Annotated in this window: 50 protein-coding genes (1 of these 50 running past the window's edge); 37 read left to right on the top strand and 13 right to left on the bottom strand. The window is 69.5% G+C overall.

All coding sequences use genetic code 11. The annotated features are described in order from the left end of the window. Window positions 1–239, bottom strand: a 239-nt coding sequence (locus K338_RS23010) for a leucine zipper domain-containing protein (protein WP_169579561.1), incomplete at its 3' end; no start/stop codon positions are given. 227 nt (window positions 240–466) lie between these two features. Between K338_RS23010 and dgoD the strand changes: the two genes are divergently transcribed. Beyond that, window positions 467–1,618, top strand: coding sequence for a galactonate dehydratase (gene dgoD, locus K338_RS0114815; RefSeq protein ID WP_027286880.1), 1,152 nt, complete (start codon window positions 467–469; stop codon window positions 1,616–1,618). Window positions 1,619–1,639: 21 nt separating this feature from the next. Here dgoD and K338_RS0114820 read toward each other — a convergent pair whose 3' ends face one another. Continuing rightward, complete coding sequence (locus K338_RS0114820; RefSeq protein WP_022918950.1) at window positions 1,640–2,329, bottom strand: GntR family transcriptional regulator; 690 nt, start codon at window positions 2,327–2,329, stop codon at window positions 1,640–1,642. 381 nt (window positions 2,330–2,710) lie between these two features. Between K338_RS0114820 and K338_RS0114825 the strand changes: the two genes are divergently transcribed. The 4 genes from K338_RS0114825 (at window position 2,711) to K338_RS0114840 (ending at window position 7,575) form a co-directional block, all read left to right on the top strand. After that, the gene (locus tag K338_RS0114825; protein WP_022918951.1) at window positions 2,711–4,075 is read left to right on the top strand and encodes an amidase; all 1,365 of its coding nucleotides are present in this window, start codon (window positions 2,711–2,713) and stop codon (window positions 4,073–4,075) included. A 186-nt stretch (window positions 4,076–4,261) separates the two neighbouring features. Continuing rightward, window positions 4,262–5,623 carry an ABC transporter substrate-binding protein gene (locus tag K338_RS0114830; protein ID WP_022918952.1) on the top strand — a complete coding sequence of 454 codons (1,362 nt, stop codon included), beginning with the start codon at window positions 4,262–4,264 and terminating at the stop codon, window positions 5,621–5,623. Window positions 5,624–5,704: 81 nt separating this feature from the next. Then, window positions 5,705–6,685 carry a carbohydrate ABC transporter permease gene (locus K338_RS0114835; RefSeq protein ID WP_022918953.1) on the top strand — a complete coding sequence of 327 codons (981 nt, stop codon included), beginning with the start codon at window positions 5,705–5,707 and terminating at the stop codon, window positions 6,683–6,685. A 17-nt stretch (window positions 6,686–6,702) separates the two neighbouring features. Next, window positions 6,703–7,575: a carbohydrate ABC transporter permease gene (locus K338_RS0114840; RefSeq protein ID WP_022918954.1), complete on the top strand. Its 873-nt coding sequence runs from the start codon at window positions 6,703–6,705 to the stop codon at window positions 7,573–7,575. Between the two features lie 8 nt (window positions 7,576–7,583). Here K338_RS0114840 and K338_RS23015 read toward each other — a convergent pair whose 3' ends face one another. Beyond that, a complete protein-coding gene (locus tag K338_RS23015; protein WP_022918955.1) occupies window positions 7,584–8,306 on the bottom strand; it encodes a FadR/GntR family transcriptional regulator in 723 nt (240 codons plus the stop codon). A gap of 172 nt (window positions 8,307–8,478) precedes the next feature. On the opposite strand from K338_RS23015, the gene K338_RS23020 reads away from it, so the two are divergent. From K338_RS23020 to K338_RS23045, 10 genes are all read left to right on the top strand, one after another. Then, window positions 8,479–9,492, top strand: a complete 1,014-nt coding sequence (locus K338_RS23020) for a 3-hydroxyacyl-CoA dehydrogenase family protein (protein WP_022918956.1) — start codon at window positions 8,479–8,481, stop codon at window positions 9,490–9,492. Then, window positions 9,489–10,445: a sugar phosphate isomerase/epimerase family protein gene (locus K338_RS0114855; protein WP_022918957.1), complete on the top strand. Its 957-nt coding sequence runs from the start codon at window positions 9,489–9,491 to the stop codon at window positions 10,443–10,445. Before K338_RS23020 ends, K338_RS0114855 begins: the two co-directional genes overlap by 4 nt. Continuing rightward, entirely contained in the window at window positions 10,442–12,145 is a 1,704-nt protein-coding gene (locus K338_RS0114860; RefSeq protein WP_022918958.1) for a dihydroxyacetone kinase family protein, read from the top strand. The genes K338_RS0114855 and K338_RS0114860 overlap by 4 nt, the downstream gene beginning before the upstream one ends. A 1-nt stretch (window position 12,146) precedes the next feature. Continuing rightward, window positions 12,147–12,638, top strand: coding sequence for a ribose-5-phosphate isomerase (locus K338_RS23025; RefSeq protein WP_022918959.1), 492 nt, complete (start codon window positions 12,147–12,149; stop codon window positions 12,636–12,638). Then, window positions 12,631–13,401 carry a triose-phosphate isomerase gene (locus K338_RS23030; RefSeq protein ID WP_022918960.1) on the top strand — a complete coding sequence of 257 codons (771 nt, stop codon included), beginning with the start codon at window positions 12,631–12,633 and terminating at the stop codon, window positions 13,399–13,401. The genes K338_RS23025 and K338_RS23030 overlap by 8 nt, the downstream gene beginning before the upstream one ends. 46 nt (window positions 13,402–13,447) lie before the next feature. Next, window positions 13,448–14,557, top strand: a complete 1,110-nt coding sequence (locus K338_RS0114875) for a glycosyltransferase (protein ID WP_027286882.1) — start codon at window positions 13,448–13,450, stop codon at window positions 14,555–14,557. Then, a complete protein-coding gene (locus tag K338_RS23035) occupies window positions 14,550–15,641 on the top strand; it encodes a glycosyltransferase family 2 protein (RefSeq protein WP_084481261.1) in 1,092 nt (363 codons plus the stop codon). Before K338_RS0114875 ends, K338_RS23035 begins: the two co-directional genes overlap by 8 nt. Window positions 15,642–15,812: 171 nt before the next feature. Beyond that, a complete protein-coding gene (locus K338_RS0114885) occupies window positions 15,813–17,456 on the top strand; it encodes a GAF domain-containing sensor histidine kinase (RefSeq protein WP_022918963.1) in 1,644 nt (547 codons plus the stop codon). 64 nt (window positions 17,457–17,520) lie between these two features. After that, window positions 17,521–18,168 (top strand): response regulator, encoded by a 648-nt coding sequence (locus tag K338_RS23040; protein ID WP_022918964.1) that lies wholly within the window; start codon window positions 17,521–17,523, stop codon window positions 18,166–18,168. 40 nt (window positions 18,169–18,208) lie between these two features. Beyond that, window positions 18,209–18,661, top strand: a complete 453-nt coding sequence (locus tag K338_RS23045; protein WP_022918965.1) for a pyridoxamine 5'-phosphate oxidase family protein — start codon at window positions 18,209–18,211, stop codon at window positions 18,659–18,661. A 50-nt stretch (window positions 18,662–18,711) separates the two neighbouring features. Here K338_RS23045 and K338_RS0114900 read toward each other — a convergent pair whose 3' ends face one another. After that, entirely contained in the window at window positions 18,712–20,097 is a 1,386-nt protein-coding gene (locus tag K338_RS0114900; RefSeq protein WP_022918966.1) for an FAD-binding oxidoreductase, read from the bottom strand. 79 nt (window positions 20,098–20,176) lie between these two features. Further along, window positions 20,177–20,305, bottom strand: a complete 129-nt coding sequence (locus K338_RS26460; RefSeq protein ID WP_022918967.1) for a hypothetical protein — start codon at window positions 20,303–20,305, stop codon at window positions 20,177–20,179. A gap of 1 nt (window position 20,306) precedes the next feature. Between K338_RS26460 and K338_RS0114910 the strand changes: the two genes are divergently transcribed. The 10 genes from K338_RS0114910 to K338_RS26465 all read left to right on the top strand — a co-directional run bounded on the left by K338_RS0114910 (window position 20,307) and on the right by K338_RS26465 (window position 32,491). Beyond that, on the top strand, window positions 20,307–21,872 hold the full coding sequence (locus K338_RS0114910) for an FGGY-family carbohydrate kinase (protein ID WP_027286884.1): 1,566 nt from the start codon (window positions 20,307–20,309) through the stop codon (window positions 21,870–21,872). 225 nt (window positions 21,873–22,097) lie between these two features. Continuing rightward, entirely contained in the window at window positions 22,098–23,045 is a 948-nt protein-coding gene (locus tag K338_RS0114915; protein ID WP_022918969.1) for a DUF6772 family protein, read from the top strand. A 5-nt stretch (window positions 23,046–23,050) separates the two neighbouring features. Next, the gene (locus K338_RS0114920; RefSeq protein WP_027286886.1) at window positions 23,051–23,380 is read left to right on the top strand and encodes a hypothetical protein; all 330 of its coding nucleotides are present in this window, start codon (window positions 23,051–23,053) and stop codon (window positions 23,378–23,380) included. A 212-nt stretch (window positions 23,381–23,592) separates the two neighbouring features. After that, complete coding sequence (locus K338_RS0114925) at window positions 23,593–24,726, top strand: extracellular solute-binding protein (RefSeq protein ID WP_022918971.1); 1,134 nt, start codon at window positions 23,593–23,595, stop codon at window positions 24,724–24,726. Then, a complete protein-coding gene (locus tag K338_RS0114930) occupies window positions 24,726–25,616 on the top strand; it encodes a carbohydrate ABC transporter permease (protein ID WP_022918972.1) in 891 nt (296 codons plus the stop codon). The genes K338_RS0114925 and K338_RS0114930 overlap by 1 nt, the downstream gene beginning before the upstream one ends. Continuing rightward, entirely contained in the window at window positions 25,613–26,458 is an 846-nt protein-coding gene (locus K338_RS23050; protein ID WP_022918973.1) for a carbohydrate ABC transporter permease, read from the top strand. The genes K338_RS0114930 and K338_RS23050 overlap by 4 nt, the downstream gene beginning before the upstream one ends. A gap of 118 nt (window positions 26,459–26,576) precedes the next feature. Further along, a complete protein-coding gene (locus K338_RS23055; protein ID WP_022918974.1) occupies window positions 26,577–27,638 on the top strand; it encodes a LacI family DNA-binding transcriptional regulator in 1,062 nt (353 codons plus the stop codon). 214 nt (window positions 27,639–27,852) lie between these two features. After that, window positions 27,853–31,755, top strand: coding sequence for a lamin tail domain-containing metallophosphoesterase family protein (locus tag K338_RS0114945; protein WP_022918975.1), 3,903 nt, complete (start codon window positions 27,853–27,855; stop codon window positions 31,753–31,755). Window positions 31,756–31,823: 68 nt separating this feature from the next. Continuing rightward, window positions 31,824–32,294, top strand: a complete 471-nt coding sequence (locus tag K338_RS0114950) for a ribose-5-phosphate isomerase (protein ID WP_022918976.1) — start codon at window positions 31,824–31,826, stop codon at window positions 32,292–32,294. Window positions 32,295–32,365: 71 nt separating this feature from the next. After that, entirely contained in the window at window positions 32,366–32,491 is a 126-nt protein-coding gene (locus K338_RS26465; RefSeq protein ID WP_281166624.1) for a hypothetical protein, read from the top strand. A gap of 4 nt (window positions 32,492–32,495) precedes the next feature. Here K338_RS26465 and K338_RS24655 read toward each other — a convergent pair whose 3' ends face one another. From K338_RS24655 to K338_RS0114970, 3 genes are read right to left on the bottom strand one after another with little or no spacing between them, the layout of a single operon-like run. Further along, complete coding sequence (locus K338_RS24655) at window positions 32,496–33,527, bottom strand: class I SAM-dependent methyltransferase (protein ID WP_169579562.1); 1,032 nt, start codon at window positions 33,525–33,527, stop codon at window positions 32,496–32,498. 37 nt (window positions 33,528–33,564) lie between these two features. Further along, on the bottom strand, window positions 33,565–36,177 hold the full coding sequence (locus K338_RS0114965; protein WP_022918979.1) for a glycosyltransferase: 2,613 nt from the start codon (window positions 36,175–36,177) through the stop codon (window positions 33,565–33,567). Next, window positions 36,174–36,545, bottom strand: coding sequence for a hypothetical protein (locus tag K338_RS0114970; protein WP_022918980.1), 372 nt, complete (start codon window positions 36,543–36,545; stop codon window positions 36,174–36,176). The genes K338_RS0114965 and K338_RS0114970 overlap by 4 nt, the downstream gene beginning before the upstream one ends. A gap of 110 nt (window positions 36,546–36,655) precedes the next feature. On the opposite strand from K338_RS0114970, the gene K338_RS24660 reads away from it, so the two are divergent. The 5 genes from K338_RS24660 to K338_RS0114995 all read left to right on the top strand — a co-directional run bounded on the left by K338_RS24660 (window position 36,656) and on the right by K338_RS0114995 (window position 42,171). Continuing rightward, window positions 36,656–38,596, top strand: a complete 1,941-nt coding sequence (locus K338_RS24660) for a glycosyltransferase (protein ID WP_157612501.1) — start codon at window positions 36,656–36,658, stop codon at window positions 38,594–38,596. A 69-nt stretch (window positions 38,597–38,665) separates the two neighbouring features. Further along, on the top strand, window positions 38,666–39,958 hold the full coding sequence (locus K338_RS0114980; RefSeq protein WP_022918982.1) for a nucleotide sugar dehydrogenase: 1,293 nt from the start codon (window positions 38,666–38,668) through the stop codon (window positions 39,956–39,958). A 46-nt stretch (window positions 39,959–40,004) separates the two neighbouring features. Beyond that, the gene (locus K338_RS0114985; RefSeq protein ID WP_022918983.1) at window positions 40,005–41,228 is read left to right on the top strand and encodes an amidohydrolase; all 1,224 of its coding nucleotides are present in this window, start codon (window positions 40,005–40,007) and stop codon (window positions 41,226–41,228) included. 69 nt (window positions 41,229–41,297) lie between these two features. Next, window positions 41,298–41,648, top strand: coding sequence for a hypothetical protein (locus K338_RS0114990; protein ID WP_022918984.1), 351 nt, complete (start codon window positions 41,298–41,300; stop codon window positions 41,646–41,648). 28 nt (window positions 41,649–41,676) lie between these two features. After that, window positions 41,677–42,171 carry a low molecular weight protein-tyrosine-phosphatase gene (locus K338_RS0114995; RefSeq protein WP_022918985.1) on the top strand — a complete coding sequence of 165 codons (495 nt, stop codon included), beginning with the start codon at window positions 41,677–41,679 and terminating at the stop codon, window positions 42,169–42,171. A 93-nt stretch (window positions 42,172–42,264) separates the two neighbouring features. Here the strand turns inward: K338_RS0114995 and K338_RS25870 are convergent, their stop codons facing one another. Beyond that, complete coding sequence (locus tag K338_RS25870) at window positions 42,265–43,086, bottom strand: ATP-grasp fold amidoligase family protein (protein ID WP_169579563.1); 822 nt, start codon at window positions 43,084–43,086, stop codon at window positions 42,265–42,267. On the opposite strand from K338_RS25870, the gene K338_RS25875 reads away from it, so the two are divergent. Beyond that, window positions 43,066–43,443: a hypothetical protein gene (locus tag K338_RS25875; protein WP_169579564.1), complete on the top strand. Its 378-nt coding sequence runs from the start codon at window positions 43,066–43,068 to the stop codon at window positions 43,441–43,443. The genes K338_RS25870 and K338_RS25875 overlap by 21 nt on opposite strands. 267 nt (window positions 43,444–43,710) lie before the next feature. Further along, complete coding sequence (locus K338_RS24665; RefSeq protein WP_022918987.1) at window positions 43,711–47,946, top strand: bifunctional glycosyltransferase/CDP-glycerol:glycerophosphate glycerophosphotransferase; 4,236 nt, start codon at window positions 43,711–43,713, stop codon at window positions 47,944–47,946. A gap of 15 nt (window positions 47,947–47,961) precedes the next feature. Here K338_RS24665 and K338_RS0115010 read toward each other — a convergent pair whose 3' ends face one another. Then, a complete protein-coding gene (locus tag K338_RS0115010; protein ID WP_022918988.1) occupies window positions 47,962–48,738 on the bottom strand; it encodes a glycosyltransferase family 2 protein in 777 nt (258 codons plus the stop codon). A 115-nt stretch (window positions 48,739–48,853) separates the two neighbouring features. Here K338_RS0115010 and K338_RS23075 point away from each other — a divergent pair, with 115 nt between their 5' ends. After that, window positions 48,854–49,897, top strand: a complete 1,044-nt coding sequence (locus K338_RS23075; RefSeq protein WP_169579565.1) for an NAD-dependent epimerase/dehydratase family protein — start codon at window positions 48,854–48,856, stop codon at window positions 49,895–49,897. 6 nt (window positions 49,898–49,903) lie between these two features. On the opposite strand, the gene K338_RS24670 is transcribed toward K338_RS23075, so the two are convergent. Then, complete coding sequence (locus tag K338_RS24670) at window positions 49,904–50,596, bottom strand: TIGR03089 family protein (RefSeq protein ID WP_022918990.1); 693 nt, start codon at window positions 50,594–50,596, stop codon at window positions 49,904–49,906. 213 nt (window positions 50,597–50,809) lie between these two features. Here K338_RS24670 and K338_RS0115025 point away from each other — a divergent pair, with 213 nt between their 5' ends. From K338_RS0115025 to K338_RS0115035, 3 genes are read left to right on the top strand one after another with little or no spacing between them, the layout of a single operon-like run. Next, window positions 50,810–51,061 carry a WhiB family transcriptional regulator gene (locus K338_RS0115025; RefSeq protein WP_277049752.1) on the top strand — a complete coding sequence of 84 codons (252 nt, stop codon included), beginning with the start codon at window positions 50,810–50,812 and terminating at the stop codon, window positions 51,059–51,061. Between the two features lie 46 nt (window positions 51,062–51,107). Further along, on the top strand, window positions 51,108–54,857 hold the full coding sequence (locus K338_RS23085; protein WP_022918992.1) for a glycosyltransferase: 3,750 nt from the start codon (window positions 51,108–51,110) through the stop codon (window positions 54,855–54,857). Beyond that, the gene (locus tag K338_RS0115035; protein ID WP_022918993.1) at window positions 54,857–56,389 is read left to right on the top strand and encodes a DUF5719 family protein; all 1,533 of its coding nucleotides are present in this window, start codon (window positions 54,857–54,859) and stop codon (window positions 56,387–56,389) included. The genes K338_RS23085 and K338_RS0115035 overlap by 1 nt, the downstream gene beginning before the upstream one ends. A 13-nt stretch (window positions 56,390–56,402) precedes the next feature. Here the strand turns inward: K338_RS0115035 and K338_RS0115040 are convergent, their stop codons facing one another. Next, complete coding sequence (locus tag K338_RS0115040; protein WP_022918994.1) at window positions 56,403–56,846, bottom strand: metallopeptidase family protein; 444 nt, start codon at window positions 56,844–56,846, stop codon at window positions 56,403–56,405. Between the two features lie 70 nt (window positions 56,847–56,916). Between K338_RS0115040 and K338_RS0115045 the strand changes: the two genes are divergently transcribed. Next, window positions 56,917–57,321, top strand: a complete 405-nt coding sequence (locus tag K338_RS0115045) for a DUF3499 domain-containing protein (protein WP_022918995.1) — start codon at window positions 56,917–56,919, stop codon at window positions 57,319–57,321. Window positions 57,322–57,327: 6 nt separating this feature from the next. Here the strand turns inward: K338_RS0115045 and K338_RS0115050 are convergent, their stop codons facing one another. Further along, on the bottom strand, window positions 57,328–57,671 hold the 3' end of the coding sequence (locus tag K338_RS0115050) for an ATP-grasp fold amidoligase family protein (RefSeq protein WP_022918996.1). 808 nt of this gene lie beyond the right edge of the window; the window shows 344 of its 1,152 coding nt (coding positions 809–1,152); its start codon lies off the right edge, out of view; it ends in the stop codon at window positions 57,328–57,330.

Below are 57,671 nucleotides of genomic sequence, written 5' to 3' on the forward strand. Positions count from 1 at the left end.
CGGGGGCTGCGGCGGGGCCGGCTGGAGCGGTCGTGCAGGCCATCCTCGCCCTCCTGGTCATAGCGCTTGAGCCAGTAGTGGGCGCACTTGCGCGAGATGCCCATCGCCTTGGCGGCATGGGCCACCGCCCACCCTTCCTGGCGTACCCGACGCACCAGCAGCAGGCGACCCTGGAACGTCAGACGGGCATTACGGTGGGACACGAGGACCTCCGGGATCTGGTAGTGACTCTTCGACAAGCCACACCTCACCCGGAGGTCCTCCTCACGTCAACGAACCACCGCGAGTGTCACCAACGTCCTGGCCGGGTACATCTAGGTCCCTAGGTGAAATTGCTCGTCGATCTGGCTGCCCTGCGTGGCCAAATCCACGAGCAGATTCCTGGGTGCCGAACTCGCTCGTCGAATCGGTCACGATCCGTAGCCAGATCGACGAGCAATTTCGCCGGGCTGGGTACGGTTGGACCGTGATCATCGACCGCATCGAGACCTTCCAGGTCGCCCCGCGCTGGCTGCTTGTCCGGATCGAGACTGACGACGGCGCCATCGGCTGGGGCGAGGCGAGCCTGGAGGGCCACGCCGAATCCGTGCAGGGCGCCATCGACGGGTACACCGACCTGCTCCTGGGACAGGACGCGACCCGGATCGAGCACCTCTGGCAGCAGATGACCCGTGCCGGTTTCTACCGCGGCGGTCCGGTGTTCGGCTCCGCAGTCTCCGGGATCGACCACGCCCTGTGGGACCTGAAGGGCAAGGTGCTCGGGGTGCCGGTGCACGAGCTGCTCGGCGGCCCGGTGCGGGACAAGGTGCGCGTGTATGGCTGGATCGGGGGCGATGACCCGAGCGATGTGGCCGCCGCCATCGAGACCCAGCTGGCCACCGGGCTGACCGCGGTGAAGATGAACGCTTCCGGCGCCACCGAGCACCTCGGTTCGCTGGCGGAGACCACGGCCATCCTGGACCGGGCCGGTGCCGCCCGGGAGGTGCTCGGCGCGAGTGGCGACTTCGCCATCGACTTCCACGGCCGCATCTCACCGGGCTACGCCCGCCGCCTGCTGCCGCTGCTGGAGGAGTTCCACCCGCTGTTCGTGGAGGAACCGGTGGTGCCCGAGATGGGCCTTGAGGTGTGGGAGCAGGTGGTGGCCAGCACGGCGGTCCCGATCGCCACGGGGGAGCGGCTCTACTCCCGCTGGGACGCCATGCCGGTGCTGCGCGCCGGGATCAGCGTGCTCCAACCCGACCTGGCACACGCCGGCGGGATCTCCGAGACCCGCCGGATCGCCACGCTCGCCGAGACCTACGGCGTGGCGATCGCCCCGCACTGCCCGCTCGGTCCGCTTGCCCTGGCCGCCGCCCTGCAGGTGGACTTCGCCAGCCCCAACTTCCTCATCCAGGAACAGTCCCTGGGCATCCACTACAACGCCGGATCCGCGGAGCTGACCGACTACCTGCTCGATGTCAGCGTGTTCACCTTCGCCGACGGCTACATCCATCGCCCCACCGGGCCGGGCCTCGGCGTGCAGATCGACGAGGCGGAGGTGCGCCGGGCAGCACAGTCCCCGCACCGGTGGCGCACACCCACCTGGAACCGAGTGGATGGCAGCCTCGCCGAGTGGTGAGGGTGCCTACATGCGGTCTGGTCAGCCAGTGAACCGCTGACCGACATTCTCCAGATGCGCTTGGAGTGCCTCCAGAGCGCCATCGTGGTTCCGCTCCTTGACCCGTGTCGCAATCTGGCTGTGCTCCTCGAGCGTCTCCTCGAGATCGAGACGGTCTCGTCCGTTGGCCCAGATGTGACGCATCCGGTGTGCGTGCGCGGCCAACGACAGGTGCATCGAGCTGAGGAACTCATTGGCAGCCAGCGTCAGGAACTGCCGGTGGAACTCAGTGTCCGCATCGAAATAGTCGCGCACCAGGTCGTAGTCGAGGCTGTCCGACCGCTGGATGCGTTCTGCGGTCCGCACGTGGGCGTCATGCGCTGAGGCCAGCTGATCGCCGAGATCCTGCCAGTTCTTGCGGAAGGCGCGACTCAGCGCAGCACGCTCGACGACGAGGCGAGCGTCGATCAGTTCGTCGATCTGATCCTGATCGAGCGGCTGAGCAACGACGTAACCTCGCTGGGGTCGGTAGGTGATCAAGCCCGAGAGCTCCAAGGAGACCAGCGCTTCACGGACCGGAGTCGGGGAGACGTTCAGTTCGCGAGCCAGGCCGTCGATGCTGAGGCGTTCGCCCGGTGCCCACATGTTCGTCGTCAACCGGTCGAAGACAATCTGATGGATCTCCGTCCGCATCGCCTGGCGCTCGCGCCGCAGTTGTTCATCCTGAGTCATGCCGTATGGCCTTTGCTGCTTTCATCACACGATCGTTCACCTGCAGGCTGGTTCGTCCACCATCTAGCCCTGTGGTGTTGCAGGTCCTCGACAGGATGACAGCAGCACATGCCGCACGATCGGAGTTCGACGCAGCCGCGCAGGTGGTCGGGGACGTCATCTCTCCTCATCGTGGGCAAATCCTATTGGATTCGGCTCACCAAGAGTGTAGACCGCTTCGGCAGAAGGTGCGCAGTGGTCGCGTTCATGGGGGACACTGAGGCAGTGATGCCAGCTTGACAGGTATAGAAACCTATAGGATCATGCGTCGTAGATTTCGAAGAGGAGATACGACGTGATCAGAGACGACTGCGCCAGTTTCCCGACGCATGGACGCGGAAGATGAGCCTGCACTTCGCGAGCATCGATGAGATCTCGCGTTCCATCCGTTCCGGTGAGGTCTCACCAGTGGAGGTGGTCGAGGAGATCCTCGAGCGGATCGACCGCATCGACCCGGTGCTGCGCAGCTACTCCACGGTGATGGCCCAGACCGCACGTGCAGAGGCCCACGTGGCAACGGAGGAGATCCGCGATGGCCGCTGGCGCGGATTGCTGCACGGCGTGCCGATCGCCGTCAAGGACCTCTACGGCACCAGCGCGGCACCGACCACCTTCGGCTCGAAGCACTTGTCCAATCTGCAGCTGCCCGACGCAGAAGCAGTGACGCGCCTACGCGAGGCCGGCGCGGTGATCACCGGCAAGCTGCGGATGTCGGAGGCGGCACTCACCGATCACGGCATCGATCTCCCGGTTCCGGTGAATCCCTGGGACAGCGGGACCTGGGTGGGGACGTCCTCGAGCGGTTGTGCGTCCGCTACTGCGGCCGGGCTCTGCTTCGGCTCGCTCGGGTCGGACACCGGTGGATCTATCCGGGGTCCCGCGACGGCCGCAGGCCTCACCGGTCTGAAGCCCACACGAGGCGCTGTCCCGGCCGACGGGACGCTGGCGTTGTCCCGTTCGCTGGACACACTGGGGCCGTTCGCGAGATCGGCGCGCGACTGTCGACTGCTCTTCGAGGCGGTCGCCGGACCGTCGAGCGGCAACGGTGAGCTGATGAGTGGCACAGATCGGCCGCTGCGTATCGGCGTCGCACCCCAGCTCCTGGAGACCGTCTCCGCCGCGACCCGAGCCATGATCGAGGAAACCGTCCGGACCTTCGGCAGTCTCGACGTCGAGATCTTCGAGGTCACGCTGCCCGACGGTGCGCCGCTGGCGACGGACTGGGTCCGGTTCGTCGGCTACGAAGCCCTCACCGACCTCGCCGAGCTCTACCCACCTGAGCAGGCGGACCAGTTTGGTCCGGAAGTGCAGTACGTGCTCGACCAGGGTGAACAAGCGACTGCTGCAGACATCGACGCGATCAGTGAGCGCGCACGTACCTACCGGCATGACCTTGACCGCGTCCTCCGCCAGGTGGACGCAATCCTCCTGCCCACCATCGGCACACCCTCGCCGACGCTCACGGACATCATCCGGATGCGCAGCAGCTACGACGTGTGGAACACCGAGATCATGCGTCTGACCTGTCCGGTGAACTACTCCGGGCACCCCGCTCTGGCGTTGCCCACCGGCTTCGGCGAACGCGGAACCCCGCTGGGTGCCCAGCTGGTGGGTCGCCGTCATGAGGAGGGCCTGTTGCTGCACCTGGGTGAGGTCTTCCAAGGCGCCACCGACCACCACAGCCGCCACCCGGCCGACCACGCATGAGCATGGGCGCCTCAGCGTCCCGCTCTATCTGCCCGCCCAGCCCATCCGATCTCTGGGCATGGCGTAGCACGAACACATCTCTCCCGACAGCACGGCTCGCTCCACCATCCGCGGTCGAGCCCGGGATGAGGTGCTCAATCGCACCAGCGCAGATCTGATGCTTGCATCAGAGGAAGGAGAGTCACCATGAAGGTGACCAGAAGGCGTATCGCGCTCGCCAGCAGCGGAGTGGCAGTGGCGATGTTCACCGCCGCCTGCGGCTCTGGCGGTTTCGGAGCCGGAACCGACGACAGCAACAGCACCGACGGTGCCACGATCGATGTGATCGCCGTCAACCTTCCGGCACAGGAGGACCTCGTCGAGATGACGGCGGAACACTTCACGCCGGAGACAGGTATCACCGTCAACTTCACCCTCCTGCCCGAGAACGACGTCCGCGCCAAGATCACCCAGGAGTTCTCCTCCCAGGCGGGTGTCTACGACGTTGCCAGCCTGTCCAACTACGAGATCCCGTTCTACGCCGACAACGGCTGGGTGGCCCCGATCGACGACTACCTGGCCGAGGACACCGACTTCGACCTGGACGACATGCTGCCGTCGATGATGGACTCGATGACCGGTTCGGACGGGCGCACCTACGGGATGCCGTTCGAGGGCCAGTCCTCCTTCACCATGTACCGGCAGAGCGTCTTCGACGACCTCGGCCTGACGATGCCGGACAACCCAACCTGGGACGAGGTGGCCGAGCTGGCCGCGACCATCGACGAGCAGACCGACATGGACGGCATCTGCCTGCGCGGCCTACCTGGCTGGGGCCAGCAGCTTGCACCGCTGAACACGGTGATCAACACGTTCGGTGGCACCTGGTTCGACGAGAACTGGGACGCCCAGCTGACCTCCCCGGAGACGGTCGAGGCCGTCGAGTTCTACGTGGAGCTGATCCAGGAGCACGGTGAGCCGGGCGCGGCCCAGGCCGGGTATGCCGAATGCCTGAACCGCTTCCTCCAGGGCGACTCTGCCATCTGGGTCGACGCCACCAACTCCGGTGGTCCGGTCGAGGCGGAGAGCTCACCCATCGCGGGTGACGTCGGCTACGCCCAGTCACCGGTGAAGCTGACCGACGCCTCCGGTTGGCTGTGGACCTGGTCATGGGGCATCCAGGCGGCCTCCGAGAAGCAGGATGCCGCATGGGAGTTCGTCTCCTGGGCGAGCTCGCAGGAATACGAGCAGCTCGTCGCTGAGAAGTACGACTGGTCACGTGTGCCCTACGGCAAGCGTCAGTCGACGTTCGACAACCCGGAGTTCCAGGAGGGGGCGCCGTTCTACGCTGCGGCGATGGAAGCGATCCTCGCTGCAGACCCCAACGACCCCGGGGTGCAGCCCCGGCCGTACACGGGAGTGCAGTTCGTCGGCATCCCCGAGTTCATCTCGCTCGGCACCAGCGTCTCGGAAGAGATCGCGGCAGCCATCGCCGGCAACGTGACCGTCCGGGACGCCCTGGAGTCGGCCCAGATCGCTGCCCAAGAGGTGGGCGACAAGTACAAGTAGTCCGCCGTCCGCTCCGTCGCCCCGGTGGCCTGCTCGTGCAGCCCACCGGGGGCGGAGGACACAGTGAGCGAAGGATCGACTGTGACCACGATTCGCAGCGTTGAGCCGGAGTCCGGGTTAGCGCCGGAAACCTCTCGCCGCGCCCCGCGGGCGCCCAAGCACCAGGGGGGCAGTGCGACCCGCCGGTGGAGCCTGCGCGCTCCGCTGCTGCCGGCGTTGATCTTCACGATCGCGCTGACACAACTACCGTTCATCGGCACGCTGATCGTCTCCTTCATGGAGTGGAACAGCCTCTTCCCGAACGACATCGGTTTCATCGGGCTCTCCAACTACGCCCAGGTGCTGGCCGATGCTGAGCTGCGCAACACCATCGCCTTCACCGTGCAGCTGACCGCGATCGTGGTCGTCTGCAGCATGGTCCTCGGCTTCGCCGTGGCCTTGCTGGTGAACGAGAAGTTCTTCGGCCGCGGCGTGGTCCGCAGTCTCTTGGTGCTGCCCTTCCTGGTAGTGCCAGTGGCTGGCGCGCTGTTCTGGAAGCACGCGATCCTGAACCCGTCCTATGGCCTGATCAACGGCACGCTCACAGCGGTCTGGTCGGCGTTCGGCAGCAGCTCACCGCCGCAGCCGGATCTGCTCTCGACGGCACCGCTGGTCGGTATTGCGCTGTCACTGATCTGGCGCTGGACCCCGTTCATGATGCTCATCCTGCTGGCCGGCCTGCAGTCCAGGCGCCAGGAGGTGATGGAGGCCGCCGCCGTGGACGGCGCCGGCGCCTGGAACTCCTTCCGCTACATGACGCTCCCACACATGCGCCGCTACCTGGAGCTGGGCGGCCTGTTCGGCAGCATCTACCTGGTCCAGGAGTTCGACGCCATCTTCATGCTCACCGCCGGTGGCCTCGACACCACCAACCTGCCCTACGCCGTCTACAAGACCTTCTACCTGGCGAACGACTACGGCCTGGCCTCCGCGCTCGGAGTCGTGGTGGTGATCGGGACGATCATCATCGCGATGTTCACGCTGCGGGTGCTGCTGTCCCTCTTCAAAGAGAACGCTCGATAGGCCGATTGGAGCCGGACATGACTACCTTGACCTTGCAGCCGCGTTCTCGTCTGCAGCAGCGCCGCACCAGCAGCACCCGGCGCCGGATGCTCGTCGGTATCTCCGCCTGGATCGTCGCGCTGATCGCCGTTGCGCCGATCGGGTGGATGGTACTTACCGCACTGCACTCGGAAACTGACGCCGCCACCAACCCGCCGTCGCTGTTCGCACCGCTGACCCTTGACGGCTTCCGCGCGTTCTTCGGTGGCGCCGGGATCAGCCCCTGGCCGCCGCTGCTGAACTCACTGACGGCGTCACTGCTATCGGTGATCCTGGTCCTCGTGCTGGCGTTTCCCGCTGCCTTCGCGCTCTCCATCCGACCGGTGCAGAAATGGCGCGACGTGATGTTCTTCTTCCTCACCACGAAGATGCTGCCGATCGTCGCTGCTCTGCTGCCGCTGTACCTGTTCGCTAAGGCGATCGGTGGACTCGACAACATCTTCCTGCTCGCGGTGTTCTACACGGTGATGAACGTGCCGATCGCGGTCTGGATGCTGCAGTCCTTCCTGTCCGAGATCCCGGTCGAGCTGATGGAGGCGGCACAGCTGGACGGGGCGAGCCTGCTGACTATCCTTCGCAAGGTCATCCTTCCCGTCGCCACGCCTGGGATCGCCGCCACCGCCCTAATCTGCTTCATCTTCAGCTGGAACGACCTGCTCTTCGCCCGGGTGCTCACCGGGACGGCAGCGACGACGGCGCCGGTGTTCCTCACCGGTTTCGTCTCCAGTCAGGGCCTGTTCCTGGCCACGGTCTCGGCCGGAGCGCTGGCCGTCTCCCTGCCGGTGATCGCTGTCGGCATCGCCGCGCAGGACCGACTGGTGCAGGGGCTGACCTTCGGTGCCGTGAAGTGAGCTGTTGCTTAGCCCGAGAGCCCGCGCACCAGGTCCCGACGAGTGGTGGCCAGGTGCGACCGCATCGCCCGCGCCGCTCCCTTCGGGTCGTGGGCGGCGATCCGGTCGACGATGGCCCGGTGCTCGGCGATCAGGGCGTCCAGGTCGGGTGTGCCTTGCAGGTAGCCGCGCAGGCTGAGGAGCCGACCGGTCTTCAGCGGGTCGACCATCCCCTCCACCAGCAGGCTGATCATGCGGTTCCCGCTCGCTTCGGTGATGGCGTGGTGGAACCGCAGGTCGGCGGCCGTGAACGCGGCATCATCGTCGGAGGAGGCCATCGCCTGCAACGCGGCATAGAGCGAGTCGACCTGCGGTCCGGTGGCATTCCTGGCAGCCAGCTCGGCGGCGTGCACCTCGATCGCCAGCCGCACCTCCAGCAGCTCGAGCAGCCCGCTGGCGTCGCGGCGCACGGTCGAGGAGAAGAAGTCCCGCAGCTGGCTGGCGTTCGGCGCAGTGACCACCGGCCGGCGGCCGTGGCTCACCTCCACCAGCCCGCGCGCGGCCAGCGAGCGCACTCCTTCCCGCACCGTCAACCGGCTCACCTGCAGCGACGCCGCGAGCTCGCTCTCCGAGGGCAGTGAGTCCCCCGGGTGGAACTCGCCATCGAAGATCAGGTGCTCGAGATGCTCCACCACGCCGTCCGAAGCAGTGCGCGTGGCGCCGCGCGTGGACTTCACAGGTGTGGTCGGCATAGGTCCATGCTGCCAGAGGTTCGCCGGTCTGCACGGGAACTGTGCTGATCAGTTCGGGCCACCAGGCTCAAGGAAAGGGCGGAGGAAGGCTGGTCACCGGTCGAGAACCCGACTACGGTAGAGACAGACTCATCAGATGAGTAAGCATCGCAGCTTGAGGAGAACGCAACGCATGATGGAGCGGATCGAGCGGGTCGCCATCGTCGGCGCCGGCTACATGGGCACCGGCATCGCACAACGGCTCGCAGCGGCCGGGGTCACGGTCACGGTGACCGACGCGACCCCCGAGCTGGCCGAGGCCGGCCGGGACCGGGCGCTGCGGGACGTGGCCCGCGACGTCGAGGCGGGCCTGCTCCCAGCAGGAACTACCGAGGCTGTGGCGGCGAACCTCTCCGCAGCGCCCACCCTCGAGGAGGCGGCCCGGGACGCCGACTTCATCGAGGAGGTCGTGCCCGAGGTCCTCGAGATCAAGCACGACGTGCTCGCGCGCATCTCCGCCGCCGCCCGGCCGGAGGCGATCATCGGCTCGAACACCTCGACGATCCCGGTACACCGGATGGCCGGCGCCGTCGAGGGCCCGCAGCGGTTCCTGGTGGTGCACTGGAGCAACCCGGCGCACCTGGTGCCCGGCGTCGAGCTCGTGGTCGGCGAGCACACCGACCACGCCCTGCTCGCCGCGGTCAAGGAGATGCTCGCCCGCGCCGACTGGGTCGGTGCAGTGGTCGGCGATGCCCCGGGCTTCGTGCTCAACAGGCTGCAGTACGCCCTGGTCCGCGAGGCCTTGCTGCTGGTCGACGAAGGGCACGCCACCGCTGCGGACGTGGACACGGTGCTGCGCACCACGCTCGGCTTCCGGATGCCGTTCATCCCCCCGATCGCGATGCTGGACATGGCCGGGCTCGACGTCTACGAGAAGTGCTTCGGCCTGCTGCAGGACGAGCTCGGCGAACGCTTCTCGGCACCAGAAGTGCTCACCGAGGCGGTCGCCGACGGCCGGCACGGCATGAAGAACGGTCGCGGCCTGTTCCGCGACTACCCGCCCGAGACGCTGGAGGAGATCAACGCCTGGCGCGCCAAGGCCTACACCGGGATGAGCCGCCTGCTCGCCGACCTCGGCCCGATGCCAGGCACCCAGACACCAGGCACCCAGACGCCCGACGACACCCACGAGGAGAGCCACGCATGAACCAGTCCCGCCCCACTGCCGAGACCTGGCCGATCGGCGTCGGCCTGCCCCAGCTTGCCGGCACCAGCCCGGACGGTCGCGACGTCACCACTGCGGGCCCGTCCGCCTGGCGGCCGGCGTTCCACGAGGTCGCTGCCGCCGGCTTCACCGAGATCGACCTGTTCACCTCCCACATCCGCATCTCCGAGCTCGACGACGTAGGTCGACAGTCCCTGCTGCGCACCCTGGGGGAGTACGGGCTGCGGATCAGCGCCGTGCCGCTGGCACGGCGTAGCATCATCGACGCCGACCCCGACCGTGCCGCCGCGAACCTGCAGTTCGCCATCGACACCGTCCGGGCAGCCGGTGAGCTGGGCGTGGAGATGGTGTGCCTCGGGTTGCACCAGCCGCTGACCCAGGCCCAGCAGGAGGCACACTGGTTCTGGCTCGCCCAGGGCGAGGAAGACCCGGACGACCCGGCGGTCTGGGCGGCAGCAGTCGACGGGTTCCGCACGATCGGCGAGGAGGCGGCCCGCGCAGGTGTGCAGATCTCCCTGGAGATGTACGAGGGCACCTACCTGGGCACCTCGGAGAGCTCGGTCCGACTGAAGACCGACATCGGCCTGGCCAACGTGGGTCTGTGCCCGGACATCGGCAACATCGTCCGCCTGCACCGACCAGTGGAGGACTGGAAGGTGATGCTGGAGCGGATGCTGCCGCACACCAACTACTGGCAGCTGAAGAACTACCTGCGGGACTACGACCCGGCCACCGGCGCCTACTTCTCCGCCCCGGCGCCGCTGGAGAGCGGCTACATCGACTACCGCACCGCGATCGGCATGGCCCTGGAGGCTGGCTTCAGTGGCCCGATGTGCGTGGAGCACTACGGTGGAGACGGGCTCAGCGTCTCGGCCACGAACCGCGACTACATCCGCCGCATCCTGCACGCCAAGCTGGAGGCTCCAACACCATGACGCACCTGGTCAACGACCCGAAGCACTTCGCAGCCGACGTGCTCGCCGGTTTCGTCCGCGCCCACCCCGACCGGGTGATGGCCACCCACGGCGGCGCGGTGCGCGCCACCGAGACACCACCGGGTGAGGTCGCCGTGGTCCTCGGCGGCGGGTCCGGGCACTATCCCGCCTTCGCCGGCTGGATCGGGGAAGGGATGGCCCACGGCGCCGTCTGCGGCAACATCTTCGCCTCCCCCTCAGCCTCCCAGGCCGTCTCCGTGGCCCGCGCCGCCCACGCCGGGGGTGGCGTGCTGTTCGGGTTCGGCAACTACGCCGGTGACGTGCTGCAGTTCAGCCGTGCCGTGGAGATGCTGGCCAAGGAGGGCATCGAGGCCCGAATCCTCACCGTCACCGACGACATCGCCTCCGCCGAGGACCATGCCGAGCGCCGCGGGATCGCCGGTGACCTACCGGTGTTCAAGATCGCCGGTGCCGCCGCTGCACAGGGCTGGTCCCTGGACGAGGTGGAACGGGTCACCCAGCACGCGAACGAGCGCACCTTCACCATCGGGGTGGCGATGTCCGGCTGCACATTGCCCGGGGCGGAGGCGCCGCTGTTCACCGTGCCCGACGGCTCGCTGGCGATCGGGCTGGGCATCCACGGTGAACCAGGACTGAGCGAGGTGCCGCTGGGCACTGCGGACGAGGTCGCCGACGACCTGGTCGACCGACTGCTTGATGCCCTCCCCGCCGACCGTGGCGACCGGGTGGCCGTCCTGGTCAACGGCTTGGGCTCGACCACCTACGAGGAACAGTTCGTCGTGTTCGCCCGTGTCGCCGACCGGCTCGAGGCAGAGGGCTTCACCCTGGTGGGACCCGAGGTCGGCGAGCACGTCACCAGCCTGGACATGGCGGGCCTGTCCGTCACCATGATGCTGCTGGATGAGGAGCTCGAACAGCTCTGGCGCGCCCCGGTGGACACTCCCGCCTTCCGGCGTGGCTCCTTCTCCGGCGCGACGGCGGCACCCCCTCGTCGCGCCACGTTGCCGCAGCAGGTGGTCGCCGAACGCAGCGCCGGTGCCGAGCCGTCCCAGCGGGCAGCCGCGGCGGCACTCCACCTGCTCGATGAGGTGGTCGAGGTGCTCAAGGAGCACGAGGCCGAGCTCGGGGAGCTCGACGCGGTCGCCGGTGACGGCGACCACGGCCAGGGCATGGTGCTCGGTGTGGTCGGCGCCGCCGAGCGCGGCCACGAGGCGATCGGTGACGGCGTCGGTCTCGGGACGTTCCTTCGTGAGGTGGGTGAGGCCTGGGCGGAGAGCGCCGGGGGAACCTCCGGTGCCTTGTGGGGTGCGGCCCTGGTCGCCGCCGGTGACCGGCTCGGCGACACCGACGCCCCGTCCCCCGGTGACGTGGCCGAGGCGGTGACCTCCGCCGTCGACGCGATGACGGCGATGGGCAAGGCAGAGCTGGGTGAGAAGACCATGATGGACGCGGCGATCCCGTTCGCCCAGACGCTCGCGCAGCGGGTGGCTGCCGGGGACGTGATCACCGACGCCTGGGCGGCCGCCGTGCAGGTGGCTACCGAGGCAGCGAGCAGCACCGCATCGCTGCAGGCGAAGAAGGGGCGCGCGAAGACCCATGGCGACCACTCGGTCGGCCATGCAGACCCGGGTGCGACGTCGTTCGCGCTCGTGTGCGCCACTGTGACCAAGGAGGTATGAGATGGGACTGCGGATCGTCGTCGGCGCGGACAACGCCGGATTCGACTACAAGGAAGTGCTCAAGGCGGACCTCGAGGCCAGCGAACTGGTCGACGAGGTGACCGACATGGGTGTGGACGAGGGTGGCGCCACCGACTACCCGCACATCGCCGTGGCCGCCGCCCAGCGGGTCGTCGAGGGCAAGGCCGATCGGGCGCTGCTGGTGTGCGGCACCGGGATGGGGGTGGCGATCGCGGCGAACAAGGTGCACGGCATCCGCGCGGTCACCGCCCATGACTCCTTCTCCGTGGAGCGGTCGGTGCTGTCGAACAACGCCCAGGTGCTCTGCTTCGGGCAGCGCGTGGTGGGCATCGAGCTCGCCCGGCGCCTGGCCCGGGAGTGGCTCACCTACACCTTCGACCCGAGCTCCAGCTCCGGGCCGAAGGTCGCCGCCATCGAGGGGTATGACAGCGGCGACCTGCTGGCCGAGGCCGCCGAGCAACGCTGTGACTGAGCAGACCACCTGGATCGGCACCAGCTGGAAGATGACCAAGACGCTCGCCGAGGCGCGAGCCTACGCTCGGGTGTTGGCCGGATGTGATTGGGCACCTGGGATACGCCCCTTCGTGATCCCACCGGCGACGGCGATCGCCACTGTGGCCGAGGTGCTGTCACCGGGCGGTGCTGTGCTCGTGGGCGCCCAGGATGCGCACTGGGAGGACGAGGGCGCCTGGACCGGGGAGGTCTCGGTGCCGCAGGTCAAGGACGCGGGCGCCCGGCTGCTGGAGATCGGCCACTCCGAACGCCGCGCGCACTTCGCCGAGACCGACGAGCGCGTCAACCTCAAGGTGCACGCCGCGCTCCGGCACGGGCTGCTGCCGCTGGTCTGCGTGGGGGAGACAGCGCAGCAGCGGGCGGCGGGCGCGGCGCTGGACACGGTGACTGCACAGGTGCGCGCAGCACTCGCCGGTGTTCCGGCCACCACCCGGGTGCTGCTCGCCTACGAGCCGGTGTGGGCGATCGGCGAGCACGGCACCCCGGCCACACCCGAGCAGGTCCGCGACGTGGTCACCGCTATCGCACGTGTTGCTGGGCCCGCCCGCCCGGTCCTCTACGGCGGTTCGGTCTCGCTGGACAACGCTCGCGACCTGCTCGACCTGCCTCAGGTGTCCGGACTGTTCGTCGGCCGGGCAGCCTGGGACGCCGGAGGGTTCCTCGCCCTGGCCGACCTTGCCGCCCAACCAGCGCCCCAGGCACCAGGTGGGCCATACTCATAACTGTGCGCACCACCACTGACCGCCGTTCCTTGGAGAGCGGGTGCTGATGAAGGTCGTCGCCGTCACCACCTGGTTCCCCACGAAGGTCGCCCCTACCTCCGGCACCTTCACCCACGCCGACATCCAGGCGATCCGCACCCGCAAGGAGGTCAGCGACATCCGCGTGGTGCACCTGGTCCCACCCCACCAGGACGACGGCACCCGCCACCTGACCCACGAGGGCCTGGACGTGGTGCGCATCCCGATGTCCACCCGCTCGCCGGTGGGCATCGCCCGCGCCGGGCGGGCACTGCGCCAGCAGCTGCGTGGCGCCGACGTGGTGCACACGATGGCGTTCTCCACCCTGCTGCCGATGGCCTGGTGGCGCCCGAGAGCCCCCTGGGTGCACACCGAGCACTGGTCCGCGCTGACCACCCCGAGCACGGTGCCGCTCAGCTGGCGCCTGGCCCTGCCGCTGCTGTGGCCGCTGCTCCGCCGCCCGGATGTGGTCACCGCCGTGTGCGACTACCTGGCCCGCCCGATCCGCAACCGCCGCGGCAGCGCGCCCACGGTGGTGATCCCGTGCATCGTGCCGCCACCGGAGCACCTCGATGAACGTCCGATCCGCCCCCGCAACCCCACCCGGCTGGTGGCGGTCGGCGGCCTGGTGGACCGCAAGGATCCACTCCTGGCGGTGGACACGGTGGCCGAGCTGGCCGACCGCGGCACCCCCGCCCGGCTCACCTGGGTGGGGGAGGGGCCGCTGCGGGAGAAGGTCGCCCGCCGGGCGAGGAAGAAGAAGGTGGCCGACCTGGTCCGCCTGCCCGGAGGTGCTGATGCCGCCGGCGTGCGAGCCGCGCTCGCGGCCGCGGACCTGTTCTTCCTGCCCACCAAGGGGGAGAACTTCTGCGTCTCTGCAGCCGAGGCGCTCGTGGCCGGCCGGCCCGTGGTGGTCGGGGCGACCGGAGGCCAGGGGGAGTACATCGACCCCCGCGTGGGCGCCTTGGTGAGCGAGCAGGAACCAGAGGCGTACGCGGAGGCGATCTCCGCCGTCGAGCACCGCACCCGGCACCTGAACGCCTCGGACGTGGCGGCCACGATCGGGGACCGGTTCGCCGCGGACCAGGTGGCCGCCCAGTACGCGGACGTCTACACCCGCGCCACCCGCTGTGACTGACCAGGGCCCCGAGGAGCAGGACCGTCCCGGGGTGGACGTGGTGATCGCCGTGCACACCCCCGAGCGGCCGATCGCCCGTGCGGTGCGCTCCGTGCTGGACCACAACGGCCAGGGCACCCGGCTGACCGTCGTCTGCCACAACATCGACACCGCGCAGATCCGGGCCGCTGTCGACCCTGCCCACCGTGACCAGGTGCGCTGGCTGGAGCACCACGACGGGCAGCGCCGACCCGCCGGTCCGTTCAACGCCGGCATCGAAGCCGCCACCGGCGAGTACGTGGCCATCATGGGCTCGGACGACACCCTGCAGCCCGGGGCGGTCTCCTCCTGGTACTGGCTCGCCCAGCGCACCGGCGCCGAGGCGGTGATCGCCCGGCTGGAGCGTGGCGGGCGCGCGGTGCCTACGCCACCGACCCGGCCCTGGCGGCGCACCCGGTTGGACGGGGTCAAGGACCGGCTCTGCTACCGCTCCGCCCCGCTCGGCCTGGTCTCCACCGCCACGATCGCCCGGCTCGGGTTGCGCCTGGACGAGGCGGTGGCCACCGGTGACGACGTCGGCTTCGTCACCCGGCTGTGGTTCCACGCTGCGGTCGCCTTCGACCGGCGCGGCCCCGCCTACGTGATCGGGGAGGACGCCGCCGACCGGATCACCTACAGCGCCCGCCCGGTGGCCGAGGAGCTGAAGTTCCTCACCCGGCTGCTGCGCCAGCACTGGTTCACCCGGCTGGACCTGACCCAGCGGCGCGCAGCAGTGGTGAAGTACCTGCGCATCCACCTGTTCGGTGCGGTCTACCACCGGCCCGACCCGCAGACCTGGACAGCAGCCGAGCGCGCCGACCTGGCCCAGGTGGCCCGCGCGCTGCTGCAGGCCGCACCCGGGTGCGAGGCGGTGCTGTCGCTGGCGGACCGGGCGCTGCTGGATGCGATCTGTACCGCCGACGGCGCAGGCTCCGCGCTCGTCGACCTCGCCGTGGCCAGGCGTCACCACGGGCGGCCGGGCACGCTGCTCACCCGGGATCCGCTCCACCTGCTGGCCCGGGAGGCGCCGCTGCGGATGATGGCCGCCTCGGTGCTCACCCGCTGACGACCGTCCGCGGTGCTACCGCACCGATCTGCGGCGGAGTAGCCTGCGTTCGCCTAGGATGGAGGCAGGTCACTCAGGTGATCCTTGGGTTTCCTCGTGAGGTGCGCGGTCATGGAATCCGGCCAACGACTTGGTGGGCGCCGTCCAACAGCACAGACAGCCGTCCTGGATGTGGATGAGCTGATCGGGGAGCTCTGTGCACGCACCGGTGTTCCCTCGCACGCCGCCCGCCGCATCTCGGCCCTGCTCGGTGCGGTGCTGGCCGTGACCGCGGACCTGGAGCTGTCCGACGTGCTGTCCCGCATCGTGCGATCGGCGTGCGAGCTGGTCCATGCGCAGTACGGGGCGATGGGGGTGCTCGGTCAGGGGGACAGCCAGCTGGGGGAGTTCATCACCTACGGCATCAGCACCGAGCAGTGGGCCGCGATCGGTCAGGAGCCGCACGGGCGGGGTGTGGTCGGCCTGCTGCTGCGGGATCCGCGACCGTTGCGCATCGACGACCTGGCGGCGCACCCGGACTCGTGCGGCGTGCCGGAGGGGCATCCTGCGATGCGGACCTTCATCGGGGTCCCGGTGCGGGTGCGTGAGGTGGTCTTCGGCAACCTCTACCTCGCCGAGAAGTCCTCCGGGGAGGCGTTCACCGAGGACGACGAACGGATCCTGGTGGCGTTGGCGGTCGCCGCCGGCATCGCCATCGAGCATGCCCGCGCCTACGACCACTCCCGCAGACAACGTGCCTGCGCGCAGATCGTGGGGGAGATGACCCGGCAGCTGTTGAACGGCACCCCGGAGTCGCAGGCGACCGGACGCCTGCTCGCCAAGGCCTGCGGGCACACTCGTGCCGCCGGTGGGCTGGTGGCACTCTACGACGAGGTCGGAGCCCTGGAGGTGGTCGCCTCCCACCCCAGCGGCGGGCGTGGCCAGCTGCTGCACGGCGCCGGCTGGTCGGACCTGATCGGCTCGGGAACCACCGAGTGGTCGGACTCCACAGCAGAGTCCGGGCTGGCGGGTGAGGCGTGTGCGCTGGTCCCTGGGCCGCCGTGCGACGCTGCCATCCTGGCACCGTTGCAGACTGCAGCGGACGACCTGGGGGTGCTGGCCCTGGGGTGGCGGTCCAGCAGGGATGCCGGCGAGGCGGACCTGGCCGGTCTGGTCACCGAGCTGGCGAACCAGACCGCGATCGCCCTGTCGGCCTCCCGTGCCCGGTTGGACCGCACCCGGCTGGGTCTGCTGGAGGAGCGGGACCGGATCGCCCGGGACATGCACGACCACGTGATCCAGCGGGTGTTCGCGACCGGGCTGTCCCTGCAGGCGGCCTCCCGGCTTGCGGTCCACCCGGTGGTGCGGCAGCGGCTGGAGGAAGCGGTCGACGAGCTCGACGAGGCGATCAAGGACATCCGCAGGACCATCTTCGAGCTGCGCGGCGTCAGCGGGCCGCACGGGCTCTCCCGGGCGGTGCAGATGCTCGTCGTCACCGCAGCGGAGACGCTCGGTTTCCGCCCGACCTTGCAGCTGATCGGGCGTGTGGACACTGTGGACGCTGAGGTCGCTGCAGACGTGCTCGCCGTCACCCGGGAGAGCCTGGCGAACATCGCCCGGCACGCGGACGCAAGCAGCGCACACCTGACCGTTAGGTGCACTGCGGACCGTCTCGAGGTGAGCGTGGGCGACGACGGCAACGGCATCGACCATGCGGTGGTGCGCCGCAGCGGCCTGCAGAACCTGCACGAGCGGGCAGAGTCTCATGGTGGTGCGCTCAGCCTGGAGCGAGCGCCGGGTGGTGGCACCCGCCTGGTGTGGTGGGTGCCGTTGTGAGCGGTGCGGGCACCGTGGGCTGAAGGTCCCTGGTGGTACCGGTCCGGCAGCGGATGCTGGTGGTATGACTATCCGGGTGTTCCTGCTCGACGACCACGACATCGTCCGCCGAGGGGTGCGCGAGCTGCTCGAGTCCGACCGCAGGCTGCACGTGGTGGGCGAGTGCGGCACGGCCACGGCTGCCCGGCGCCTGCTGCCGGCCCTGTGCCCGGACGTGGCGGTGATCGATGTGCGGTTGCCGGACGGCTCCGGGGTCGAGGTCTGCCGCGAGCTGCGATCGGCATGTCCCGGCTCTCGGGCGCTGATCCTCACCTCGGTCGACGAGGAGGAGGCGCTGACGGCCGCTGTGCTGGCTGGGGCCTCGGGCTACCTGCTGAAGGACATCCGAGCGATCGGCCTGAACGAGGCGGTGCATGCAGTGGCCTCCGGCGCAGGTCTGCTGCCCCCGGGCCGGGTGCAGCGGCTCCAGCGGGCGTGGACCGACCCGTTCCCGCAGGACCGCGCCCTGGCCCGGCTCACCCCTGCCGAGCGCAGCGTGCTGGAGCACGTGGCCCACGGGCTGACGAACGCGCAGGTCGCCGAGCGGCTCTCGCTGGCGGAGCAGGAGGTGCGCGCCCACGTCTCGGCGATCCTGGCCAGGCTGGGGCTCGCTGCTGCCCGGGCAACGGTCGGCGGCGATGCCCGGGCGCGGGGTCCCGGTGCCGGGACCTAAGACCCTTACCGCACTGCGGGCGCGCCGCCAGGCTGGTCCCATGGCTACCGAGCACGAGCACCAGACCGGGCACCAGCACGAGACCGAGCACCTGGCCGTCCATCAGTCGCTGCAGCTGCTGCGGTCCGCCCCGGTGGGGCGCCTGGCCGTGGTGATCGACGGTGAGCCGGCGATCTTCCCGGTCAACCACGTGGTGGACCGGGGCACGGTCGTGTTCCGCACCGGGGCCGGGATGAAGCTCGCTGCGGCCACTGGCCAGATGGTCGCCTACGAGGCTGACGGCTACGACCTGCAGACCGGGATCGCCTGGAGCGTGGTGGTGACCGGCAAGGCCCGGCAGGTGCGTTCCCTGCACGAGGTGCTGGAGGCGATGGACCTGCCGGTCACCCCGTGGGAGGGCAACTCCAAACCCCATGTGGTGCGCATCGAACCGACCACGATCACCGGGCGCCGGTTCCAGATCCGGGCTGCGGCGCGGGGGCAGCAGGTCTGATCGCGGTCCGCGGGGCCGGTGTGAGTGAGTCGATCAGCGCGGCCGCGGACTCAGAAGATGGCGCCGGGGTTGAGCAGCCCCCGGGGGTCGAGGGCGTCCTTGATGCGCTGGTTCAGCGCGAGGACGTCCTCGCCCACGTAGTCCGGTAGCCAGGCCTTCTTCGTGCGGCCCACGCCGTGCTCTCCGGTGATGGTGCCGCCCAGGGCGATGGCCAGGTCCATCACCTGGCCGTAGGCGACCTCGGCGCGGGTGGCCATGTCGGTGTCCTCGGGGTCCACGACCACCAGTGGGTGGGTGTTGCCGTCTCCGGCGTGGGCGATCACGCTGATCGGGACCTGGTGCTCGGCGGAGATGTCGGCGATACCGGTGACCAGGGCGGCGAGCTTCGGTAGCGGTACGCCTACGTCCCCGAGCAGCAGCCGGCCCTTGGCATCCACTGCCGGGATGGCTCCGCGGCGGGCGGCAGTGTAGGTCTCCCCGGTGGCCTGGTCGCTGGTCAGCAGCACCTCGGTGGCGCCGTGGCGGCCGAACACCTCAGCGATCGCCTCCACCTCGCGGGTGCCGGAATCGCCGGGCTGGTCAGACTGGGCGATGAGCATCGCGCGGGCGGTGCGGTCCAGCCCGTAGCCGTGCACATCCTCCACGGCGTTGATGGCCACACCGTCCATGAACTCCAGCATCGAGGCCCGCACGGTGGAGGCGACCTCGAGCACGGCCCGGCAGGAGGCCTCCAGGTCGGCGAACGTGGCCACCACGGTGCACGCCGGCGGTGGTGGCGGGATGAGCCGCAGCACGATGGCGGTGATGATGCCCAGGGTGCCCTCGCTGCCGACGAACAGCTTGGTCAGGCTCAGCCCGGCGGCCTCCTTCAGCCGCGGCCCACCCAGCTGCACGGCGGTGCCGTCGGCGAGCACCACGGTCACCCCGAGCACGTAGTCGGTGGTCACCCCGTACTTCACGCAGCACAGCCCGCCGGCGTTGGTGGCCACGTTCCCGCCGATGGAGGAGAACCCCACGCTCGCCGGGTCCGGCGGGTACCAGAGCCCCACCTTTGCGGCCGCGGCCTTCAGGTCGGCGTTGATCACCCCCGGTTGCACGACCGCCATCCGGGTCACCGGGTCGATCTCATAGTCGGTCATGCTCGCCATGGAGACCACCAGGCAGCCGTCGACGGCGGAGGCTCCCCCGGACAGTCCCGAGCCGGCCCCGCGGGGCACCAGCGGGATGCCGTGCTCGCCCGCGTAGCGCACGATCGCCTGCACGTCTTCCGTGCTGCGCGGGCGCAGCACCGCCAGGGGAGTGCCGGCGTCCGGGTCCAGCGCACGGTCCCACCGGTGGGCCTGGAGCTCCTCGACGGCGCTGAGCACCTCCACCTGCGGCAACGCCTCCCGCAGCTGGGCGAGGGGATCGCGGAGGTCGTGGTCCGGCGTCGACATCAGCGGTGGGCCCTTCCTGTGGGTGTTGGTCCGGAGTGTAGCCCCGCCCGCACCGGTCACCGAGCGCTCCGTTGAGCGCCTACAGCGAGTGACCCGAGTGCCCGGTAACCTCGTCGCAGAGCACTGCTGCCCGCTGCACCATCCGCATCGGACCATCCAGGTCATGCCGGATGATCGACCGCACCGACTCGAAGAAGAGGGAGATCATGATGACGCCACCACGCTCCGAGGGTCCCTTCGTGCTGGGCATCGACTTCGGCACCGAGAGCTGCCGGGTCGCCGTCATCGACGTCACCGGCGCGCCGTCCGCCTTCGCGGCGACCCCATATCCCACCCATCATCCGCGACCGGGCTGGGCAGAGCAGAGCCCAGACGCCTGGTGGGCTGCGCTGACGGCGTCCACAGCGAGGTGCCTGCGCGAGGCGGACGTGCGGCCCGAGCAGATCGAGGGAATATCCTACGACGCCACCACGATGACAGTCGTGGCGATGGATGCCCGCGGCAACGAGCTGCACCCCGCCATCATGTGGATGGACGTGCGCGCAGTGGAGCAGGCCGGCCGCGCGGACTCCAGCTCGTCGGTGGCTCGGCGGTACAACGGCGATGGCACGGGGCCCGCCAGCCCGGAGTGGTACCCGTTCAAGGCCGCATGGCTGAAGGAGCACGAGCTGGAGATCTACCGCGCCACGAAGTACCTCCTGGACGCCCCGGACTGGGTGACTCACCGGCTCACCGGGGAGTGGACCGTCAACATCAACTCGGCGGCACATCGCATGTACTACAACCGAGACGAGGGCGGCTGGCCGGAGGACTTCTATGAACACCTGGGCGCTGGCGACACACTCGACAAGCTGCCCGGTCGGGTCGTGGACCTTGGCGTTCCCGTCGGCGCCCTGACCACCCGCGCCGCCCAGGAGCTCGGCCTGGTCCCGGGTACCCCTGTTGCGCAGGGCGCCGCGGACGCATGGGCCGGCCAGATCGGGCTGAACGTGCTCCAACCGGGCCGCATGGCGCTGATCACCGGATCCTCCCACGTACTCTCCGGGCAGAGCGGCACACCGGTGTCCGGACCCGGGTTCTTCGGCGCATACACCGACGGCGTGCTGCCCGGGCAGTACACCGTCGAGGGTGGGCAGGTATCGACAGGATCTGTGCTGAAGTGGTTCAAAGAAAACTTCGCCAAGGACGTCGCCGCCACTGCCGCGGCCAGCGGTCAGAATGTCTACGACCTGCTTAACGAACGGTCCAGGCATCTGCCACCAGGTGCCGAAGGGCTGGTCGTGAACGAATACTTCCAGGGTAACCGCACGCCCTATACCGACGGGCGGGCGCGCGGCATCGTCTGGGGGCTGAGTCTGCACCATGGTCCCGAGCACCTCTATCGCGCCATCCAGGAGGGGGTCTGCTATGGCACCGAGCACATCCTCAGGTCGATGCGTGCTGCCGGGCTGCACCTGCAGGAGATGGTCGCCTGCGGGGGTGCCACGCACTCGAGGGACTGGATGCAGATGCACGCCGACGTGACTGGTGTGCCGATAGCGATCACCCAGGTCGGCGATGCGGCCGTGCTCGGCTCGGCTATCCTCGCGGCGGCAGGGGCCGGGCTGTTCGACTCGGTCCAGGCTGCCGCCGATGCGATGGTGCACCGGACCACGACCGTGGAGCCGGATCCCCAACGGCACCGCGAGTACGCCTACTTCGTTGACGCCTACATCGACACCTACCCGCGGCTGCGGGAGAAGATCCACCACATGCAGGACCACATCTCGACCTGACCTGACCGAGCAGCCGGAGTCGTGTGCGGTCCAGGTCCGGCATCGGTGGCTTCTGACCTCCGCTGACAGAGGCCGTCCCGATCTGCCAGGTCGAGACCCTTGCATTAATCTCAACGTTAATATATAAACGTTGAGATACGGGTACGAGGACGACGTATCGCTCGTAGCAACGGATGCTGCGGCTCGGTTCGAGACCCATTCACCACCAACGTTGGAGGAACTGTCGTGACCGATCTAGCAACGCCCACCTACGCCACGATGAGGCGGGCAGTCTCCGAAGCGGCCCCGGGGGTGACGAAGTTCAACCCGCTCTCGCGGATCATCGCTCACGATGACTTCAACTCCGGCCTGCACGGCTGGGTCCAGCTCTCCGGCAACTACGACGCCGCGGGCAACCTGGACACCATGGAGCCGCAGATGTCGGACTTCCGCCCTCCGCAGATCAGTTCGTGCAACTTCTATGACGTGGGCACGCACGGTGCCGTGAGCGGGACGTACGCGATGAAGCTCGCGACCCGGCCGGTCAAGGGGCACACCGCGACCGCGATCCGACGGCTCACCATGCCGGTGCGCGGGAAGGTCCAGCTGGAGGCCTACTTCACCTACAAGTCCGAGGCCAGGGCGCTGGACCCGAAGAACGCACCGCCTAAGGAGTGGGACGGCAACTACCACCCGTCCGAGGACCTGTTCGGGGCGTTCACCCTCGGCAGCGACATGGACGACGGCACCCGCTACCACGTGGTCGCTCGGTACATGAACACCACGATGGACAATGTCCCCGATCGGCGGTGGTACGCCCCGACCGTGGTGGAGCCGACGGGCAAGGAGCGCTTCGACGGCAAGGTGAACTACAGCAAGCTCGACGACTTCACCGCTCCGAACCCGGACGACTGGAAGCCGTTCAGCGAGCCGCAGGACCTCTGCTACAACGAGGTACCGACGAAGATCAACTGGCACTACCTGCGCTGGCAGTTCGACACCGAGACGCGGACGAACGTCGAGCTCCAGGTCAACGACATCACCTACGACACCACACACGTGGACGTCCCGCTGTACACCGAGAAGTACCGCTCGCTGAACGGCCTGCTGAACTTCTACTTCTCGGTGCGCACCCATGCCGACGTGCGCAACTTCCTCTACATCGACTCCGCTCTCATCTCGATTGACTGGTGACTACCGTGAATGAATCGCTGACTGTCCTGATCGAACGCAACGCTGAGTTTGACGCGGAGTTCGTCACGGAGCCCTACGAGGTCGCCTGGGCGCGCGAGGCTCGATGGTTCGTGGTGCTGGACGAGGCCCCGGAGGCCTTCGACTTCCGCCTCGACACGGAGATCTCACCGGACGGGCTGGACTGGTGCCCGCTCGAGGGGGTGAGTACCCACGTGGCCGATCAGCGCGTGACGTCCTGGGCGGTGCGCGACTTCGGCGGCTGGCTGCGTGTCCGTGGCGCGGTGACCGGAACAGGACAGGCGAAGGGCTCGGTCTTCCTCGTCCTCAAGGCCTGAAACCGTCGGCCCAGGGGCCGGCCGGCCCCTGGGCCGACCGCGACATGAACTCCAGAGATGAACCACAGAAGTTCGGAATCTAGTCCAAAGGAGGACAGACGATGAAGAAGCACCACAAGGGTGCCTTAGCCGGTGTCGCGATGGTATCCGCCCTGAGTCTTGCAGCCTGTGGGTCAGGCGAACCCGGTGAAGGCGAACCCATCACCCTTACCATGTCGACGTTCCTTGACCCGAACGGGCAGACCGGACGAGATGTCGCACTGCGTGAGCTGATCGACTCGTTCGAAGAAGAACACGAAGGCGTCACCGTGGAGGTCCAGACCTCGCAGTGGTCGATGCTCGCCCCGCAGTTCATGGCTGCGGCAGCATCGGGCAATGCACCTGACCTCGCGTGGGTTACCGTCCTGGACCTGGATCCGGTGCTCGAGAATCAGTTGTTCTCCGACATCTCCGGTGCGTTCTCAGACGAGGACAAAGAAGATCTGAACGACGCTTTCTGGGAGCGGCTGACCGAAGGGGAGGAGACCTACGGCGCGGTGCTCTCCCGCGTCGCCATGGGGTACCTCTACCGAGCGGACCTCTTCGAGGAGGCCGGTATCTCACCGGAGGACCTGGACACCTGGGACAAGTTCACCGACGCCGTCAGCGAGCTCGCTGACGACGACCAGTGGGGCTTCTGCCAAGGCTTCAGTGAAGCCACCTCCGATGTCACGACGCTCGCGGCCCGGATGATCCACGACCAGGGCACCCTGTTCGCCGACGACGGTTCGCCGATGTGGGACACCCCGGAGGCCGTCGGGGCGCTCGAGTACACGGTGGGTCTGGTCGAGGACGGCATCACGCCGCCCGATTCGGTCACCTGGAGCAGCGAAGACCCCTATGAGCAGTTCTCGGCAGGCAACTGTGTTGCTGCGATGGCCGCGGCCACTCGGGTGCCGACGATCCAGGAACAGGCAGGTGAGGACCAGACCGGCTTCGCATTGTTCCCCTCCGGTGAGGGCACGTCGAATGCAATCAACGGCTGGACCGTCGGGGTCTGGTCGGGGAGCGAGCACCAGGAGGCTGCCGCTGAGCTCGCCGCCCACCTGATCAGTCCCGAGGCGGACCGGTTGTGGGTGGAGACCGCTGGGCAGTCGCCGGCGCGGCAGTCCACGGCCGAGGAGCTCGAGCTGCCGGAGTTCCTCCAGGTGGCTGATGCCGCATTCGACGACGGCTGGCTGCCGCCGGCCGGCAGCGGCCCAGACTATCGCCCGGTGATGAACCAGATCGTGCTCGATGTGATGACCAACGGGCAGGATCCGGCAACGGCACTGCAGAACGCTGCCGAAGAATTCGCCGCTGACTGATGGCAGCTGCACCAACAATCCGGGGAGGGGAGCGGCGCCTCGCCGCTCTCCTCCTCGCACCGACCGCGATCCTGTTGCTGATCGTCCTGGTCCTGCCCACGCTCTTCGCGTTCGTGTACAGCCTGCTGGATCTCCGGCTGGCGACCGTCGCTGGCTTCGCAGGTCTGGAGAACTGGCAGAAGACGGTGTTCAGGCCCTCGACCGTGCCCCTGCTGATCCGCACCGCAGTCTTCGTGGCCGGCACCGTCTTGCTCACCGTGGCCCTCGCCCTCCCGATCGCCACCTGGCTCGATCGACTCACCCGCAATCGCTCGTTGGCGATGCAGGTCGTGGTCATCGTTCCGTGGGTGCTCTCCACCGTGGTGGCCTCCCTGCTGTTCCGGTGGACCTGGCTGGAGAGCCTGGGCATCGGGTCCTGGCTGGCCGACGTTCTCTTCAGCTCGAGAATCACCCCGCTGCTGGAACCGGCAAGTGCGATGGTGAGCCTCATCCTGGTGGCCACCTGGCGCACGCTCGGCTTCGCTGTGCTGCTGCTCGTGGCTGGGCTGAAGTCGGTCGACGCGGAGATCTACGAGGCCGGGAGGGTCGACGGCGCGTCGACGCTGCAACGCTTCTGGCTGCTGACGGTTCCGCTGTTGCGGACGTCGCTGACCATCGTCGTCATCGTCCTGCTGGTGAGCAGCCTGAACAACGCCGAGGTACCACTGGTGGTCACCGGTGGCGGTCCCGGGGACGCCACCATGACGTTGGCACTGCAGATCTATCAGACGGCGTTCACCGATCTGGACTTCGGCGGGGCCGCGGCACTAGCGAGCGCGGCCATGGTGATCAACATCTTCCTTGTTCTTGCCTATACGAGGATGAGCAGGATCGGGAGGCCAGACCAATGAACCGCCAGCGGCAGAAAGCATTTGCCGGTCGCCTCGCGGCGATGGTCGGGGTTGCCATCATCGCCGTGGTCAACCTGCTTCCCGTGCTGTGGGGCATGGCCACATCGCTCAAGCCAGTCCAGGAGATCCTGTCACCGCAGCTAAAGTTGTGGGGATTCAGCGCCACGACCCAGCACTACGAGACTGTCATCTTCGGTAGTTTCGGCACCGCATTCATGACCAGCCTCGGGTACGGCATCGCCGCGACCTGCGTCGCCGTCATCCTGGCGTCGATGACGGCCTATGCGTTGGACCGCCTCCGATTTCGGCTGAGGCAGCTGGTGTTCTACATCATCGTCGCCTGTGTTCCGCTCTCGATGGGTGCGGCGATCCTGGTGGTCCCCACTTACATCTACTTCACCGCGCTGGGAGTCAGTAACCAGTGGTACACCCTGCCGGTGATCTATCTGGCCCTCAATCTGCCACTCGCCACCTGGGTGATGAAGGGGGCCATCGAGGGCGTGCCCACCGAGCTGGACCAAGCCGGCAAGATCGACGGCCTCTCGAACATGGGAATTCTCGTCCGGGTGATCATTCCCCTGTGCCGGCCCGGCCTCTTCGCCGCCGGAATGTTGGTCTTCATCGGGGCGTGGAGTGAGTTCCTGGCCGGGAGCGTGCTCGTGCAGAGCCCCAGCCTGCGACCGGTGCAGGTGGCCATCTACTCCTACATCACTGCCTTCGGCCGGGCCTGGGGTCCGCTGACCGCGGCCGCGATCCTCGCCGTCGTACCGATCCTGGTGCTCCTGTTCGCTCTCGGCCGGCACCTGGTGAGCGGACTCATGAGTGGATCCGTGAAGGGCTGACCGGGATGAGTCGTCCGACCCAGCGCAGCCCCGCTCGTAGGGTGAGGAGGACGTCGGTTGATCGAGGAGGCGCCACGATGCTGGCAGAGCACGGGTACGGCCGCACCGGGTGTGCGCCATGACCTTGGAGGAGACGCGACCGCCGACGATCAAGACCATCGCGCAGAACGTGGGGATGACCGCGAACACCGTCTCGCGGGCGCTCCGCGGCTCGGGCAGCATCAGCCCGACCACCCGGGACAAGATCCTCGCCGAAGCACGCCGACTCGGCTATGTGCCCAACGCTGCTGCCCGCGCACTCGTGCTGGGCTCGGCGAACAGCCTGGGCCTGGTCATGACGAACCCGTCGAACCCGTTCTACTCCGAGCTGTTTAGCGTGATCGAGCGGCGGAGCCGCAAGGACGGGTACCTGCTGCAGCTGTCCGCCACGGAGGAGAATCTGCAGAACGAGGAGAGCGCCGTCGATGCGATGCTGCGGTGGCGGGTGGACGGTGCGATCGTGGTGGCCACGCAGGGTTCCGATGCGCCCTGGCAGCGCCTGATGGCCAACGGTGTGCCGATGATCTGCGTCAATCGACCGCTGCTCGAGGTGGACTGTGAGCTGGTCGGGATCGACTACGAACAGGGCGCGTACGACGCCACGCTGCATTTGCTGGACAGTGGCCACTGGCCGCTCGTGGTCTTCGAGGAGGACCTGGAGATCAGCACGGTGCACTCCCGGATCGCCGGCGTGCACCGGGCGTTGGGTGTTCGCGGGCGGGCGGCGGAGGAGGTGTCAATCGTGCGGATCGAGAGCCTGCGGGACAACGACAGCACACTGCCGTGGCAGCCGCAGTCCGCGTACGAGGAGGCGCACCGCCGACTGGCCGGCACGCCCCGAGGTACCGGCGTGATTGCGGGCAACGACTTCCTTGCCCTCGGCGTCTATCGCGCTGCTTACGAGCTCGGGCTGTCCATCCCGGAGGATGTCGGCGTGTGCGGGCAGGGCGACCACCCCTTCTCCGCGTTCCTCACCCCTGGGCTGACCACAGTGCGTTCGCCGGTCCAGGACATCGGCGCCGCCGCCGTCGACTGGATCATGGAACGCATCCGCGGGGCCCCACCGGCGCCGCCGACCCATCGCCGGTTCGCACCGACGCTGCAGGTGCGAGGCTCCACGATGGCGCGGAGCACCGGCTGAGCAAGGACCAGACCGACCGCGTCTTCGCAGGAGGAGAGGGGAAGACAGTATTCACGCCTCGGGCACGTGGCGTTCATCGTGCCCACCTAGCCTGTCAGCGCGCAGCACCGAGGCGGCGTCGCTGATCACCACACTCTCACGAGCGACGTTCGCTCGTGCTGCCGCCCCCTTCGCCGGCGGCGATCGTCAACTTCCAGGAAAGGTATCGACGGCTATGCCACGTTCACCACGGAACAGCGGCAGGATCGATCTGAAGCGCACGCTGCGGCGGCACTGCAGCGCCCTCGCGGCCGGAGCCCTGCTCGTCACCGGTGTCGGCCTCACCTCCGCCTACGGCGCGGTCTCACCGCCGGCCGGGGATGTGCCGCGACCGACCGACTCGGACTACCAGGTGCTGGTCAGTGAGATGGCCAACGGCGGACCCGCAGGGGACACGGACGACTTCTTCGAGCTGCAGAACTTCGGCGACGAGCCGGTCGACATCTCCCAGTGGAACCTCTATCACTGCTCGAGCAAGGGCAACCGGTTCAAGGAGCCCGCCGTCGTCGTCGAGGACGGCACCGTTCTTGAACCCGGGGAGATCTACACGGCCGCCGGCCAGGGCGCACTGTCCGGCTCAGAGGTGGATGCGCGGTACGAGACCTCGGCATCGAACGCGGGATTCGGGGTCTACATCGAGGACGAGTACCGGAACCGGATCGACTCGATGGCCGTCCATCCGAACCAACCGTGGCAGACCACCAGCGACTGCAGCGACGGCGCGAACCTTCCGAACACGCTGAACTACATCACCGGCGAGAGCTGGCAGCGGGTGAGCGCCACCGGGGAGGCAGCCGCCGACTGGGTGAAGGCTCCCCGCACCCCCACCGCCACCAATGCCACCGAGACGGTGCCCTCGTTCAGCCACCGCGGCGAGATCTACATCAACGAGATCGCCAGCGGCAGCTCCCACCATGCCGGGGACGACTTCATCGAGCTGCGCAACTACGGTGACGAATCGGTCGACATCTCCGGCTGGCAGCTCTACAAGTGCTCCACGACCGGCATCATCCTCGAGGACTATCTGCAGACCACGATTGCTGACGGGACGGTCCTGGCGCCCGGTGAGATGTTCACCGCCGGGCACCGGCTGCGGTTCAGCGGAGGCTTCGGTGACGAGGAGGGTCAGGCACAGGCGGAGCTGGCATCGGTCTATGCCTCCACCGGCACGTTCGGCGGTGCGCTCGCCGACGAGAACGGCGACTTCGTCGACGGCGTGTTCGCCAGTTCCACCAACACCGACGGTGCCTGCCAGATCGGCGAGACGAAGCTGGCGCACCAGACCGATCTCGGCGCGGACGAGTCCTTCCAGCGGGTGGCCACCTCCGGCGATCTCGAGGAGGACTGGGTGATCGCTCCGCGGACCCCGAACGGCGCCAACGCGGCAGCCGAGGACAGCATCGCCGCCGAGGCGCGCGAGGATCGTGGCCGCGAGGGAGTCCGGGTGAGTGAGCTCGCCACCGATCCGGCCGAGCTACCGGACGGCGTGGTGCAGCAGAACTACTTCGAGCTCGGCAACTACTCCACCGAGACCGTGGACCTCTCGAACTGGACGGTGCGGACCTGCGAGCCCGAGGGGCCCCGCTCCCTCGACGTCCTGCTCACCGTGGCCGAGGGCACCACCCTCGCCCCCGGAGAGGTGTTCCTGGCCGCGCTCGCGGGCACGGATGCGGCCGAGGGCGCGCAGGCCGGCTACGACTCAGCACTGTCCCTGGTCGGGACCGGACTCTGGATCGAGGACTCCGACGGCGCACTGGTGGACAACGTCAGCATGCTGTCCCGGAACGCCGGCGACAGCGTCAACGACCCCTACAGCCCCTGCACCCAGGGCCGCTCGTTGACGACCTACCTTCCCGACCGGGTGGCCGGCGAGACCTATCTGCGGTCCCAGTTCACCGGGAGCAACTACGCCGATTTCGTCGCCGCAACCGGGACCCCAGGCTCGATCGACGAGGTCGATCCGGTCGATCCGGCCGTGCCGCCGGCGGGGGCCACCGATCCGGTGAGTGTGCCGACGTCCCACCGCAGCGATACTCCGGAGGGCGAGAGCACCCGAGGGGACGAGGGGGATCGGCTCACCGCCACCGTGCAGGATCAGGACGGCGACACGCTCGATGTCACCGTCCGTGGTGGCCGGAGCATCCCGGTGGCCGACCTGCTCACCCAGGCGTACACCGGCGTCAGCGAGCAGGCACCACTGGCCGGGCCGGTCGGGGACGACGAGGAGGAGATCGCCGGGGAGAACCCCGACGGTGCCGAGGTCGTCGACAGCGGGTACGGCTACCCCTACCAGCGCTTCGTCCTGGAAACCGGCACTGCTCAGACCACCCTTGCCCCCGGCGACGAGATCGTCTGGTCGGGCAGCACGAGCGGGCGCAACGAGCTCCAGCTCTACCTCTGGGACCCCGCAGCTGCCGCCTGGCGCCTCGCCGATGCCGCAGTGCCGTCCGAGCAGGGGGTGGTCACGCTCACGGCGGGTCTGCAGGCCGGTGACCTGGAGGCGGAGGAGCTCAACGTGCTCGTCCAGAACGGGCCGCGGACCGAGTCCACCCTCACCGAGACGTTCGAGGAGTTCCAGGACCCCGGCGAGTTCGACTTCTCGCTGGTCCACATGACCGACTCGCAGTACCTGGTCGAGTCCTACCCTGCCGCCTACACCGCGATGATGAGCTGGACCTTGGCGAACCGGGAGGCACGCCAGATCGAGTTCATCGTCAACACCGGCGACATCATCCAGAACTATCAGCGCGCGGAGCACAATACCGACCGCGCCGTGGACGAGTTCGTGATGGGGTCGCGGATCCACTCCCTCCTCGACGACGCCGGGATGCCGAACAGCGTGCTCCCGGGCAACCACGACAACAAGAACGGCCGGGACAGCGACCTGTACAACGAGTACTTCGGCCCCGACCGGTATGCGGACCAGCCGTGGTACCTCGGCTCGCGGGAGCCGGACCGCACGGACGCGAACGTCACCACGTTCCAGTACGACGGCGCCGAGTTCGTGGTGATCTCGCTCGCCTACGGCTACAGCCAGGCGGACCTCGACTGGGCACAGGAGGTGATCGATGCTCACCCGGACAGCAACGTCATCATTGCGGCACATGAGCATGTGATGCCGGCGAGCCGGGCGACCGACCCGCCGATCGAGGCCCGTCGGGCCGATTTCGACGCCGGGCGGTGGCTCTCTCGCGGGGACGTGCTCTGGGACACCATCATCGCGCCGAACCCGAACGTCGCGATGGTGCTATCCGGGCACCGGAACGGGGTCGGCACCATCGTCACCGAGGATGCCGGCGGGATCCCCGGGCACACCGTGGTGGAGATGGTCGCCGACTACCAGCAATTCCACACCGAGCGCGGCGCACGGGACACCGCGTTGCTGCGCCTGCTCCAGGTGGACCTGAACGGTGAAGCGATGGCGGTGAACACCTACTCGCCGACCGAGGACGTCCACCACGGTCAGCACTTCGACTACCCCTCCCCGGTGACCGACGTCGCGGACGGGCCGGAGGTGCGCAGCAACGAACGGTCTTGGAACCTCATCGCCGATGGTGTGCAGGGCCGGTACGTCGGCGAGGACGACGAGTTCCTCGTGCCGATGCGGTGGCAGTACGAGAAGTCGGTGCACACCTCCTTCCTCGGCGTCGCCGCCGAGCCGACGCAGCTCGGTGCCACGCAGATCGAGGGCTCGGGCACGTTCGAGAGCCTCTGGCCGCAGACCCAGGCCGCCCCGCAGGCCAGTGAGCGCATCTGGTGGGTCTCGGCGACCGACCCGAGCGGACGTACGGTGACCTCGATCCCGCTCCTGATCGACGCGAGCGATGACGGCCAGAGTCCCACCGAGCCGCCGACCGAGCACCCGACCGAGGACCCGACCGGAGACCCACCACCGGACGGCTCGGAGGACGGCTCGTCGACGCCCGGGGCGCAGGAGGGCCCCGAGGCCAGCGCCGACAACGGCTGGCTGCCGAGCACCGGAGCCGGACTCCTCGGGCTGGCGGTCCTCGCGCTGCTGGCACTCGTCCTCGGTGCCACCGGAGTCACGCGACGACACCGAGCACGGGTGAGACGCTAGGACCCCGACACGCCGGGACCATGACGAACCAGGAAGTTGACCCATTCCAGCGGAGGAGCTGAGCACTGATGTCCAGCACGTGGCGGATCGTCGTCGGAAGTGACGACGCCGGTTATGAGTACAAGACGGCGCTCAAGGCGCTGTTCGAGGCCGACCCGCGGGTGGCGGAGGTGACCGACGTCGGCGTGACGTCGCAGGAGCACACCATCTATCCTGATGTCGCCGTCGAGGCCGCCGGCCGGCTCACCCGCGGGGAGGCTGACCGGGCCCTGCTGATCTGTGGGACAGGACTGGGTATGGCGATCACGGCGAACAAGGTCCCGGGGGTGCGGGCGGTCACCGCGCATGACAGCTATTCGGTGGAACGCTCCGTGCTGTCCAACGATGCGCAAGTGCTCACCTTCGGCCAACGCGTCATCGGGCTCGAGGTCGCCAAACGTCTGGCCTCGGAGTGGCTCGACTACCACTTCGACGAGACCTCGGCCTCGGCGGAAAAGGTGGCAGCCATCCGCGCCCACGAGGAGTCCCAGCCGCGTTGAGCTCCGGCGGTGGGCAGTTCTCCCCGCCGGGAGCGGCCGGAACGACAGTCGAGGGGCCTAGCATCAGCGCTGTGAGACAGATCGCTGCAGTGGTGGGAAGGATGCTGGATGCCGTCGGGCTGACGGCATCCAGCCCGGAGCAACGACCTGCTGAGCACCTCCGCCACGGAGAAGTCACCGAGGACGGTGCCGGGTAGCTGCTCAGGCGGTGCGCAGGCGCAGCAGGACGGCGCGACCGGCGAGCTCGTGCTCGACCTCCAGCGAGTAGGTCTCCCGCCAGGCGTCCAGGACTGCGACCTCGTCCGGGCGGTCTGCATCGTCGAAAAGGATGCGTGCATCGGGGGCGAGGCGGTCGTCGAGCACGGGCAGAGCGGGGTAACGCGCCAGCTCGCCGGTGGCCTTCGGTGGGCCGTCGACCACGAGCAGCTCGATGCCGGTCAGGTCGGTCAGATCGGTGGAGTACCAGGGCATCGGTCCACGGGGAGTGTCGGTGGGGGCCAGTGGTGCGTGCCGGATGTGCGCCCACTGTTCGAGACCGTGCTCAGTGATCACCTGCGCCGTGGCGGCGGCATACTCGGTGTCGTGGTCCAGTGCCACGACGCGGCCGGAACCGTTGCGGCGGAGTGCGTAGGCGATCCAGAGTGTCGAGGTGCCAGAGCCGCACTCGAGCACGAGCCGTGGGCGCAGCCGTGCGACGACGTTCACGAGCTCCACCAGCGCGGTGGGCTCCATCGCCCAACCAGCCACTTCGGGTAGCGGTGCATCGGGTGAGAACTGCTCGTGCAACTGAAGCAGGGCCTGGATCTGGGTGAGGTTGTCCCGGCTCCGCATCCGTCGATCCCGGTGGAGTGCGCGGCGGTGCTTCACGGCGTCTTCTGTCTGCTGCGCGAGCAGTCCCTCTACCTGGTCGAGACGGTCCAGCACGGCCTCGGAGTGATCCCGCGCCTTCCCCGCTGCCCGGGCCGAGACGTTCAGCTGCCGACCGAGCTCCTTGAGCTCACTCTCCTGGGTGGACGTCCGCGCGGCAGCGGTGCGGAGCTCCGCCCGGTTGCGGCGCACGTCCGCAGCCAGGTCCGACAGCCGTCGCCGTGCATCCATCTGCAACAGGATGATCGTGGCCAGTGCAATCAGCGCGAACCCCCCGGCCAACCCCTCCCCGCGCCAGATGAGCAGGGCAGCACCGAGGACGGCCGCCAGCACGACGGCGATCATCACCAGCTGACGTCTGGGCACCGCGCCTCCTCTTGCCGGGTGGTGCCCTGAGCGTAACCTAGGGCCCCCAGGTGCCGACCCTCGCCCCGCCTGTCTGCGAGCCTGACGCTGCTGGTGGCGCCGCCAGCTGGGGCCCGGCTCCGGCGTCGGCGTGGGCGAGCGCATGCATCCGGGCTGCGAAGCCCTGGTAGCCGAACCGTTCGCGCACTCGTCGCAGCGAGACCGCCACCTGCGCCCGGTAGCGGGCCGGGTCTGCGGCCAGCTGAGCGACCAACGGGACCACCTCGTCCGGCTCGGCATAGAGCACGGTGTCACCGAAGGTGTCTCGGTGCTTCGGCGAGACGATGGTGAGCACGCCGCTGGCGGCTGCCTTCAGGATCACCCGGCCGAAAGCCTCGTGCGCACCAGGGTTGTCCAGGTAGACGAAGAAGTCGAGCTCGGAGAGGAAGTCGCGGACGTCCCGCGACTTGTGCGCCGACAGCTCCCAGCTGCCCGGAACCCGGGTGGAGCGACCCGACTGGCGGAGCAGACGTGGCACCGTGCTGGTGGCACCCATCATCCGCACCCTGACCTGCGGCCCGAACCCGTAGCCGGTGAGCAGCTCGTCAGCGGAGGAAGGGAACTTGATCCGGTCGTCTCGGGAGTAGCGCCCGACCACCACCGGGCTGCCCACCGGACGATCCTTGCGCACGTGCCAGGCATCGGCGTCGATCAGACCCACGTTGTCCCAGTGGGCCAGCGGAGCACCGCCGGCCTGCTGCAGGGCGCGGCGCACGGTCGGCCCCTGCGGCACCCAGGTGGGTGGCACACCGAACAACGCGGTGGCGTTCGCGGTCACGTCCGCCGGCAGGTAACGCTGGTCCGAACCGTCCGGTTCGCACGGTGCCTGGTTGGCGACGATCAGCACCCGGTCTGGTCGGACCGCACCGAGCACGCGGGGCGGGTACTGCAGGATCGGTGGGTAGCGCAGCAGCAGGGTGCCGATACGTGCCTGGTCGTCCACGTGCACCCAGTCCACCTCACCCGCGGCGAGCAGCTGCCGGACCGGCACGCACAAGGCATCGTCGCGGCGGGTCATGAACCGCAGCGCCTCCAGATGCATGATGCCCACCCGCAGCCCGGCCCCGCGGCAGGCTGCGATCTCGGCGAGCATCGAGTTCTGGGGCCCGCCGTGCCGGCGCCAGTCGCCGGCGAACACCACGTCGTACGCTGCGTGTCCCACGGCCTCGCTGGCCGTGCCGTCTGCTTCGCCCGCCTCGGCCACCAGGGCGGTGGTCGCGGCTGCCGGGGCTGCCCAACGCCGCGGTGCCGGGAAGGGCCGTTCGCCGGACGGGTCCAGGTACGCCGGCGCCCCAGCACCGATCTGCGCATGCCAGTCCCGGTGCGCCTGCTGGTAGGCGTTCCTGGCCGTGTGCCGCCAGCCGGCGGAGAAGTCGGGGGCTGACAACGAGCCGGGGTCGGCGCGCAGCAACGTCAGTGCCACTTTCGTGGTCACCACCACAGGACGGGCGAACGCCGCCTCGAGCCGGCGCATGAACTCGGTGTCAGCGGCCTTGCGCACAGGGTCGTAGAAACCGACCCGGGCCATCACCCGTTGACGCCGAAACATCAACGAGGTGGCAGCGGGGACCACCACATGGTAGCCGGGCCGGGTGACCACCAGCTCCGGGGTGACCCTGGCACCCCATCCTCGGGTGGCGAGCACGCCCCCGGAGGCCAGCAACGGAGCGGCCCCGGTGGCGAGGTAGGCCGGATGCGCCCAGTCGTCGGCATCGAGGAACGTGACCAGCTCACCACGAGCCTGGGCGAGCGCCACGTTCCGGGCGCAGTAGGTACCGCCGTTCACGCGCCGGTGGATCACCCGCACCCGCGGGTCCACCGCTTCCGCAGCGGACCACAGGCCGGGGACGGCGGCCGTGGACGCGTCGTCGACCACGAGCAGCTCCCACTGCTGCCAAGTCTGGTCGCGGACCGACCGGATCGCGGTGAGCAGCTCCGGCCCGGGGTCGCGGGCAGCCATGATCACGGTGATCAACGGTCCGCCGGTGACCGGTGCACTCAGGTCGGCACCGAGCCGGTCGAACGGAGTCGGGCCGGCCCCGGGCAGCAGCTCCAACGGAGCGAAGGAGCGCTTCAACAGGGCGCCGTTGAGCTCGGCCAGCCATGGATCGAGCTCCTCGGGCCCACCGGGGAGGAACGGGTTCAGCAGGTCGGCGACCATCCCGCGGTGCTGCCGTGCCGGCAGGTCGGCACCGGGCAGCAGCCGGTGAGCAGCCTCGTGCCTGCGCAGGTGCACCAGCAGCTGCAGGTACAAGGTGGCATGATCACCCAGCGCGCGCAGACCACCTGCTCCGGCGAGAGCGTCGAACAGGCCGAGCGCCGCCTCTTGGTCCGCGAGCTCTCCGGTCTGCAGGGCCAGCACCCGGGCCAGGTCGCCAGCCCACCGGGGATCAAGCCGGTTCCGCACTGCGCGAGCGTCCAGCCCTTGCCCGGGCAGCGCGGCGATCTCGGCCGAGGAGAGCCGGCCCAGCCCTGCCAGGTGGGCGAGCACCTCCCGACCCGCCACCGAGCGTGTGCGCAGCAATGTGGCCGCCAGCGCTCGCGGGTCCTTCTGCGCCCGTGCGGCGTGGTCGGCGTGCACGGCCGCGGAGCTCAGGCCCCGCACTGTCACGGTTGCCGCACCCCGGCGCGAGCACGATCGGAGCTGGCGGCCAGCAGGGCAGCGGTGGCGGCGTCCAGGCTGTCCTGGGCCCGGTCCAGACGGCCGACGTACTGCGCTTGAAGCAGCCGGATCGTGCCGAGCAGGTCCTCGTGCGTGGTGGACGGCGGCGTTCGGCTCGTGGTGGTCACCACCGCCCGCGCCCCGTACCGGGCGCGGGCGCGCTTGTTGGTGTCCAGGGTGAGCGCCCCGACGAGCAGGAGCAGCACGGCCAGACAAGCCTCCGGCAACCAGGGGTGGCCACCCGCCGCCGTCACCACGGCGAGCAGTGCCGGCAACGCCAGGGCAGCCAGGCCGAGCACGACCTTGCGGGATCTCACGCGCCTCGTCCTCCTGCTACTCTCGCGGTGTTCATCATCACGGTGCCTCCTTGGGTGCGGTCGAACGGAGCGGAACTTCCCCGACCACACCAGAGCCGAAGGATCGCAGCGTGACGGCCAGATTTCTCTCCGATGAACACTCGGTAACCATCGCTCGGATCTCCCACGATCGGGTGCGCCGCAGCCCGGTGGGCTTCGTCCGTGCCGCCCTCCGCAGCGGGTCACGTCCCGTGCTGGACCTGCTCGCCCGTGCGGTGACCTGTGGAGAGCACGAGCTCGGCGGACTGCTCGAGTACCTCCACGACGGTGACGTGCCGACCGTCTGGTTCGACTCTCGCCGCCGCGCAGCCTTCGTCTGCCTGCTCACGGCACTGTCCACCGACGGCCGGCACGGTGACGCCGCCCTGGCCGGCTGGTCGGCGATGCAGCGGGCACGCGGCGCGACCGTCCTCGGTGAGACGGCCCAGCTGCTGCTCGCCCAGCTGTCGCTGCACGCCGGCCGTGACGACCTGGTGCGCACCGTCCTTGCCACCGGCCAACGGCTCAGTCCCACGGTCCGGCACTACCTGGAGGTGGACCTGGCCAACCCCTACCGCAGAGAGGACCTGATCACGGTGCGGCCCGCAGACCACGACCGTTGGGAACGGCTCCTCGGTGAGCCGTTCCTGGCCGCTGGACTGCAGCCGCCCACGGTGAGCGCTGCGGAGGCGACGTTGTTCGACGGGCTGAGCGCGCCGTCGTCGGCATTCACCGCCGGCCCGCTGGTGAGCGTGATCATGCCTTCCTACCGGCCGGACGCCGGTCTGCTCACCTCGGTGCGCTCGATCCTCGGGCAGAGCCACGCGCACCTGGAGCTGATCATCGTCGACGACGCCTCCGGTCCCGGCTATCGGCACTGGTACGACCGGGCGGCGTCGCTGGACCCGCGGGTGCAGGTGCTCACCCTGGACCACAACGGCGGTACCTACCCGGCGCGCAACGCTGGCCTGCGTGCGGCCGCGGGGGAGTACATCACCTTCCAGGACAGCGACGACTGGTCGCACCCGGAGCGGTTGCGCCTGCAGCTGCGAGCCCTGGTCAGGGACACCGACGCGGTCGGGTCGGTGAGCGAAGCGGTCCGCGCGACCGATTCCCTCACGCACCAGTGGCTCGGCTACCCGCCAGTGCGCAGGAACGCCTCCTCGCTGATGATCCGGTGCGAGGTGCTCAGCCAGGTGGGACCGTTCGACCGGGTGCGCAAGAGCGCCGACTCGGAGTTCTACGAACGGATCCAGCACGCCGCCGGACCGGTGCTGGACGTGCCGGTGCCGCTGGCGATCACCCGACTGCGTGCCGGCACCCTCTCCCGGGCAGACTTCCGGTACGGCTGGATGCACCCCGAACGCCTGCTCTACCGGGAGTCCTACCGGCACTGGCACCGCACGGCTGCGGACCTGCGTATGCCGGCCGACGGGCCGCGACCGTTCCCGGCACCGGCGCCGTTCCTCACCCCACCTGCAGAGCGCGAGCCCGTCGAGGTGGATGTGCTCCTGGTGACCGACCTGTCCGCCGGCGGTGTGGACCTGGTCGGGCTGGACGCGCTCCTGGACCAGGCCGGTGCAGTGGGGCTGACCGTCGGCATCGTGCACCAGGAGGATGCCCTGCGCGCCCGGGAGAAGCGGCCGGACCTGGAGCCGGAGGTGCTCGAACGTTCCGCCCGCGGCAGGTGCGAGCTGCTCGCACCGACCACGCCGGTCGCCGCCCAGACCGTGGTGGTGCCGGACCCGCAGCTGCTGCTCACCCGGCGACACCCTGCACCGCTGGTGCACACCAACGCTGTGCTCGCCCTGATCCGGGTGCCCGCCACGGCAGAGGAGGTGCTGGACCACCTGGAGGTGGCCGATGCCGCAGAGGCGGCGTTCGGGCGGCGGCCCCGGTGGGTCACCACCACTGAGACAGACCGCGCCGCTCTCACCGAGGACGGCTTCGGTGGCCTGGGGCTGCTCACCGAGGAGCTCGCCCTCCTCGCCGAGGACGTCGGTATGATCGGCGAGGGCGCCGCGGAGTTCTGACCTGGCAGCGTCCGCGACCCGCAGCCCACGCTGCGCACAGCCGAGCAGCCGAGCAGCCGAGGAGCCCCGTTGAAGATCACCGTCGTCGCGATGGGCAAGATCGGCCTCCCGCTGGCCGTCCAGTTCGCCTCCCGGGGGCACGAGGTGGTCGGTGTGGACGTGAACGAGACCGTGGTCGAACAGGTGAACGCCGGCACCGAGCCGTTCCCGGGGGAGGCCGAGCTGGACGTCACGCTCGCCGAGGAGGTCGCCGCCGGCCGGCTGCGGGCCACCACGGACTATGCCGACGCCGTCCCGGGCAGTGACGCCGTGGTCGTGGTGGTCCCCCTGTTCGTCAACGACGACACCTGGGAGCCCGACTTCGGTTGGATGGACGCCGCCACCCGGTCCCTGGCCAGCCACCTGACCCCCGGCACCCTGGTCTCCTACGAGACCACCCTCCCGGTCGGCACCACCCGCACCCGGTGGAAGCCGATGATCGAGGAGATCTCCGGCCTGGCCGAGGGGGAGGACTTCCACCTGGTGTTCTCCCCAGAACGGGTGCTCACCGGGCGGGTGTTCGCCGACCTGCGCAAGTACCCCAAGCTCATCGGCGCGCTCTCGGCTGCGGGCGCGGACCGCGCCAAGGAGTTCTACGAGGCGGTCCTCACCTTCGATGACCGGCCGGACCTAGACCGCCCGAACGGGGTGTGGGACCTGGGCAGCGCCGAGGCTGCGGAGATGGCCAAGCTGGCCGAGACCACCTACCGGGACGTGAACATCGCCCTGGCGAACCAGTTCGGCACCTTCGCCGCCGCCCACGGCATCGACGTGCACCAGGTGATCGCCGCCGCCAACTCCCAGCCCTACTCCCACATCCACCGGCCCGGCATCGCCGTGGGTGGGCACTGCATCCCGGTCTACCCGCGGTTGTACCTGTGGACCGACCCGGACGCCACCGTGGTGCGCACCGCCCGGGAGGCGAACATGGCCATGCCCTCCTACACCGTGGGTCTGCTCACTGGTGCACTGGGCGACCTTGCCGGGCGCACCGTCGTCGTCCTCGGCGCCTCCTACCGCGGCGGGGTGAAGGAGACCGCGTTCTCCGGGGTGTTCCCGACCGTGGCTGCGCTCGCCGAGGCCGGCGCCCGCGCCCTCGTGCACGACCCGCTGTTCACCGACGACGAGCTGGCCGCCCACGACCTGCAGGCCTACCACCTGGGCGAGAGCGCCGACGCTGCGATCATCCAGGCCGACCACCGCCAGTACACCGAGCTCGGCCCGGATGACCTGCCCGGCATCCAGGTGCTGGTGGACGGCCGCCACCTCACCGACCCCGCCCGCTGGGAAGGCGTACGCCACCTGAGCATCGGCGTCGGCTGAGACGAAACCCGCCAGCAGCGGCCTGCCTCTGTTGCACACTGGATCTATGAGCAACGAACGCATCCTGGCAGTCACCGGCGGGAACGTGGTGCCGGTCAGCGCACCGGAGATCCCCGGCGGCACGGTCCTCATCACCGACGGCGTGATCACCGAGGTGGGCGGTCCTCACACCCCGGTCCCCGACGGCGCCGAGGTGATCGACGCCACCGGCAAGTGGGTGCTGCCCGGGTTCGTGGAAGCACACGCGCACCTGGGCGTGGCCGAGGACGGCGAGGGCTGGTCCGGTGAGGACACCAACGAGATGACCGACCCGAACGGCGCCCGGTTCCGTGCCCTGGACGGCATCGACATCGAGGAGGTGGGCTTCCGCGACGCTCTCGCCGGTGGGGTGACCACCGCTGTGGTCAAACCCGGCTCGGGCAACCCGATCGGTGGTCGCACTGTGGCGATCAAGACCTGGGGCGGACGCACCGTGGACGAGCAGGTGATCAGCGCGGACGTGTCGGTCAAGTCCGCGCTGGGGGAGAACCCCAAGCGGGTCTACGGGGAGAAGAAGGAGACACCCTCCACCCGGCTCGGGGTGGCCGCCGTGCTGCGCGAGGCGTTCGTCGCCGCCCGCAACTACGCCGAGGCCCGCGCGCACGCATCGACCAAGGGCGAGCCGTTCGCCCGCAACCTCACCCACGAGACCCTGGCCGAGGTGCTCGATGGCGACCTGGTGTGGGACCAGCACTGCCACCGGCACGACGACATCGCCACCGCGATCCGCCTCTCCGAGGAGTTCGGCTACCGGCTCGTGGTCAACCACGGCACCGAAGGGCACAAGATCGCCGATGTGCTCGCGGAGAAGGACATCCCGGTGATCTTCGGCCCGATGTTCACCGCCCGCTCGAAGGTGGAGCTGCGCGACCGCGCCATCGGGAACCTCGCCCAGATCTCCGCCGCTGGGGTGAAGGTCGCGATCACTACCGACCACCCGGTGGTGCCGATCAACTTCCTCGTGCATCAGGCCACCCTGGCGGTCAAGGAGGGGCTGCCGCGGCAGGTGGCGCTCGAGGCACTGACCACCAACCCTGCGGAGATCCTTGGCCTGGCCGGGCGCGTGGGCGCACTGGAAGCGGGCCGGGATGGGGACGTGGTGGTCTGGGACCGCGACCCGCTGGAGATCGACGCCCGCACCGAGCAGGTGGTCATCAGCGGTCGCCTGGTGCAGGAGGCCGTGCCCGACGGCGGAACCCGGGTCGTGGAACGCAGCGAACGGTTCGCCTAGCTCACCATGGGTAGTCCTGCCCGGCGGGCAGGAGCGGGGGAGCCGCCCGCGCGTGCCACGATGGGCCCCATGCGCCATCTCGCCGCCCGCCTGTCGACCGCTGCCGCAGTGCTCACCGCCGTGCTGGTGGGCCTGGTCGGCTGCACCAGCACCACCTACAGCTGCTCGGACGGTTCCTGCTCGATCACCCTCACGGGGCAGGGGGCGAGCACCGAGATCGATCCGCTCTCGCTGGGCCTGTCCACCTCCGGCGACGTCCTGTTCACGCTGGAGAGCGCCGACGAGGGAGCCGCGACCTTCTCCGTGGACGGCACCCGCAACGAGTGCGGCCCGGGGGAGACGGTGATGATCGACCAGCTGTCGGTGACCTGCACCGAGATCACCGAAGGCACGCTGAAGCTCACTGCCGCAGCGGAGTGAACCGGCGGCCGGACACGAAGGGAGAGCGATGAGCCCCGCAGACGAGCCCTACCGCGTGCTGGTGGTGTGCACCGGCAACATCTGCCGTTCGCCGATGGCGGAGGTGGTGCTCACCGAACGCTTCGACGAGGAAGGCCTCACCCCGCAGGTGCGGGTGGACTCGGCCGGGATCAGCGACGAGGAGCACGGCAACCCGATCGACCCGCGCGCCCAGCGCGAGCTGCGTGACCGGGACTATCCGGTGCCCCACCACAGGGCCCGACCGGTGACCAGCCAGGACGCGCGCCGCTACGACCTCTTTCTGGCGATGACCGCCCAGCACGCCCGCGGCCTGCGCCGGCTGGGCGTCGAGGAGGACAGGATCCGCCTCTACCGCTCCTATCCTCCGGACGGCAGCGGCGAGGACGTGCCGGACCCCTGGTACGGCGACGCGAGCGGGTTCACCCGCTGCCTGGACACGATCGAGGAGATCGCCCCGAGCATCGTCCAGCAGGTGGGGGAAGGTCTCCGGCAGGTTCGTTGACGGCTGGTTCGGCTGTGCCGAGGAGCTCGCAGCCGGGCCAGGCCCGTCCCCGGCACCATCCAGGTCTCTCCGTCCACGGTGAACCTGTCGTGCTCAACGGCACCACTCGGCGCAATCGACCACGGTATGGCCGAAGAGTGCCGGAGATCGCCCACCGTCGGTGGCCGGGTAGAGGTGCACCTCGGACACGTTCCCGAAGATCGGTCCGGCTGGTCGTCCGGCGCTCAGGTCGGCGGCGAGCCGGGCGCTACCGTCCACCCAACGCTCGCCGAGCAGCTCGTCGTGCGCCCGGACGAAGCGCTCGTTGCCGCCGCTGGGGGCCCGGGTGATCTCGCCGAGGACGATGCCCCGGGAGGTGTCGTACAGGTCCACGCGGCAGAACGGCAGACCGACTGCCCGGGAGAGATGCTCGGCCACGTCGACCATCCTCGGCAGCGAGGCCGGCACGGGGATGGACGGATCATGCTTGCGGCCGACCGCGACTTCTCCGTAGTCGGCGCCGTGCTCGTCGACGAACTTCAGCCGGATGGTGGACGCGTCACCGTGCCGTGCCACGTGACGGACCAGGATGTGCCCGACCTGGCCGTAGAACATGTAGCACTTGACGTCGTTGGGTATCGGTCCGCCGTCGGCGTCCAGGAGCATCTCTTCGGCGAAGTAGGGTGCACGGGCCCTTCGCCCCAGCGCGCGGATCCGGTCGCGCATCTCCTGCTCGCTGTACGTCCCCTTGCCGCCGACTACGTCGTAGCGGCCATCCGAGCTCCGCTGCAGGGGAAAGACAGCGACGGACCCTGCACCGCCGTCCGCCTTGAGCACGAAGGTGTCCGGCAGGCCGGAGAGGTCGATCGAGTCGACGTCTGGCCAGACCCGATAGACCTCTGGGGTGCTGATTCCATGGCTCGCGGCAAGCTCCATGGTTCGGAGCTTGTACGGGAGCTGGAGCGCAGCGGATCGTGTCGTCAGCCCGAGCCGGTGCTCAGCGCGGAACACGCGAACGTGCTGGCGCAGGGACTGCCGGTACGAGGCCCGCTCCAGGTCGTCGAGGCGGGCATTCTCCGCCTGTTCCGCGGCAAGCTTGGTCTCCAGCTCACCGATCCGCTGCCGCAGCCGATCGTTCGCTGGCGCCGACGAGGCGGCAGACTCGGCCGCCGCCTGCCGGCGGTCGAGCGACCGCACGTGTCGGGCAAGCCTGTGCTGGCGAGCACGAACATCGAGGATCATCAGCGAACCGAGGCCGGTGAGCATGCTGAGACCGACAACGGCGACACGTGACCACCCCAGCACCGCGGCCGCTCCGGTCGCCAGCATCAGGAAGAGCACCGCTCCTGCGGCGGCACGTTGACGGGTCGTCCCTCCAGACAGGAGCATCGGTCCACCTCACCCAGGGTCGCGACAGTCCGTGGTGCGTCCTGTCCGAGGTCAGGGTACGGGAAGTGCACGCGCCAGGTGCAGGACAGCCGGACGGGGCGTTCTGCACGGGAGGCTGTCCGCTCGGATACCCTGGGCTCGCTGCGCCACAGACAAAGGAGTGCTCAGCCCATGGCCAACGAGGGGAACCCGGCGCGTCTCGCTCCGAGTGTCGCTGCCGCATACCTCGACGCTGCCGAGGAGTGCGGTGGGCCGACGGTCGTGGAGCGAACGGCGCTGCGTACCCGTTCGCGCCAGGCGCGGGACCTGCTCGCGTACGCAGCGGCACCGGGCGGCCTCAGCTGTGCCGAGCTGCTGGCAGCCGTCCGGGCCGCCCAGCGTGGGACCGCGCGCGCGGCACCACCGCTGGACCCGAGGTGGGCGATGAGCCTGGTCCGGGTCATCGGTATGCAGAATCTCGACGAGGACGATCTCCACGACGCAGTCAGTCTGCTCCTGGAGCTACGCCGTCAGCATGGTCGACGACTGCTCAGCACGTCGGTCCAAGAGACCATCGTCGCTCGCCTGTGGGAGGCCGGAGAGCACCAGCGGCTCCGCTCCTGGCTGCCCCAGCTGCCCGGGTTGAGAGCCGAACAGCGACGCTTCCTGCAAGCGGACCTGATGAACCCGTTCCGGACGTCCGATACGCCACCACGACGCGCAGTCGGGCACAGGTGGCAGAGCCTGGTCGACGAGATCTTCGCCGATCATGGGATAGAGGCTGTCCGCGTTCGCCCTAGCGAGCCGACCGCGTTCGACGGGCTCACCTGCGCGGTCGAGGACGATCCGATCGAGGACGGACCCCTGGTCACGGTCATCCTCACCGTCTTCCGGCCAGGTCCTGCACTCCTCACCGCGGTCCGCTCGATCTGCGCCCAGACCTGGCGCAACCTGGAGATCCTGGTCGTCAACGACGCCTCACCGGGCCCGGTCGACGTGCTGGACGCGTGCGCCGGACTGGACGAGCGCGTCCGGGTGCATCGGATGGACCGGAACGAAGGCACCTACGTGGCACGAAACGCCGCGCTCGACCTCGCTCGCGGTGAGCTGGTCACCTTCCAGGATGCTGACGACTGGTCGCACCCGAGACGGATCGAGCTGCAGGCGAAAGCTCTGCTGGCGAGCCCCTGGACGCCCGCAACCCGCAGCTATTGCCTGCGGGTGAGCGAAGACCTTGTCTTCCAACGCCCGGGCTACGAGACGAGCCAGGAGAACGCTTCCTCGCTGATGTTCCGCCGCGAGCAGGTGCTGACCACGATCGGATACTTCGACCGCGCACGAAAGAGTGCGGACACCGAGTTCCGCCGAAGGCTGGAGATCGCGTTCGGTGCAGCGGTCCGAGACGTCCGTGCACCGTTGGCCATGGTGCGGATGGCCCAGGGTTCTCTCTCCCGCGCTGACTTCACCCCTGGTTGGCACCATGTGTCCCGCTACGTCTACCGCGGCGCCTACGAGCGATGGCACGCCCACCTCGCCGGTGGCGCCGACCCGTATCTACCACGGTTCCAGGAGCGTCGGCGGTTCGCGGTGCCACAACGCTTCCAAGTGGACCAAGACGTCCTTTCTCTCCACCCGCCGCACTATGACCTGGTCCTGCTGTGCGACTGGCGCTTCTTGACCGAACGCCGTCGACGCCTGCTCGAGGAGGCGACAGCACTGGGTGGAGCTGGGTATCGCGTCGGTCTGGCCTACCGGGAGTCCTACGTCGACATGTCCCGTCGCCGCCTCCCGTTGCGTCCAGAGGTGCTGGACGCCATCAACGAGGGCACCGTGGACTTTGTCGCACTCGATCAGGTCTCAACGGTGTCCACGCTCGTGGTGGGGTCGCCGGACGTGCTGCAGTTCGCGCCGGCCCAGCCGAGCACCTTGACCGTCCACCAGGTCGTCGTGCTGGCCGGCGGTCCTCCGGATGGCAGCGACCCCCGCGCCGCGTGCTACGACCCTGCCTGGTGCGACGCGACAGTCACGACCACGTTCCGGGTCGAGGCGCAGTGGTTGGTCGCTGCTGCGCTGAGTTCGACGCTGGTCGGTGCGATACCGCCCGAGCGGGTGCACGATGAGGGGCCGGACGGCACCACCGCACTCGCCGACCTCCTGGGGCCACCGCAGCCGCAGGCGGGACCGGAACGGCGGCTCGCGGCTTCGACGCAGCCGCTGGATCGACCGCGCCCCTGGGTGCCCGCCCCCGCCCCACGCGCGGTCGTGATCGTTTCCGAGCCAGCCGCGCCACGCCTGCTGGATACCCTCAGGCGGATGCGTGATGAGCCCCAGCTGCTTGGTGTTCGCGTCACGGTGGTGCACTCCGACTGCATCCAGGACCTGGCCGACGAGGCGCAGGTCCATCACCCAGGGCTGACTTTCGTATCGGTCGCTGAGGAGAGCAGGTCGATCCTTGCGATCGCTGCGTGCGAGCAGCTGGTGCAGGCTGACGAGGCTCTCGTGACGGTAGCCACGTTGCCCAAGGTCCGCGACGTGCACTCCTGGGCGCGAAGGTTGCGTCAGGAGTGCGAACGCGTCTTGACGGCGGACCTGCACGGACCATTTCCGCTGCTCGTGCGGACCCGGCACACACCTCTGCCGGTGGTGGCGTCCTACCTTGAGCTGGTCCTGGCACGGAACGAGCACGATGGTCGGCTCCAGGACTATCTGGCTGGGCTTGCCTTGCTCGCTGGTGTTCCGCGGGTCGAAGCGATAGACCCTGGTGCTGGAGAGCTCCTCGTGTCGGTGTGGCTGGCGGCGAAGTTCTCCCCGACGATGCCGCAGCCGGGCTGGCGTTACCGACTCGTCCTCGCCCGCGCCGGACGTACTCAGGCCGCCACCGTGGGCCAGGCGCTCGATGCACGTGTGGACACTCGAGGCCAGCGCGTGTGGGAGGCCCTCAGGTTCACCCTCCCGCTCGAGCGGGACGACGGCAACTTCACCCTGCTGCTCGAGGTCGACACGCAGGAGGAAGAGCTGCGCGTGCGGCGACGGCTCCGACCCGCCAAGGGCCTGCTCCTAGCAGCGCGAACCGCCATGACGCCCTCGGCCGGACCTCCGGGGGAGGTCGTGCGCTACCTGCCGCACACCACCGGGGGCACAGGCGCGACCATCCTCACCATGATGACCGGCCGAGGCTGGCGCGGGCGCGTGCGTTGGGCTGCCGTCCTGCTGCGCAAGGACCTCGGTTCGCTGCTGCGTCGTCGGTCCAGCCGTCGGATGGCCCTCTTGCGGGCTGTGCGGCTCCTGACCAGGCCGTTCTTCCTCCGACGACCCATCTGGCTGGTCGGTGAGCGGACCGACACGGCCCAGGACAATGGCCTCCACCTGTTCCAGCACCTCCGTCGGAAGCACCCGGAAAGGCGGGTGTACTACATCATCGACCCGAGGAGCACACACCGAGAGCGGGTGGACGGGCTCGGCAACGTGGTCGACCACTCATCATGGCGGCACCAGCTGTTGATGCTGCATGCGACCGTGCTGGCCAATGCCTACTCGATCCGGTACCTCACACCGCGCTCCTGGGGACAGACGAACTACGTCCAGCACGTCGCATGGCGGACCGGGGCGCTGCGCATCTACCTCAAGCACGGTGTGCACCTGAATGCGGCCGCCGTCAAACGTGGTCTGTCCGGGTACGACATGCTGCTCACTGTCATGCCTGCAGAGAGCGCGGCCTTGCGGGCAGGATCCGGCTACGACCGGCAGATCCGCGAGATCGGGATGCCCCGCTACGACGGTCTGACACCAGCCCCGCCCAGCCGGACCGTGCTGTTCATGCCGACCTGGCGCCAGTATCTGGTGCCGCGGCTGGATGGCAAACCCAACCCGGGCCAGGTCCCGTTCGAGGAGTCTGCCTACGAGCAGTTCATCACCGGGCTCCTCCACAGCCCTCGATTGCACCACATGCTCGAGCAGCACGACTACCGGCTCACCTTCGTGCCGCACTACAACATGGCCTCCTACTTCGACGACGTGCCCACCGCCGAGCGGATCTCGCTCGCAGACACCGGTGCGACCAGCTTCCAAGAGCTGCTGCGCGGCTGTGATGCGTTCATCACCGACTACTCCTCGGTGCACTTCGATGTGGCCTACCTGGGCACCCCGGTGATCTACGCCCGGTTCGACGAAGCGGACTACGAGGCGGGGCATGCCTCCCGGTCCTGGTTCGACTACGAGCGTGATGGCTACGGACCGGTCGTGCGCACCATCACCGAGACGCTCGATGCGCTGGAAGAGATCCTCAGCCGGAACTGCACAGTGGAGGAGGTCTACGCTCAGCGCGTCGCCGAGGCCTTCACCTACCGAGACCAAGGCAACAGCGCCCGGGTGGTTGCGGCCATCGACGACCTCCTGCGGGACCGTCAGCGGCAGGTGGACCTGGGCTGATCGGCTGGGACCGACTCAGATACGGCGCTTGAGGGTGGAGCGCACCGTCGCCTGACCGAGCGCCCAGACCGACCGGGGCAGCGAGAGGCGCTCGACCCGCCGGTAGAGCTCCCAGTTGTACTTCACCAGGGAGAGTCGGCTCGATCCGGACAGCGACCCGGCTCGTTGCTGCCGGTACAGCGCCAGCGGTTCGTCCAGGCCCCGGGCCACTGTGCCGTCGCGCAGCAGGGAGAGCCACAGCCCGTAGTCCTGGCGCTTGCGCAGGTCCGGCATGAATCGCTTGCCGAGCGCGGTCACCGAGTACATCCCGGTCAGGCAGCCGATGTAGTTCTGCCGCAGCAGGGTGGCATAGGTGAGCTCCGCGCGAGCCGGCACCACCCGACCGTTCGGCACGAAGTCGCGGGCATCACCGGTGAAGTCGGCGGCCACCTTGTAGTAGCTGGTGAACGTCACCGGCGCATGCTGCTCGGTGGCGAAGGCCAGCTGCTTGGTGAGCTTGTCCGCCAGCCACAGGTCGTCAGCGTCCAGGAAGGCCACGTACGCACCTCGGGCACGTCTGATCGCCGCGTTGCGGGCACCGGCGGCACCCAGCTGACGGTCGCTCCGCTCCGGACGGATCCGCGAGTCCAACCGGGCCGCATCTGTGAGCATCGCCCACGTCTCGTCCGTCGAGCCGTCGTCGGTGACCAGCAGCTCCCAGTCGGGGTGCGACTGGGCCTGCACAGACCGGATCGACGATGCCAGCGTGCCCGCAGCATCGTGGGCCGGCATCACTACCGAGACCAGCGGCATCAGACCTCCCTCACACGACCGGCCCCGGCGCGGCGGGGCTGCTCCACCGTACCCTCGCTGCAGAGCGGTACCGTGACCACCGGCGGCACGCGGCACGGACGTGGAGGAGATGCTGGTGACGAACACTCTGGCCCGGGGGGACCGGGTGCTGGTGCTGGGCAGCTCAGGATTCGTGGGCTCCCACCTCGCCCCGGTGTTCGACCGGCTCGGAGTGGAGCTGGTCCGCTTCGACCTGCACCCGGACCCGCGCGGTGAGCACCCCACCCAGATCGGGGACGTGCGGGACGTGGATGCTCTGATCGGGGCCATGACCGGCTGCACGGCCGTGCTCAACCTGGCTGCCGCGCACCATGACTTCGGCATCGGCGCGGCCACGTTCGAGTCCGTCAACGTCGGTGGTGCGAGGGCCGTCTGTGCCGCCATGGACCATCACGGCCTCACCAACCTGTGCTTCTACTCCTCCGTCGCCGTCTACGGTGAGCACCCCACCCCTCCGGACGAGCACACCCCACCTGAGCCGGTCAACGACTACGGACGCACCAAGCTGGCCGCCGAAGCGGTCTACCGGGAGTGGGAGGCTGGTGGTGACCGGCGGGCGCTCATCATGCGCCCCGCGGTCGTGTTCGGGCCCCGGAACTTCGCCAACCTGTACAAGCTGATCCGGCAGGTCGACCGGCGCCGATTCTTCCCCGTGGGGCCCGGCAGCAACCGGAAGAGCATGTGCTACGTGACCAACCTGGTCGAGGCGATCGGCTACCTGTGGACCGCACCCTCCCGGGTCGGCCAGGGGGAACCGGAGGTCTACAACTATGTCGACAAGCCCGACCTGACCTCTCGGGAGACCGTCTCCCTGGTCTATCGCGGCCTCGGTCGCCGCGAGCCCCCGGCCCGGCTACCGCTCGGACCGGTGCTGCTGGCGGCGAAGCCGTTCGACCTGGTCGGCCGCGCCACCGGCAAGGACCTGCCGATCACCTCCGCCCGGGTGCACAAGCTGTCCGAGGCGGAGACGGCGTTCGCTGCCGACCGGATCCGGCAGGTGGGCTTCACCCCCTCGGTCACGCTGCCAGAGGGGATCGCCACGATGGTGGACTGGTACCTGCAGGAAGGCCGCCACACCGCTCCGGTGGTACACCTTCCACCGCAGGACGTGCAACGGTAACGAGGGTCACCCGGGCAGCGGCTGTGCGCCCTCCTGTGCGCCGATACGGTCCAGGTCGGCAGCCGGGTCGCCGACCAGCACGACCGACCCACCGGTCAGCCAGAGCGCCAGCGCGGTGCGCAGACCAGTAGCAGGGTCCCCTGCGGTGAGCAGGTAGCGGCCGGGCGGCGGGAGCAGCGTCACCAGCCGGGCCGGGTCGCTCAGGTCGCCATGGCTGGTCTCGGCCAGGGCGCACGCAGCAGGGTCCCAGTCGGGTGGGTTGACCAGCACGTCCGGTTGTGCCATCAGCTCGGCTGCCCCGTCGATCGCACCCTCCGGCAGGTCCGGGACCGCTCGGGCCAGTGCCGGGAGCGCCACGGCGATCACCAGCGGTGCCGCACCGACGTCCGGGGTGGTGCCGACCAGCACGTCCGCAGCTTCGCCGCCGGGGAAGGCCACCGTGCCGCCACAGGCCCAGACCGCCAGCGCCCACACCGCAGTGCGCCAGTGCATCGGCAGGTCGAGCCGCACCACGGTCTCGGTGGTGACATCGGCCTCGTCGGTGAGCAGGTTTGTCGCCTTCGTCACCCAGTTGGCAAGCACCGGGCCGGACAGCTCGACCCGTTCGTCGTCGGGCCCGTACCAGGTGAGCGCAGGGGCGGACTGGCCATGCGTCCAGGTGTCGAGAACGGTCAGTACTGGAGGTGTTGCAGTGGTCACCTGACCAGACTATGCGGTGCAATGAATGTGCGCCGATATCACTTCTGGGCTTGACTTTGTGGGGATGACACGCATGTAATTTACGTAGACAGGGAGCGAGCAGAGTCGCTCGGCAGCAGCGTCCGACGATTGGGGAAGCCCGTGTGGAACATCCTAGGAGAGGGTCCTCTCACCAACGGAGTCCCGCAACCGGCGCCTCGGCCCGAGGCGAACCTGCCGCTGGCAGAGGTGTTCGAGGACGACGGTGCACTGGCCTGGCAGGAGCGTGCCTTGTGCGCGCAGACCGACCCAGAGGCGTTCTTCCCGGAGAAGGGCGGCTCCACCCGTGAGGCGAAGAAGGTCTGCATCTCCTGCGAGGTCCGCGCCGAGTGCCTGGAGTACGCCCTCGCCCACGACGAACGGTTCGGCATCTGGGGTGGCCTGTCCGAACGCGAGCGGCGCAAGCTCAAGCGCCGCGCCATGTGATCGCCGGAACTGACGCTGTGGGGAGCGTCGAGGCGCAGATGACGTCATGACCACCCGCCAGGCCGATCTGCGGGTGCTCGTGGTCGGCAGGGTCGACTCCCCGTACCTACTGCAGACCCTGGCGGCGTTGGCCGAGCAGACCCGCCCGGTGGGCCAGGTGCTGCTCGGGGCGCTCGGCCAGGAGAGGGACGCGGGCACCGCCGCATGGGACGAGCTGGTCGCCGCTGCAGGTCTGGACCCAGACCGCGTGCGCCTGGTGCCTGTGCCGGGTGCACCGACGTTCGGCGCGGCAGCACGGCGTGTGCTGCGCACCGTCGAGGACAGCGCAGACTCCGCCGCCGAGGGCACGGGCCGGCGCTGGCTGTGGTTGCTGCACGATGACTCAGCACCTGCCCCCGATGCGCTCGAGCACCTCCTGACCGCCGTGGACGTGAGCAACTCGATCTCCGTGGCCGGTGCGAAGCAGGTCGAGTGGGACGATCCAGACCGCCTGATCTCGGTGGGCGTGCGGGCGACCCGGTGGGGCCGCCGCTTCACCGGTATCGAGGACGGCGAGATCGACCAGGGGCAGCATGACGGCACCGATGACGTGCTCGCTGTCGGCACGGCCGGGATGCTCGTCGAGCTGGACCTGTGGCGCCGGCTGGGCGGGCCGGACCCGGTCCTCGGTCCGTTCGAGGACGGTCGGGACCTGAGCGAGCGGGCCCGGCTGGCTGGCCACCGGGTCGTGGTCGTGCCGCGTGCGGTGGTCCGCCACGCCCGCGCCGGCTACCGCGGCTGGCGTGAGGAACCGGGCACCCCGTCCGACACGCGTCGTTCTTTCCGCGCTCGTCGGGAGGCCGTGCTGCACCTGCGGCTCACCTCGGCCCGCGCCGTGGTGGTGCCGTTCCTGGCGTTGCTGGCTCTCCTCACCGCACCAGTGCGTGCTCTGTGGCGGGTGAGCACCAAGGAGCTCGGCCTGGCCGTGGCAGAGCTCGTCGCACCGTTGGTGGTGCTGTCCCACCCACGTGCCATCGCCCGCTCCCGGAACCGGGCCCGGCGCACCCGAGAGCTGCCACGTCGCAGACTCCGCCCGTTGCAGGCCAGCTGGGGCGAAGTGGCACGGCTACGCCGGGACCGGCGGATGCAGGCGGCCGCGGCACGCCGGGCGGCCCGCACCCCGAGCGAGCTGGAGATGGCAGAACGTGCGGCAGTCGCGCGCCGGCGCCGGCTCACCCTGGGGGCCGTGCTCCTCGTCGCGGCCGTGCTCAGCGTGCTCACCGTGGTCCCGACCGCCTTCTCCGGGGACCTCATCGGTGGTGCCTTGCTCCCGGTCGACGCCAGCTTCGCTGAACTGTGGCGCGCCGCCACCTCCTCGTGGATCACCGCCGGGGACGGGTATGCCGGACCGCCGGACCCGTTCCTGCTGGTGCTCACCGCACTCTCCGGGCTGACCGGCGGGCCGCTCGGTGTGCCCGTAGGTGTGACCGTGTCCCTCCTGCTCAGCGTGGCGATGCCCCTGGCGGCACTGACCGCCTGGTTCGCCGCCGGGGCCGCGACTCGATCGGTCCTGCTGCGGGCCTGGGCGTCCCTCGCCTGGGCGCTGGGGCCGGCACTGCTGCTCGGCCTCGGTGCTGGCCGGCTCGGTGCAGTGGTCGCGCACGTGCTGCTGCCGCTGGTGCTGCTCGGCGTCGTGCGCAGCCTGGGCCTGGACCGGCGGGACGTCGTGGTCTCCGGCATGGTGGGCGCCCAGCGCCTGCCGCAGCGCACCTCCCGCCGGGCGGGCAAGTCCGCTCGAGAAGTCAAGCGGGCGCGGCTGGCAGCACTCGCCCGGGTCGCCCGGCGCGAGCCCGAGAAGCAGGAGGGGGTGCGTACCGATCCCGGAGCCGAGCCGGAGCCCGGTGACGAGCCGGAGACCACCTCAGCGACAGACTCGCAGGAGAAGACCGCCGGGGCGGGAGCAGCACCAGAACGCGAGACGCCGACCGCTGCCACGGAGGCGGACCAGGAGGCCACCGGTGCGGGCGAGGCGACGGCGGCCCAACGGTCCGCAACCGCAACCTCGGCCAAGGTGAGGGACACGACCAAGGGCAAGACGGCGTCGTCGGGGATGGACTGGACCGGGATGACTCCGATCCCCTCCAACACGGCCACTCCCTACGAGCCCGGTGAGGATGCAGACAGCCCTCGGGCCACAGTGGTCTCCCAGGTCTCCCGGGCCGGCTCCCTCGGCGCCGCCGCTGCCGCTGGGCTGGCACTGGCCGTGGTGGTCAGCGGTGCTCCCGTGCTCCTCGGCGCGAGCCTGCTCGCCGTGCTCCTCCTCGCCCTGGCACTCGGCCGCCGACGTCACCTGCCCGCCGGTCGGGCCCGTCTCGTGCTCGTGCTGCTGCCCGCAGTGGTGGCGCTCACCCCGCTGCTCGTGCACGCTGCCGGTACCGACCACGGGTGGCGGGTGCTGTTCGCCGACCCCGGCGCCCCACTGCCCAGCGACCCCGGCGGCGCATGGTTGCAGCTGCTCGGTTGGCCCGAGGAACCGGCGGCCAGCACGCTGCTCCCGGCCACGGTCGCCTCCTGGGCCCCGCTGGCCGGCACGGCGGTGATCCTGCTCGGCGCGGTCGCAGCTCTCCTCCGAGGGGCTGGCCGCGCCCGGAGCGTGCGGATCGGTTGGCTGGTGGCGGTCGTCGGCCTGCTCGCCGCCCTCACCAGCACACGGGTCGCGGTCGGCGTCGGTCGCAGCAGCGATGGCACCGACCAGGTGGTGCACGGCTGGGCCGGACCGGGCACCTCCCTGGTGCTGGCCGGGTTGCTGATGGCGGTGCTGGCCGCTGCCGACGGGCTGCGCGGCACCCTCAGCCACGCCAACTTCGGCTGGCGGCAGGTGAGCGCCGCCGTGGCCACTGTGGTGGTGCTGCTCACCCTGACCGTCAGCGCTGCCGGACACACCGCACAGGTGCTCGCCGAGCGGTCCGGCAGCCTGCCGCCCGACCTGGTGAGGATCGGTGCCCGCGGGGTCAGCCCGGTGCCCGCCCTCGGCCTGGAGCTGCAGGGCTCCCAGCAGCAGGGGCGGGCGCTGATGCTCACCGGCACCACCGACGGGGTGGCGGCCCAGCTGTGGCGGGGGAACGGTCCGCAGCTGACCGACACGGCTGCGACCGTGCAGGTGCAGCGTTGGGCTGCGGCCGAGTCGGGGACCCGCGATGCGGCCGACACCTCGTTGTCCGACCTGGTGGCAGGTCTGGTCAGCGGTGCCGGCGACGATGCTGCCGAGGTGCTCGCCCAGCACGCGGTCGGTGTGGTGATCGTGCCGGGTGAGGACTCTGCCGTGACCGGGACCGCACCGGTGGACACCGCTGCCCGTGCCGCCATCATCGCCGAGCTGGACGCGGTCCCCGGACTGGACCGGGTCACCGAGAACAGTGCGGGCATCCTCTGGCGGGTGAGCCTGGGGGAGGGGAGCGCTGACTCGGCGATCGCCCGCATCCAGCTCCGAGCAGGGGACGGCACACTCATCCAGAACGTGCCTGCCTCGCCAGCTCGTCTCGGCGGTCAGATCACCGCCGAAGGGCGCGATCGCACCGTGGTGCTGGCCGATCGCGCCGACTCCGCCTGGCGCGCCTGGCTCGGCGGTACACCGCTACGCGCCGGTGAGGACGAGTGGCGTCAGACGTTCCAGGTGCCGGACGGTGCGACCGGAGACCTCGTGCTGCACCACCGACCGCTGTGGATCGGGCCGTGGCGGATCGCCGCTGTGGTGGTCGGTGTGCTCACGGTGCTGCTTGCCCTGCCGACCCGGCGACGCCGAGGGGAGGATGGCTGATGGCCAAGACCGGACGGCTCGGCACCCTGCTGCGAGTCCTCAGCAGCACGGTGACCGGCGTGGGGGTGCTGGCCCTTGCTGGTGCGGGTGTGGCCGCCGGCATGCTCTGGGAAGCACCGGAGTCCAGCACAGTGCAGCTTCCGGCCGTGCAGGTGGACGCCAGCATGCTCGACCTGGTGTGCCCACCCACGCCCGAGGTGCCCACCGGCGAGGGCGGTGACATCGACTACGACGAGGAGTTCGGCACCGGTGGTACCGAGGCCCAGGTGAGCAACCGACTGGTCGTCGTGGGCCGCGGTGGGGCTGCCGGAGAGGCCACCGCCGGTCCGGTCGGCTCGGCGAGCCCGGAGACGGTGCCGGCACACGGAGACGTGCGCCTGTACGACAGCACCGAGAGCTCAGCGCTGCGCCTGACGGCCGAACCGTCCGGGGAGCAGACTGCGCTCGCTGCCGGGGCGGCGTTGGCCCGCAGCGACGCCGGCGACCTGCGCGGTCTGGCCGCTGGTTCCTGCACACCGCCGGCACCCTCCGCCTGGCTCGTGGGCGGGCAGACCGAACCAGGTGCCAGCGCGCGGCTCACCCTCGCCAACCCCGGTCCGACGCCGGTGGAGGTGACCGCACAGCTGTGGGGTGCGACCGGCGCACTGGAGGAACCGGTCACGGTGCCGGTCCCTGCGAACGACTCCCGGCAGGTGCTGCTCGAGTCGGTCTCGATGGAGCCTCGCCTGGCCGTGCAGGTGCGCGTGGACGGCGGGGCGGTGGCGGCCAGCCTCCAGGACACCGTGCTCAACGGGCTGGTCCCGGCCGGGACCGCCACCGTCACCCCGACCCTGCCGCCCGCGCAGGAGCTGCAGATCGGTCCGGTGCCGATCAACAGCAGTGGGACCGCGTCGGTGCGGTTGGTCAACCCCACCGACGAGGTGGCCACAGTGGCGCTGGAGGTGCTCGGCCCGCAGGGCAGCACGTCGCTGGCCGGTGCCGAGGACCTGGAGATCGACCCGAACACGGTCACCGACGTCAGCCTGGACGGTATCGACACTGGCTACTCCAGCATCGCGGTGCACTCCGACCAGCCGGTCACCGGCGCTGTGCTCGTCTCCCGCACCGGGCAGGCCGGTGAGCTCGACCCGGACCAACCGGTGGTGGACCGCGCCTGGCTGCCGGCCACCGGTGCGGCAGAGCACGGGTTGCTGCCGCTCGTCGGGCTGGGGTCGTTGGTGGACCGGGCGGCGCTGTCGGTGACCAACCCAGGCGAGGACGAGGTGCAGCTGAGCGTGCGCCCGATCGGTGCCGACGGGCAGGCGGGAGAGCCCACCGAGGTCACCGTGCCTGCGGGGACGACGGTCCCGGTGGGTGACGACGCCGACCTCGACCTGGCGGACGCTGCCGCAGTGGAGATCACCGGCGGTCCGGTGCTGGCCAGCCTGACGCTGGCCGGGCACGTCAGTGACGGCAACCTCGTCGGTGTGCTGCCGCTCACGCCGGATGCCGACCGGGACGAGAGCGTGGCTGTTCGCCTCAGCCCCTACTGATCGCTCGGCGGGGTCAGCTCAGATAGTCCGGGTCGATGTCCTGCGGATCCCGGTGGAGCAGGTGCGCGATCTGCTCGACGAGCACGTCCCGCAGCAGCAGCGCAGTCTCCAGCTCTCCGTCCGCCCGCGCAGCCACCGGGTGGCGATAGACCACGATCCGGTGCGTCAGGCCCGCGGCCCCGTCGGCCGGGAAGTAGCGCGCCAGTGGCACTGCACCCACTTCCCACGGCGCCGGGTCGGAGGGCGGCACCGCCTCCACGGCGAACTCCACACCGTCCAGCTCGGTGCCCACCTGCCGCTCCAGTCGCTCGACCACGGCGAGCACCAGCTCGTCGAACCGCTCTGCGCGGGTGCGCCAGCCGGGCAACGTCGGCGGTAGCAGGGGGCCACGCAGTCCTCGACCGTGCCGGTCGCGACGACGCCGCCGGGCCGACAACGGGGTCTTCTGGTGCGCCACGGATCCAGCCTGCCAGAGATGCGGCGTGGTAGGCACACATCTGTGGTGTGGCGGAGTACGGTGAGGTGCTGTGAGAGCGACTCGAGGGTGCACCCGATCTGCGTGCCAGGAACCCGCCGTGGCGACGCTCACCTATGTCTACTCGGACCAGACCGCTGTGCTGGGTCCGTTGGCGACGCACGCCGAGCCGCACACCTACGACCTGTGCGTGGCGCACGCCGAACGGCTCACGGTGCCGCGCGGCTGGGACGTGGTGCGCCTGGCTACCGAGTTCGAGCCTGCCCCGCCGAGCCCAGACGACCTGCTCGCGCTGGCCGATGCGGTGCGGGAGGCGTCCCGCACACCTCCGCCCACTGCGGTGCCTGCCGCGCGAGGCGAGTTCCCCGGCCCGCCAGCACCGGTGACCGCCCACCGGCCCGCCCCCGAGGTGGGCCGTCGCGGACATCTGCGGGTGATTCGCGGCGAAGGGGATTGATCCCCGTCAGCACCACCGGCCGCACGGGATCGTGTGCACCGGCCAGTCACGGGGGTTGCTGATCTCGGGCGGAAGGGTGACCGCACCGTAGGGGTCGGGCTGCGCGATCGTGCCGAAGAGCGCACCCGACGGCCGCCCTCGGACGAGATCCTGCTCCAGGCGGATCTGGGCTGCCACGACGGCTGCCCCCATCTGCCTGTCGTGCCGCCTGCTGTAGAAGTGGTCTCCGCCTGGAGCCCGGGTGATCTCACCGAGCGTCGGCTCGCCAGGTGTGTCGTACAGGTCGACCCGGCAGAAGGGCACACCCGCGGCTCGAGAAAGGTGCCGGGCGATGCCTGTCATGTCGTCGA

It is taken from the genome of Ruania albidiflava DSM 18029 (genome assembly GCF_000421225.1).
Lineage (GTDB): Bacteria > Actinomycetota > Actinomycetes > Actinomycetales > Beutenbergiaceae > Ruania > Ruania albidiflava.

Coding starts and splice junctions, on each gene's coding strand:
- K338_RS0114820 (WP_022918950.1), bottom strand. CDS start 2,329: ATGACTCAGGATGAACAACTGCGGCGCGAGCGCCAGGCGATGCGGACG.
- K338_RS0114825 (WP_022918951.1), top strand. CDS start 2,711: ATGAGCCTGCACTTCGCGAGCATCGATGAGATCTCGCGTTCCATCCGT.
- K338_RS0114830 (WP_022918952.1), top strand. CDS start 4,262: ATGAAGGTGACCAGAAGGCGTATCGCGCTCGCCAGCAGCGGAGTGGCA.
- K338_RS0114840 (WP_022918954.1), top strand. CDS start 6,703: ATGACTACCTTGACCTTGCAGCCGCGTTCTCGTCTGCAGCAGCGCCGC.
- K338_RS23015 (WP_022918955.1), bottom strand. CDS start 8,306: ATGCCGACCACACCTGTGAAGTCCACGCGCGGCGCCACGCGCACTGCT.
- K338_RS23020 (WP_022918956.1), top strand. CDS start 8,479: ATGATGGAGCGGATCGAGCGGGTCGCCATCGTCGGCGCCGGCTACATG.
- K338_RS0114855 (WP_022918957.1), top strand. CDS start 9,489: ATGAACCAGTCCCGCCCCACTGCCGAGACCTGGCCGATCGGCGTCGGC.
- K338_RS0114860 (WP_022918958.1), top strand. CDS start 10,442: ATGACGCACCTGGTCAACGACCCGAAGCACTTCGCAGCCGACGTGCTC.
- K338_RS23025 (WP_022918959.1), top strand. CDS start 12,147: ATGGGACTGCGGATCGTCGTCGGCGCGGACAACGCCGGATTCGACTAC.
- K338_RS0114875 (WP_027286882.1), top strand. CDS start 13,448: ATGAAGGTCGTCGCCGTCACCACCTGGTTCCCCACGAAGGTCGCCCCT.
- K338_RS23040 (WP_022918964.1), top strand. CDS start 17,521: ATGACTATCCGGGTGTTCCTGCTCGACGACCACGACATCGTCCGCCGA.
- K338_RS23045 (WP_022918965.1), top strand. CDS start 18,209: ATGGCTACCGAGCACGAGCACCAGACCGGGCACCAGCACGAGACCGAG.
- K338_RS0114900 (WP_022918966.1), bottom strand. CDS start 20,097: ATGTCGACGCCGGACCACGACCTCCGCGATCCCCTCGCCCAGCTGCGG.
- K338_RS26460 (WP_022918967.1), bottom strand. CDS start 20,305: ATGATCTCCCTCTTCTTCGAGTCGGTGCGGTCGATCATCCGGCATGAC.
- K338_RS0114910 (WP_027286884.1), top strand. CDS start 20,307: ATGACGCCACCACGCTCCGAGGGTCCCTTCGTGCTGGGCATCGACTTC.
- K338_RS0114925 (WP_022918971.1), top strand. CDS start 23,593: ATGTCGACGTTCCTTGACCCGAACGGGCAGACCGGACGAGATGTCGCA.
- K338_RS0114930 (WP_022918972.1), top strand. CDS start 24,726: ATGGCAGCTGCACCAACAATCCGGGGAGGGGAGCGGCGCCTCGCCGCT.
- K338_RS23050 (WP_022918973.1), top strand. CDS start 25,613: ATGAACCGCCAGCGGCAGAAAGCATTTGCCGGTCGCCTCGCGGCGATG.
- K338_RS23055 (WP_022918974.1), top strand. CDS start 26,577: ATGACCTTGGAGGAGACGCGACCGCCGACGATCAAGACCATCGCGCAG.
- K338_RS0114945 (WP_022918975.1), top strand. CDS start 27,853: ATGCCACGTTCACCACGGAACAGCGGCAGGATCGATCTGAAGCGCACG.
- K338_RS0114950 (WP_022918976.1), top strand. CDS start 31,824: ATGTCCAGCACGTGGCGGATCGTCGTCGGAAGTGACGACGCCGGTTAT.
- K338_RS0114985 (WP_022918983.1), top strand. CDS start 40,005: ATGAGCAACGAACGCATCCTGGCAGTCACCGGCGGGAACGTGGTGCCG.
- K338_RS0114990 (WP_022918984.1), top strand. CDS start 41,298: ATGCGCCATCTCGCCGCCCGCCTGTCGACCGCTGCCGCAGTGCTCACC.
- K338_RS0114995 (WP_022918985.1), top strand. CDS start 41,677: ATGAGCCCCGCAGACGAGCCCTACCGCGTGCTGGTGGTGTGCACCGGC.
- K338_RS25875 (WP_169579564.1), top strand. CDS start 43,066: ATGGCTCGCGGCAAGCTCCATGGTTCGGAGCTTGTACGGGAGCTGGAG.
- K338_RS25870 (WP_169579563.1), bottom strand. CDS start 43,086: ATGGAGCTTGCCGCGAGCCATGGAATCAGCACCCCAGAGGTCTATCGG.
- K338_RS24665 (WP_022918987.1), top strand. CDS start 43,711: ATGGCCAACGAGGGGAACCCGGCGCGTCTCGCTCCGAGTGTCGCTGCC.
- K338_RS0115010 (WP_022918988.1), bottom strand. CDS start 48,738: ATGCCGCTGGTCTCGGTAGTGATGCCGGCCCACGATGCTGCGGGCACG.
- K338_RS23085 (WP_022918992.1), top strand. CDS start 51,108: ATGACCACCCGCCAGGCCGATCTGCGGGTGCTCGTGGTCGGCAGGGTC.
- K338_RS0115035 (WP_022918993.1), top strand. CDS start 54,857: ATGGCCAAGACCGGACGGCTCGGCACCCTGCTGCGAGTCCTCAGCAGC.